The organism is Variovorax sp. Soil_C_17 (genome assembly GCF_057657265.1).
In genome coordinates, this window is the sequence record NZ_JBDGIT010000002.1 from 110,743 (window position 1) to 165,068 (window position 54,326).

Annotated in this window: 57 protein-coding genes (2 of these 57 only partly in view); 19 read left to right on the forward strand and 38 right to left on the reverse strand. The window is 69.0% G+C overall.

Annotated features, from left to right (window positions below):
- The 25 genes from AC3A6Y_RS09165 to AC3A6Y_RS09285 all read right to left on the reverse strand — a co-directional run.
- Positions 1-1,018: the 5' portion of an acyl-CoA dehydrogenase family protein gene (locus AC3A6Y_RS09165; RefSeq protein WP_487867920.1), read on the reverse strand. 137 nt of this gene lie to the left of the window's left edge; 1,018 of the gene's 1,155 nt are visible here — the first part of the coding sequence; it begins with the start codon at positions 1,016-1,018; its stop codon lies off the left edge, out of view.
- A 10-nt stretch (positions 1,019-1,028) separates the two neighbouring features.
- Positions 1,029-2,207: a thiolase gene (locus tag AC3A6Y_RS09170; RefSeq protein ID WP_487867921.1), complete on the reverse strand. Its 1,179-nt coding sequence runs from the start codon at positions 2,205-2,207 to the stop codon at positions 1,029-1,031.
- Complete coding sequence (locus AC3A6Y_RS09175; protein ID WP_487867922.1) at positions 2,204-2,608, reverse strand: Zn-ribbon domain-containing OB-fold protein; 405 nt, start codon at positions 2,606-2,608, stop codon at positions 2,204-2,206. Before AC3A6Y_RS09175 ends, AC3A6Y_RS09170 begins: the two co-directional genes overlap by 4 nt.
- An 8-nt stretch (positions 2,609-2,616) precedes the next feature.
- On the reverse strand, positions 2,617-3,522 hold the full coding sequence (locus AC3A6Y_RS09180; protein ID WP_487869034.1) for an SDR family NAD(P)-dependent oxidoreductase: 906 nt from the start codon (positions 3,520-3,522) through the stop codon (positions 2,617-2,619).
- A gap of 14 nt (positions 3,523-3,536) precedes the next feature.
- A complete protein-coding gene (locus AC3A6Y_RS09185; RefSeq protein WP_487867923.1) occupies positions 3,537-4,337 on the reverse strand; it encodes an enoyl-CoA hydratase/isomerase family protein in 801 nt (266 codons plus the stop codon).
- 43 nt (positions 4,338-4,380) lie between these two features.
- Positions 4,381-6,138 (reverse strand): long-chain-fatty-acid--CoA ligase, encoded by a 1,758-nt coding sequence (locus AC3A6Y_RS09190; protein ID WP_487867924.1) that lies wholly within the window; start codon positions 6,136-6,138, stop codon positions 4,381-4,383.
- A complete protein-coding gene (locus AC3A6Y_RS09195; RefSeq protein ID WP_487869035.1) occupies positions 6,135-7,268 on the reverse strand; it encodes an acyl-CoA dehydrogenase family protein in 1,134 nt (377 codons plus the stop codon). Before AC3A6Y_RS09195 ends, AC3A6Y_RS09190 begins: the two co-directional genes overlap by 4 nt.
- Before the next feature lie 17 nt (positions 7,269-7,285).
- A complete protein-coding gene (locus AC3A6Y_RS09200; protein ID WP_487867925.1) occupies positions 7,286-8,113 on the reverse strand; it encodes an SDR family NAD(P)-dependent oxidoreductase in 828 nt (275 codons plus the stop codon).
- A 23-nt stretch (positions 8,114-8,136) separates the two neighbouring features.
- Positions 8,137-8,565: a MaoC family dehydratase gene (locus AC3A6Y_RS09205; RefSeq protein ID WP_487867926.1), complete on the reverse strand. Its 429-nt coding sequence runs from the start codon at positions 8,563-8,565 to the stop codon at positions 8,137-8,139.
- Between the two features lie 40 nt (positions 8,566-8,605).
- On the reverse strand, positions 8,606-9,049 hold the full coding sequence (locus tag AC3A6Y_RS09210) for a MaoC family dehydratase N-terminal domain-containing protein (protein ID WP_487867927.1): 444 nt from the start codon (positions 9,047-9,049) through the stop codon (positions 8,606-8,608).
- The gene (locus tag AC3A6Y_RS09215) at positions 9,046-10,242 is read right to left on the reverse strand and encodes a lipid-transfer protein (protein ID WP_487867928.1); all 1,197 of its coding nucleotides are present in this window, start codon (positions 10,240-10,242) and stop codon (positions 9,046-9,048) included. The genes AC3A6Y_RS09210 and AC3A6Y_RS09215 overlap by 4 nt, the downstream gene beginning before the upstream one ends.
- A 99-nt stretch (positions 10,243-10,341) precedes the next feature.
- Positions 10,342-10,779, reverse strand: coding sequence for a PaaI family thioesterase (locus AC3A6Y_RS09220; RefSeq protein ID WP_487867929.1), 438 nt, complete (start codon positions 10,777-10,779; stop codon positions 10,342-10,344).
- A complete protein-coding gene (locus AC3A6Y_RS09225) occupies positions 10,776-11,591 on the reverse strand; it encodes an SDR family oxidoreductase (RefSeq protein ID WP_487867930.1) in 816 nt (271 codons plus the stop codon). The genes AC3A6Y_RS09220 and AC3A6Y_RS09225 overlap by 4 nt, the downstream gene beginning before the upstream one ends.
- A 5-nt stretch (positions 11,592-11,596) precedes the next feature.
- Positions 11,597-12,562 (reverse strand): tripartite tricarboxylate transporter substrate binding protein, encoded by a 966-nt coding sequence (locus AC3A6Y_RS09230; RefSeq protein WP_487867931.1) that lies wholly within the window; start codon positions 12,560-12,562, stop codon positions 11,597-11,599.
- Positions 12,559-13,002, reverse strand: a complete 444-nt coding sequence (locus AC3A6Y_RS09235) for a PaaI family thioesterase (protein WP_487867932.1) — start codon at positions 13,000-13,002, stop codon at positions 12,559-12,561. Before AC3A6Y_RS09235 ends, AC3A6Y_RS09230 begins: the two co-directional genes overlap by 4 nt.
- Positions 13,003-13,061: 59 nt before the next feature.
- Positions 13,062-14,564: a class I adenylate-forming enzyme family protein gene (locus AC3A6Y_RS09240; RefSeq protein ID WP_487867933.1), complete on the reverse strand. Its 1,503-nt coding sequence runs from the start codon at positions 14,562-14,564 to the stop codon at positions 13,062-13,064.
- A gap of 127 nt (positions 14,565-14,691) precedes the next feature.
- Positions 14,692-15,705 carry an AraC family transcriptional regulator gene (locus AC3A6Y_RS09245; RefSeq protein WP_487867934.1) on the reverse strand — a complete coding sequence of 338 codons (1,014 nt, stop codon included), beginning with the start codon at positions 15,703-15,705 and terminating at the stop codon, positions 14,692-14,694.
- A gap of 59 nt (positions 15,706-15,764) precedes the next feature.
- On the reverse strand, positions 15,765-16,949 hold the full coding sequence (locus AC3A6Y_RS09250; protein ID WP_487867935.1) for a CaiB/BaiF CoA transferase family protein: 1,185 nt from the start codon (positions 16,947-16,949) through the stop codon (positions 15,765-15,767).
- A 264-nt stretch (positions 16,950-17,213) separates the two neighbouring features.
- Positions 17,214-18,428: a PP2C family protein-serine/threonine phosphatase gene (locus AC3A6Y_RS09255; protein ID WP_487867936.1), complete on the reverse strand. Its 1,215-nt coding sequence runs from the start codon at positions 18,426-18,428 to the stop codon at positions 17,214-17,216.
- Between the two features lie 2 nt (positions 18,429-18,430).
- Complete coding sequence (locus AC3A6Y_RS09260; RefSeq protein WP_487867937.1) at positions 18,431-18,925, reverse strand: Rab family GTPase; 495 nt, start codon at positions 18,923-18,925, stop codon at positions 18,431-18,433.
- A gap of 14 nt (positions 18,926-18,939) precedes the next feature.
- On the reverse strand, positions 18,940-20,799 hold the full coding sequence (locus AC3A6Y_RS09265) for an OmpA family protein (protein ID WP_487867938.1): 1,860 nt from the start codon (positions 20,797-20,799) through the stop codon (positions 18,940-18,942).
- A 103-nt stretch (positions 20,800-20,902) separates the two neighbouring features.
- Positions 20,903-21,541 (reverse strand): hypothetical protein, encoded by a 639-nt coding sequence (locus tag AC3A6Y_RS09270; protein WP_487867939.1) that lies wholly within the window; start codon positions 21,539-21,541, stop codon positions 20,903-20,905.
- A gap of 84 nt (positions 21,542-21,625) precedes the next feature.
- Positions 21,626-22,069, reverse strand: a complete 444-nt coding sequence (locus tag AC3A6Y_RS09275) for an ATP-binding protein (protein WP_487867940.1) — start codon at positions 22,067-22,069, stop codon at positions 21,626-21,628.
- Positions 22,070-22,076: 7 nt separating this feature from the next.
- Positions 22,077-22,499 (reverse strand): STAS domain-containing protein, encoded by a 423-nt coding sequence (locus tag AC3A6Y_RS09280; protein WP_487867941.1) that lies wholly within the window; start codon positions 22,497-22,499, stop codon positions 22,077-22,079.
- 205 nt (positions 22,500-22,704) lie between these two features.
- Positions 22,705-23,706 (reverse strand): GlxA family transcriptional regulator, encoded by a 1,002-nt coding sequence (locus AC3A6Y_RS09285; protein ID WP_487867942.1) that lies wholly within the window; start codon positions 23,704-23,706, stop codon positions 22,705-22,707.
- Positions 23,707-23,744: 38 nt separating this feature from the next.
- On the opposite strand from AC3A6Y_RS09285, the gene AC3A6Y_RS09290 reads away from it, so the two are divergent.
- From AC3A6Y_RS09290 to AC3A6Y_RS09300, 3 genes are all read left to right on the forward strand, one after another.
- Positions 23,745-24,881 carry a DJ-1/PfpI family protein gene (locus AC3A6Y_RS09290; RefSeq protein ID WP_487867943.1) on the forward strand — a complete coding sequence of 379 codons (1,137 nt, stop codon included), beginning with the start codon at positions 23,745-23,747 and terminating at the stop codon, positions 24,879-24,881.
- A 283-nt stretch (positions 24,882-25,164) separates the two neighbouring features.
- Positions 25,165-25,296 (forward strand): RHS repeat domain-containing protein, encoded by a 132-nt coding sequence (locus tag AC3A6Y_RS09295; RefSeq protein WP_487867944.1) that lies wholly within the window; start codon positions 25,165-25,167, stop codon positions 25,294-25,296.
- Positions 25,297-25,376: 80 nt separating this feature from the next.
- The gene (locus AC3A6Y_RS09300; RefSeq protein WP_487867945.1) at positions 25,377-27,227 is read left to right on the forward strand and encodes a transglutaminase domain-containing protein; all 1,851 of its coding nucleotides are present in this window, start codon (positions 25,377-25,379) and stop codon (positions 27,225-27,227) included.
- 335 nt (positions 27,228-27,562) lie between these two features.
- On the opposite strand, the gene AC3A6Y_RS09305 is transcribed toward AC3A6Y_RS09300, so the two are convergent.
- A complete protein-coding gene (locus AC3A6Y_RS09305) occupies positions 27,563-27,772 on the reverse strand; it encodes a hypothetical protein (protein WP_487867946.1) in 210 nt (69 codons plus the stop codon).
- A gap of 5 nt (positions 27,773-27,777) precedes the next feature.
- Positions 27,778-28,245, reverse strand: coding sequence for a hypothetical protein (locus AC3A6Y_RS09310; RefSeq protein WP_487867947.1), 468 nt, complete (start codon positions 28,243-28,245; stop codon positions 27,778-27,780).
- 136 nt (positions 28,246-28,381) lie between these two features.
- On the opposite strand from AC3A6Y_RS09310, the gene AC3A6Y_RS09315 reads away from it, so the two are divergent.
- Entirely contained in the window at positions 28,382-28,789 is a 408-nt protein-coding gene (locus AC3A6Y_RS09315) for a hypothetical protein (RefSeq protein WP_487867948.1), read from the forward strand.
- Here AC3A6Y_RS09315 and AC3A6Y_RS09320 read toward each other — a convergent pair.
- From AC3A6Y_RS09320 to AC3A6Y_RS09360, 9 genes are all read right to left on the reverse strand, one after another.
- The gene (locus AC3A6Y_RS09320) at positions 28,752-29,570 is read right to left on the reverse strand and encodes a M55 family metallopeptidase (protein ID WP_487867949.1); all 819 of its coding nucleotides are present in this window, start codon (positions 29,568-29,570) and stop codon (positions 28,752-28,754) included. The genes AC3A6Y_RS09315 and AC3A6Y_RS09320 overlap by 38 nt on opposite strands.
- Positions 29,567-30,661, reverse strand: a complete 1,095-nt coding sequence (locus AC3A6Y_RS09325; RefSeq protein WP_487867950.1) for a DmpA family aminopeptidase — start codon at positions 30,659-30,661, stop codon at positions 29,567-29,569. The genes AC3A6Y_RS09320 and AC3A6Y_RS09325 overlap by 4 nt, the downstream gene beginning before the upstream one ends.
- A 28-nt stretch (positions 30,662-30,689) precedes the next feature.
- Positions 30,690-31,613: a glutathione ABC transporter permease GsiD gene (gsiD, locus tag AC3A6Y_RS09330; protein WP_487867951.1), complete on the reverse strand. Its 924-nt coding sequence runs from the start codon at positions 31,611-31,613 to the stop codon at positions 30,690-30,692.
- 7 nt (positions 31,614-31,620) lie between these two features.
- Positions 31,621-32,541 carry a glutathione ABC transporter permease GsiC gene (gsiC, locus tag AC3A6Y_RS09335; RefSeq protein ID WP_487867952.1) on the reverse strand — a complete coding sequence of 307 codons (921 nt, stop codon included), beginning with the start codon at positions 32,539-32,541 and terminating at the stop codon, positions 31,621-31,623.
- A gap of 159 nt (positions 32,542-32,700) precedes the next feature.
- Positions 32,701-34,236: a glutathione ABC transporter substrate-binding protein GsiB gene (gene gsiB, locus AC3A6Y_RS09340; protein WP_487867953.1), complete on the reverse strand. Its 1,536-nt coding sequence runs from the start codon at positions 34,234-34,236 to the stop codon at positions 32,701-32,703.
- A gap of 41 nt (positions 34,237-34,277) precedes the next feature.
- Complete coding sequence (locus AC3A6Y_RS09345) at positions 34,278-36,176, reverse strand: dipeptide ABC transporter ATP-binding protein (protein WP_487867954.1); 1,899 nt, start codon at positions 36,174-36,176, stop codon at positions 34,278-34,280.
- A complete protein-coding gene (locus AC3A6Y_RS09350) occupies positions 36,173-37,129 on the reverse strand; it encodes an isoaspartyl peptidase/L-asparaginase family protein (RefSeq protein WP_487867955.1) in 957 nt (318 codons plus the stop codon). Before AC3A6Y_RS09350 ends, AC3A6Y_RS09345 begins: the two co-directional genes overlap by 4 nt.
- Complete coding sequence (locus AC3A6Y_RS09355; RefSeq protein WP_487867956.1) at positions 37,126-38,076, reverse strand: MurR/RpiR family transcriptional regulator; 951 nt, start codon at positions 38,074-38,076, stop codon at positions 37,126-37,128. Before AC3A6Y_RS09355 ends, AC3A6Y_RS09350 begins: the two co-directional genes overlap by 4 nt.
- A 244-nt stretch (positions 38,077-38,320) precedes the next feature.
- The gene (locus tag AC3A6Y_RS09360; RefSeq protein ID WP_487867957.1) at positions 38,321-39,220 is read right to left on the reverse strand and encodes a LysR substrate-binding domain-containing protein; all 900 of its coding nucleotides are present in this window, start codon (positions 39,218-39,220) and stop codon (positions 38,321-38,323) included.
- A 204-nt stretch (positions 39,221-39,424) separates the two neighbouring features.
- Here AC3A6Y_RS09360 and AC3A6Y_RS09365 point away from each other — a divergent pair, with 204 nt between their 5' ends.
- The 8 genes from AC3A6Y_RS09365 to AC3A6Y_RS09400 all read left to right on the forward strand — a co-directional run bounded on the left by AC3A6Y_RS09365 (position 39,425) and on the right by AC3A6Y_RS09400 (position 46,598).
- Positions 39,425-40,174, forward strand: coding sequence for an SDR family NAD(P)-dependent oxidoreductase (locus tag AC3A6Y_RS09365; protein WP_487869036.1), 750 nt, complete (start codon positions 39,425-39,427; stop codon positions 40,172-40,174).
- A 28-nt stretch (positions 40,175-40,202) separates the two neighbouring features.
- Positions 40,203-41,192: a TRAP transporter substrate-binding protein gene (locus tag AC3A6Y_RS09370; protein WP_487867958.1), complete on the forward strand. Its 990-nt coding sequence runs from the start codon at positions 40,203-40,205 to the stop codon at positions 41,190-41,192.
- Positions 41,193-41,240: 48 nt separating this feature from the next.
- Positions 41,241-41,750, forward strand: coding sequence for a TRAP transporter small permease (locus AC3A6Y_RS09375; RefSeq protein ID WP_487867959.1), 510 nt, complete (start codon positions 41,241-41,243; stop codon positions 41,748-41,750).
- A 16-nt stretch (positions 41,751-41,766) separates the two neighbouring features.
- Positions 41,767-43,026 carry a TRAP transporter large permease gene (locus AC3A6Y_RS09380; protein WP_487867960.1) on the forward strand — a complete coding sequence of 420 codons (1,260 nt, stop codon included), beginning with the start codon at positions 41,767-41,769 and terminating at the stop codon, positions 43,024-43,026.
- 31 nt (positions 43,027-43,057) lie between these two features.
- The gene (locus AC3A6Y_RS09385; RefSeq protein ID WP_487867961.1) at positions 43,058-43,924 is read left to right on the forward strand and encodes a transketolase; all 867 of its coding nucleotides are present in this window, start codon (positions 43,058-43,060) and stop codon (positions 43,922-43,924) included.
- Positions 43,921-44,931, forward strand: a complete 1,011-nt coding sequence (locus AC3A6Y_RS09390; protein ID WP_487867962.1) for a transketolase family protein — start codon at positions 43,921-43,923, stop codon at positions 44,929-44,931. The genes AC3A6Y_RS09385 and AC3A6Y_RS09390 overlap by 4 nt, the downstream gene beginning before the upstream one ends.
- Before the next feature lie 267 nt (positions 44,932-45,198).
- Positions 45,199-46,098, forward strand: a complete 900-nt coding sequence (locus AC3A6Y_RS09395; RefSeq protein WP_487867963.1) for a DMT family transporter — start codon at positions 45,199-45,201, stop codon at positions 46,096-46,098.
- Positions 46,099-46,232: 134 nt separating this feature from the next.
- Positions 46,233-46,598, forward strand: a complete 366-nt coding sequence (locus tag AC3A6Y_RS09400) for an HU family DNA-binding protein (RefSeq protein WP_487867964.1) — start codon at positions 46,233-46,235, stop codon at positions 46,596-46,598.
- A 74-nt stretch (positions 46,599-46,672) separates the two neighbouring features.
- Here AC3A6Y_RS09400 and AC3A6Y_RS09405 read toward each other — a convergent pair whose 3' ends face one another.
- On the reverse strand, positions 46,673-47,455 hold the full coding sequence (locus AC3A6Y_RS09405) for an IclR family transcriptional regulator domain-containing protein (protein ID WP_487867965.1): 783 nt from the start codon (positions 47,453-47,455) through the stop codon (positions 46,673-46,675).
- 125 nt (positions 47,456-47,580) lie between these two features.
- On the opposite strand from AC3A6Y_RS09405, the gene AC3A6Y_RS09410 reads away from it, so the two are divergent.
- From AC3A6Y_RS09410 to pcaF, 3 genes are read left to right on the forward strand one after another with little or no spacing between them, the layout of a single operon-like run.
- Complete coding sequence (locus AC3A6Y_RS09410) at positions 47,581-48,282, forward strand: 3-oxoacid CoA-transferase subunit A (protein WP_487867966.1); 702 nt, start codon at positions 47,581-47,583, stop codon at positions 48,280-48,282.
- Entirely contained in the window at positions 48,279-48,935 is a 657-nt protein-coding gene (locus AC3A6Y_RS09415) for a 3-oxoacid CoA-transferase subunit B (RefSeq protein ID WP_487867967.1), read from the forward strand. Before AC3A6Y_RS09410 ends, AC3A6Y_RS09415 begins: the two co-directional genes overlap by 4 nt.
- Positions 48,936-48,964: 29 nt before the next feature.
- Positions 48,965-50,170 (forward strand): 3-oxoadipyl-CoA thiolase, encoded by a 1,206-nt coding sequence (gene pcaF / locus AC3A6Y_RS09420; protein WP_487867968.1) that lies wholly within the window; start codon positions 48,965-48,967, stop codon positions 50,168-50,170.
- 91 nt (positions 50,171-50,261) lie between these two features.
- Here the strand turns inward: pcaF and lhpI are convergent, their stop codons facing one another.
- Positions 50,262-51,230 (reverse strand): bifunctional Delta(1)-pyrroline-2-carboxylate/Delta(1)-piperideine-2-carboxylate reductase, encoded by a 969-nt coding sequence (gene lhpI / locus AC3A6Y_RS09425; protein WP_487867969.1) that lies wholly within the window; start codon positions 51,228-51,230, stop codon positions 50,262-50,264.
- A gap of 111 nt (positions 51,231-51,341) precedes the next feature.
- On the opposite strand from lhpI, the gene AC3A6Y_RS09430 reads away from it, so the two are divergent.
- From AC3A6Y_RS09430 to AC3A6Y_RS09445, 4 genes are all read left to right on the forward strand, one after another.
- Positions 51,342-52,568, forward strand: coding sequence for an RtcB family protein (locus AC3A6Y_RS09430; RefSeq protein WP_487867970.1), 1,227 nt, complete (start codon positions 51,342-51,344; stop codon positions 52,566-52,568).
- Between the two features lie 40 nt (positions 52,569-52,608).
- Entirely contained in the window at positions 52,609-53,007 is a 399-nt protein-coding gene (locus AC3A6Y_RS09435; RefSeq protein WP_487867971.1) for a zinc-ribbon domain containing protein, read from the forward strand.
- 44 nt (positions 53,008-53,051) lie between these two features.
- Positions 53,052-54,089 carry an RNA 3'-terminal phosphate cyclase gene (rtcA, locus tag AC3A6Y_RS09440; RefSeq protein WP_487869037.1) on the forward strand — a complete coding sequence of 346 codons (1,038 nt, stop codon included), beginning with the start codon at positions 53,052-53,054 and terminating at the stop codon, positions 54,087-54,089.
- Between the two features lie 132 nt (positions 54,090-54,221).
- Positions 54,222-54,326, forward strand: partial view of a sulfite exporter TauE/SafE family protein gene (locus tag AC3A6Y_RS09445; protein WP_487867972.1) — the beginning only. The gene runs 654 nt beyond the window's last position; 105 of the gene's 759 nt are visible here — the first part of the coding sequence; it begins with the start codon at positions 54,222-54,224; its stop codon lies beyond the right edge, outside the window.

Consider the following 54,326-nt stretch of genomic DNA (forward strand, 5'->3'; position numbering starts at 1 on the left):
CGAAGATCTGCACCGCGCGGTCGGCGACGCGGCCGCACATCTCGGAGGCGAACAGCTTGCAGCACGATGCTTCGGTCGACACCTCGCGGCCCTCGTCGCGCCGGCGCGCCGCATCGATCACCATGCTGCGCGCGGCGTAGATCTCCGCCTGGCTGTCGGCCAGCATCGCCTGCACCAGCTGGAACTCGGCGATCGGCTGGCCGAATTGCCGGCGCTCCACCGCGTAGTTCAACGCGTCGCGCAGCATGCGCTCGGCCACGCCGACGCAGATGGCGGCGATGTGGATGCGGCCCTTCTCCAGCACCTTCATCGCCGTCTTGAAGCCCTGGCCCTCGCGGCCGCCGATCAGCTGCGCCGCGGGCACCTTGCAGTTTTCGAAGATCACGTCGGCCGTGTGGGCGCCGCGCTGGCCCATCTTGCGGTCCTTCTTGCCGATGGTGATGCCCGGCGTGTCCGCTTCCACGATGAAGGCCGAGACGCCGCCGGCGCCCTTGTCCCCGGGGTCGGTGCGCGCCATCAGCGTGAAGATGCCGGCGTGCGGCGCGTTGGTGATGAAGCGCTTGGTGCCGTTGACGATGTAGTGGTCGCCCTCGCGGATGGCGGTGGTGCGCAGCGAGGCGGCGTCGGAGCCGGCTTCGGGCTCGGTCAGCGCGAAGGAGGCGATCAGTTCGCCCGTCGCCAGGCGCGGCAGGTATTTCTTCTTCTGTGCCTCGGTGCCGTCGAAGAGGATGCCCTGCGAGCCGATGCCCACCGTGGTGCCGAAGAGCGAGCGGAAGCAGGGCGATGTCTGGCCCATGGCCAGCATCACCATCACCTCCTCTTCCATCGTCACGCCCAGGCCGCCGTAGGCCTCGGGCACGGTCAGGCCGAAGAGGCCCAGCGCCTTCATCCCGTGCACGAGGTCGTCGGGGATCTCGTCGGTCTCGGCCACCTGCGCTTCGGCCGGCACCAGCTGCTCGCGGACGAAGCGGTTGACGGCGTCGAGCAGGGCTTCGAGGGTTTCGGGGTCGCGGATCATGGTCGGGTCCTCAAAGGGCGTCGGCAGTGCCGAGAATGGCGGTGGCCTGGCTGGACAACATGCCGCCGTTGCCGTGCGCGATGGCGGTATGCGCGTTCTTCACCTGCCGCTCGCCGCAGTCGCCGCGCAGCTGCCGCACCGCCTCGATGAGCGCGAAGATGCCGTACATGCCGGGGTGCACGCACGAGAGCCCGCCGCCGTTGGTGTTGACCGGCAGGCGCCCGCCGGGCGCGATGGCGCCGTCGGCCACGAAGCGGCCGCCCTCGCCCTTGGGGCAGAAGCCCAGGTCTTCCAGGAACAGCAGCGTGTTGATGGTGAAGGCGTCGTAGAGCTGCACCACGTCGATGTCCTTGGGCGCCAGCCCCGCCATCGCGAAGGCCTCGCGGCCCGACTGGCTCGCCGCTGTGATGGTGAGATCCTTCATCGACGAGATCTGCCGGTTCCACACCGCCGTTGCATTGCCCAGCACATAAACCGGCTTCTTGGGCAGGTCCCGCGCGCGCTCCGCGCTCACCAGCACGTACGCGCCGCCGCCATCGGTGACCAGGCAGCAGTCGCGCACGGTCAGCGGGTCCGACACCATGCGCGCCGCCAGCACCTGCTCGCGCGTGAGCGGCTCGCGCATGAAGGCTTCCGGATTGAGCCGAGCCCATGCGCGCGCCGCCACCGCCACGTCGGCGAGCTGCTCGCGCGTGGTGCCGAATTCGTGCATGTGGCGCGAGGCGGCCAGCGCGTAGGCCGACACGGGAAGCATCGGCTCGTAGGGATGCTCGTAGGGCTGCGGGTCGAGAAAGCGGCGCGCCGCCACGATCTCGCGCCGGCCGAAGGCGGCGCTGCGCTGCGCGCTGCCGTAGCAGACCAGCACCGCGCTGCACTGGCCGGAGCGGATGGCATGCATCGCGGGCAGCAGGTGCGCGATGAAGCTGCTGCCGCCGAGCATGGTGCCGTCGATGTAGCGCGGGTTCAGGCCCAGGTACTCGACCACCGGCAGGGCCCACGTCGCGGCGGAGGCGCTGGCGGTGCACAGGCCGTCGATGTCCCGCATCGTCAGCCCTGCGTCGGCCACGGCGGCGTGCGCCGAGCGCGCCAGCAGTTCCATGTCGGTGAAGCCGGGCGTCTCGCCGCAGCCGAAGGTGGCGACGCCGGCGATGGCGGCGCTGCCGCGCAGCGCGTCCAGACCTGTCTTCATGCAGCGTCTCCTTCGATCGCATCGAACAGCACCAGCCCGCGGCCGTCCTTCACCTGCACCCGCGCCCGCACCCGCTGGCCGATGCGCACCGCATCGGGCGCCAGGTTGTCCACGCGGCTCATGAGCCGCACGCCTTCGTCCAGATCGATCAGGCTGACGTTGAGATCGCCTCCGTCCGCAGGCTTGCGCCGCACGGTCGTCACGGCATGCACGGTGCCGAGTCCGTTGAAGCTTTTCCACTCCAGCGCGGTGCTGCCGCAGTGCGGGCAGCCCTCGCGCGGGTAGTACACGTGGCGCCCGCAGGTGCCGCAGCACTGCAGCAGGAGGCGGCCGGCGTCCAGCTCGCGCTGGTGGAAGGCCTGCACGCCGGTGGCACCTTCCTCGATGGTTTGCGTCGTCATGCGCGTCCTCAGATCGGGTCCCAGCTGAACACGTCGCCGGAACGCTCGAGCTCATGGAAGCTCGCCTTCAAGGCGGGCAGCGCATGGCTGGCCACCGTTTGCGGGCTCCAGCCCTCGCTGCGGTGCACCGAGCGCACCGGCCGGGGCTGGCTCATCAGGAAGATCTCGTTGTTGCGCACCGCGAAGATCTGGCCGTTGACGTCCTTTGCGGCATCGCTGGCCAGGCACACGGCCAGCGGCGCGATCTTGGCGGGCGTCATCTGCTTCAGGCGGTCGACGCGCGCCTGCTCCTCGGGCGTCTCGGTCGGGATGGAGCCGATCATCCGGCTCCAGGCAAAGGGCGAGATGCAGTTGGAGCGCACGTTGAACTTCTGCATGTCGAGCGCGATGGACTTGGACAGCGCGGCAATGCCGAGCTTCGCCGCGCTGTAGTTGGCCTGGCCGAAGTTGCCGATCAGCCCGGAGGTGGAGGTCATGTGGACGAAGCAGCCGCCTTCCTGCTCCTTGAAGTGCGGGGCGGCTGCGCGGCTCACGTAGAAGCTGCCGTAAAGATGGACCTTGATGACCGCATCCCATTCCTCGGCGCTCATCTTGTGGAAGAAGCGGTCGCGCAGGATGCCGGCGTTGTTGACGACGACGTCGATGCGGCCGAAGGCCTCCACGGCCGTGCCGACGATGCGTGCCGCGCCCGCCTGTTCCGACACGCTGTCGGTGCTCGCCACGGCCTGCCCGCCGAAGGCCTCGATCTCGCGGACCACGGCCTGTGCCGGCCCTTCGTCCTTGCCTTCGCCGCCGACCGAGGCGCCGATGTCGTTGACCACCACCTTGGCGCCTTCGCGCGCCATGGCCAGCGCCATGTCGCGGCCGATGCCGCCGCCGGCACCGGTGACGACGACCACCTTGTTCTCCACCATCCTGCTCATGTCGTTCACTCCTTGTCCGTGCGCGCCGGCCACTGGAAGGCCGGCGGCGCCTTGTCGAAGAACCGCTGCAGCGCCTTGCGGTGCAGCGTGGTCTGGAAGCACAGTGCCTGGCCGTCGGCCTCGGCCGCGAAGGCGGCTTCCATGGCGCCCGCGTCGAGCGCGATGCGCTTGACCAGGCCCACCGCCATCGGCGAGGCGCCGGCGAAGCTGTCCGCCAGGGCCAGCGCCCGCGGCAGCAGCGCGGCCTGCGAGTGCTGCTCCATGGCGATGCCGAGCGCCAGCGCCTCCCGCGCGTCCACCTCCCGGGCCGAGAGAAACAGCTCGCGGGCGCGCTGCGCGCCGACGATGCGCGGCAGCGTGTAGGTGGCGCCGCAGTCCGGGATGAGCCCGACCCGCATGAAGACCATGCAGAAGCGGGCACGTGGCGTCACCAGCACGAAGTCCGCCGCCAGCGCCAGGCTGAAGCCGGCGCCGTAGGCCGCACCGTCCACCGCGGCGATGACGGGGCGATCCAGGGAGAGCAGCTCGCGAAAGATCGAATTCGCGCTGTGCATGCGGGCGCGCAAGCCGTCGCTTTCGAGCCCGCCGGCGGCGGCAATGCCGCGCAGGTCGCCGCCCGCGCAGAAGGCGCCGTTGGCGCCGGTGATCACCATCGCGCGCACGCCGCTGTCCGACTTGACCCGCGCGACGGCGGCCGCCAGGCCCTCCTTCAGCCCGGGGGTGAGCGAGTTGCGGGTGGCGGGGTCGTCGAGGGTCACGACGGCGGTGGTGCCGCGGCGTTCGTAGCGAACCGGGGTGTCGTTCATGGGGCTGGCTTTGTGATGGGTGCTGAGGCAGACACCGGCCGTCTCATTCGGACTTCTTCCGAGCTGCGGCGCGATGCTGCTCCTGCAGCTCACGCCAGAGGATCTTGCCGGTCCCCGACTTCGGCAGCGCGTCCATGAATTCCACGAAGCGGGGCGCCTTGTAGACCGCCATCCGGCCGCGCGCCCATTCGACGATGTCCTGCGCCTGCACTTCGCCGCGCAAGCCCGGCTTGAGGGAGACGATCGCCTTCACCGCCTCGCCCTGCCTCGTGTCGGGCACGCCGATCACGCAGGCCTCGTGGATCGCGGGATGCTCGTACAGCATGTTCTCCACCTCGGCCGGCCAGACCTTGTAGCCCGAGGTGTTGAGCATTCGCTTGAGGCGGTCGCGCATGAAGAAGTAGCCTTCCTCGTCCATGCAGGCGAGGTCGCCGGTGCGGAAGAAGCGCTTGCCCTCCAGCTCGAAGAAGGCCTCGCGGTCGGCCTGCGGGTTGCGCCAGTAGCCGAGGGTGTTCTGCGGCGCATGGGTGACCAGTTCGCCCACCTCGCCCTGCGCGAGCTCCTGCAGGGTCTGCGGGTCCACGATGCGGGTGTCGACCCCCTGCGCCGGGATGCCCAGGCACTGACGCTTGCCGCGTGCGAGCGGATTGGCCTGCAGGAACGAGGCGGTCTCCGTCAGGCCGTAGCCTTCGTTGTAGGTGATGCCCCAGCGCTGCTGCATCGTCGCCGCCACCGCTTCCGGCATCGCCGCGGCGCCGCCGGAAAGCAGGGTGAGGCTGGAGATGTCGCGCTGCGCCACCTCGGGCTCCGCGAAGAAGTCCAGGATCATCGCCGGCGGGGCCGTCCAGGCGGTCACGCGGTGCCGTTCGATCAGGCGCGCCGCCACGGCCGGATTCCAGCGCGGCAGCATCACCGAGGTGCCGCCCAGGAAGATCGGCATGTTCATGCCGTTCTGCAGGCCGAGCATGTGGAACAGCGGCGCGACCGCGAGCACCACCGTCTCGCAATGCAGGCCCTTCCAGACGTGCGAGGCCGCCAGCGAGGCGATCACCGTCCGGTGCGTGTGCATGCAGCCCTTGGGATGGCCCGTGGTGCCGGAGGTGTAGGGGAGCATGGCGAGGTCCGTGGGCAGGACATCACCATCGATGCCGTCGCCCGTTGCCGGCACGCCGTCCCAGCCTGTGCAGTCCGCGCGTGAGGCCGGGCGCAGCGGCGCAAGCACCCAATCCGGGATCTCGTCGCCGGCGGTGTCGCCCACGGCCTCGCTGTACGCATGCACGACGATGCGGTCGAACAGGCCGGGCTCGAAGTGCTCCAGCAGCTCCTGCGCCACGAAGGCAATGCGCGCGCCGCTGTTCTCGGCGTAGTAGCGCACCTCCTGGGCCTTGCTCATGGGATTGACCGGCACCACGACGCCGCCCGCGCGCAGGATGGCGTAGCAGGCGATCACGAATTGCGGGCAGTTCTGGCTCGCCACCAGCACGCGGTCGCCGCGCTTCAGCGCGAGCGTGTCGCGCAGCCAGGCGGACATCGCTGCCACGCGGTGCTGGAGCTCGGCATAGCGGAGGACGCTGCCGCAGTAGACGATCGCCGCCTTGTCCGGATAGCGCCGCGCCGCGAGCTCGAGGACCTCCGGCAGCGTCGCCTGCGGCACGACCAGCTCGCGCGCGACGCCCTTGGGCCAGAAGCGGAAATGCGGACGGTCGGAAACGGTGCCCCCGCGCTCCCCCACTGCGTGTGGGCCGCTGCCCCCCAGGGGGGGCTTCGCGCTTTCGGGCGGCCGTGCGGCGCTCACCATCATTGCTTCTCCATGGCCCGGGCGATGAGCTCTTTCATCACCTCGTTGGCGCCGCCATAGATGCGGCCGACGCGCACATCGGCGTAGAGCCGCGCGATCGGATACTCGTTCATGAAGCCGTAGCCGCCATGCAGCTGCAGGCACTCGTCGACGATGCGGCAGCAGGCATCGGTGGTCCACCACTTGGCCATGGCGGCGGTCGGCACGTCGAGCTCGCCGTGCATCAGCCGCGCGATGCAGTCGTCCACGAAGGCGCGCGCCACCTGCGCCTGCGTCTCGCACTCGGCCAGCTTGAAGCGGGTGTTCTGCATCTTCAGCAGCGGCTGGCCGAACACCTGGCGGTCGCGCACGTACTCCAGCGTGTCGTCGATCGCGCGCTGCATGCTCGCCACCGTGCCCACGGCGATGAGCATGCGCTCGCGCGGCAGCTGGTTCATGAGCTGCGCGAAGCCGCCGCCTTCCTCGCCGCCCAGCAGGTTCTCGGCGGGCACGCGCACGTCGTCGAAGAAGAGCTCGGTGGTGTCCAGCGTCTTCTGGCCCATCTTGTCCAGCAGCGGCCCCCGGCGGAAGCCCGCCGTGCCCTCGGTCTCCACCATCAGCAGCGAAATGCCCTTGGCGCCGCCTTGCGCATCCGTCTTCGCGGCGACGCAGACCAGGCCGGCGTGCATGCCGTTGGTGATGAAGGTCTTGCTGCCGCTGATGCGCCACGCGCCGCCAACGCGGCGCGCCTGCGTCTTGATGCGCTGCAGGTCGGTGCCGGCGCCGGGCTCGGTCATCGCAATGGCCGCCACCAGCTCGCCGGTCGCCATGCGCGGCAGCCAGCGGCGCTTCTGTTCTTCGGTGCCGTAGGCCAGCAGGTAGTGGGCGACGATGCCGCTGTGCACGTTGTTGCTGAAGCCCTGTGCCATGGCGCGCATCTGCTCCTCGCAGATCACCGCCTCGTGCAGGAAGCTGCCGCCGCCGCCGCCGTACGCCTCGGGAATGCTGGCGCACAGCAGGCCGGCCTGGCCGGCCTTCGTCCAGATGTCGCGGTCGGCGTGCTGCTGCGCGCGCCAGCGCGTCTCGTGGGGGACGCATTCGCGCTCGAAGAAGCGGCGCGCGCTGTCCTGCAGCATCTGCAGCTCCTCGGTCATCCACGGCCGGGTGGCGTTCACGGCCGGCCGCCTCCGCAGACCAGCACCTGTCCGCTGACGTAGTTCGACTCCGGAATGCAGAACATGTACACGGCCCCCGCCGCTTCTTCCGGCGTGCCGCCGCGGCCCAGCGGGATCAGCGCCTCGGCGTTCTTCAGGATCTGCGGATTGACGCCCACCTTGATCTGCCGGCCCTCGATGTCGATGCTGGCGCCGGCGCCGGCATCCGCTTCGGTCAGCCGGGTCTTGATCAGCCCGAAGGCGACGCTGTTGACGTTGACCTTGTAGCGGCCCCATTCCTTGGCCATCGCCTTGGTCAGGCCGTTGATGCCGGCTTTGGCCGCCGCATAGTTGGCCTGCCCCGCGTTGCCGTAGACGCCGGAGGTGGAAGAGATGTTGACCACCTTGCGGAACACCTCGCGTCCTTCGTCCGCCTCGCGCCTGGCCGCATCGCGGATGAAGTTCGAAGCCGCGCGCAGGATGCGAAAGGGCGCCGTGAGATGCACGGCGAGCATGGCCTCCCACTGCTCGTCGCTCATCTTCTGCACCACGCTGTCCCAGGTGTAGCCGGCGTTGTTGACGATGATGTCCAGGCCGCCGTAGGCATCGACAGCCGCTTGCACGAAGCGCTCGGCAAAGCCGCCGTCCGTCACGCTGCCTGCGCAGGCGATGGCGCTGCCGCCCGCGGCCACGATCTCGGCAACGGTCTGCGCGGCCGGTTCGGGGTCGAGGTCGTTGATGACGACGCGGGCCCCTTCGCTCGCCAGCTTGAGCGCGATCTCGCGCCCGATGCCGCGGCCGGAGCCGGAGACGATGGCGACCTTGTTCTCGAGTTTGCGGTTCATTCGGTGTCTTTCCTTTGCCTGTGTCAGGGCCAGGCGACGAGCGCCTCGCCGCTCAGCTTGGTGATGCCGTCCTGGTTGGCCGTCATGACGTGCAGCCGCACGCAGCGCCGGCCCTCGTGCTCGAACTTCTCGTGGACCTTGCCCGTGCAGGTGATGCGTTCGCCCACGTGGGTGATGGCGGCGAAGCGAATGTCCAGCGAACGGATTGCCGGCTGCGGGACCCAGTTCGTCAGCAGCCGGCCCAGCCAGGCGGCAGACAGCATGCCGTGCGCGAACACGTCGGGCATGCCGGCGGACTGGGCGAAGTCCGTGTCCACGTGGATCGGGTTGTGGTCGCCGGAGGCGCCGCAGTACAGCGCCAGGGCAAGGCGGGTGATGGGGGGCAGTTCCAGCGGGGGGAGGGTGTCGCCTTGCTGCAGGGCGTCCCAGTCTGGAAGGGCAGGTGTCGTCATCGCGTGAGGCCTTGGGGTCGAGGGCGGGTCTTGAACGGTGCTAGGCATTGCGCACCACCGTCACGCAGCGCAGCTGCGCCACCAGCTCGTCGCGCTGGTTGCTCACACGCGTTTGCCGCACCACGAATTCGAGCGCGCCGCCCTTCTTGTCGTAGATGTCCGCGATGCGCTGCTCGTAGCGCAGCGTGTCGCCGGCATAGGCCATCGCGTGGTACGTGAAGCCCTGCTCGCCATGCAGCAGCGTGCGGTAATCCATGCCCAGCAGCTCGCGAATCGCCGCCGGGTTGGGCGCTTCCATCTCCAGGCAGAAGAGAAAGCTGGGCGGCACCGGCAGGCCCGGATGCCCCGCGTCGCGCGCCGCGGCTTCGTCGATGTAGACCGGGTCGGCTTGACCGGTTGCCTTTGCGAAGAAGCGCAGGCGGCCCGCTTCCACCGGCACCTGGAAAGCCGGCAGCGTGTGGCCGATGTGGCGGCGATCGATCATCGCTGGCTCTGGTAGAGCGTGACGACACAGGCGCCGCCGAGCCCCAGGTTGTGCTGCAAGGCGAGCCGTGCTCCCTCGACCTGGCGCTGCTCGGCCTGCCCGCGCAGTTGCCACACCAGCTCCGCGCATTGGGCCAGGCCGGTGGCGCCGAGCGGATGGCCCTTGGAGAGCAGGCCGCCGGAGGGGTTGGTCACCACCCGGCCGCCATAGGTGTTCTCGCCCTCGACGATGAAACGCTCCGCCGTGCCCTCGGGCGTGAGGCCCAGCGCCTCGTAGGTGATCAGCTCGTTGGCGGTGAAGCAGTCGTGCAGCTCCACCACGTCCAGCTCCTCCGGGCCGATGCCCGCGGCCTCGTACACCTGCTTCGCCGCGGCCGCCGTCATGTCGTAGCCCACGAGCTTGCGCATGTCCCCGGTCTCGAACGTGGACGGCGTGTCGGTGGTCATGGCCTGCGCCGCGATCGCGACGCGCATGTCCAGCCCATGCTTCTTCGCGAACTCGGCCGAGCAGACGATCGCCGCGGCCGCGCCGCAGGTGGGTGGGCAGCACTGGAAGCGCGTGAGCGGATCGAACACCAGCGGCGCAGCCATCACCTCGTCCAGCGTCAGCGTCTGCCGGAACACCGCCAGCGGGTTGCGCGCCGCATGCTGGCGCGCCTTCACCGAGATGCGGCCGAAGGTGTCGCGGCGGATGCCGTGCTGTGCCATGTAGTCGCGGCCGGCGCCGCCGAAGAACTGCGCGGCGCGCGGCGCTTCGGGGATGAAGCCCTGCTTCTGCGTCATCACCTCCGCGAAGCGCCCCATCGGCGAGGGCCGGTCGTCGTAGGCGCCCTTCAGCGCGCCGGGCTGCATCTGCTCGAAGCCGAGCGCGATGGCGCATTCGACCACGCCGCTCTCGACCGCCTGGCGTGCGAGGAACAGCGCGCTGGAGCCGGTGGAGCAGTTGTTGTTGAGGTTGAAGACCGGGATGCCGGTGAGGCCGACGCCGTAGATCGCCGCCTGCCCGGCCGTGGAGTCGCCGTAGACGTAGCCCACGTAGGCTTGCTGCACGAGGGCGTAGTCCACGCCGGCATCGTCGAGCGCCAGCTTCGCGGCCCGCGCACCCATCACGGTGTAAGGGTCGCTCGCGCCGGGCTTGGTGAAGGGGATCATGCCGACGCCGACCACATGGACGGGACGCTGCTGACGTGTCATGGAAGCTCCTGATTGGGACGTGTGACGATGAAGAGAAGTCTCGGCTGCCGCGTGGGGTTCAACAATCGCGGATCGGCCCAAAACGATTGGCCGAAACGCTCACGCGGGTTCGCGGTAGCGAAAGGTGCCCATGGCGCGCGCCGCCACTTCGCCGCCGGCATCGACGACGGTGGCTTCGCAGAAGCACACCGAGCGCCCGCCACCGCTGGCGCGCCCTTGCGCCTGCAGCCGCCCGCTGGCGGGCCGCATGAAGGCGATGTGCATGTCGATGGTGACGACCTCGCGCGCATAGCCCACGCGCGAGAGCGCGGCATGCGCCATCGCGCTGTCGAGCAGCGTCATCAGCACGCCGCCGTGGCCGCTGTCGTGGTTGTTCAGCAGTTCGGGGCGCAGCATGACCGACACCAGCGACTCGCCGCCCTCGGCGCGTTCGACCTGCAGGCCCAGGTGCTCCGAGAAGGGCACGTAGCGCTGGGGGCCGCTGCGCGGCTTGTCGCCTTCCTGTTCCCGCGGCGTGCCGGCGAGATGAAGGCTCATGCCGTCTCCCGCTTCGAGGCGGCCGCCGCTGCCGTGAAGTCCCGCGGCCCGGTCAAGCCCAGCCCGCCATCCACGGGAATCACGGCGCCCGTGATGTACGAGCCCCAGTCGCTGGCCAGCAGCATCGCCATGCGGCTGATGTCCTCGATGCGGCCCAGGCGCTGGAGCGGCACGCGCTGCGCCATCGCCTTCATCGTCTCGTCGGTGGGTGCGAGGCGCTTCAGGCCCTCGGTGTCGGCAATCGGGCCGGGCACGATGGAGTTGATGCGGATGCCCTGCGCGCCCCATTCCAGCGCCAGCACCCGCGTGAGCATGTCCACGCCCGCCTTGGCTGCGCACACGTGCGCCTGGAAGGGCGTGGGGATGAAGGCCTGCCCGGCGGAGATCTGGATCACGCAGGCGCCGGGTTGGCGCAGGTGCGCATGCGCCAGCCGCGCGACGTTGAAGCTGCCGAGCAGGTCGATGTCGACCACCGTCTTGAAGGCGTTGGGCGACATGTCGCGCGCGCTCGCGAGGAAGTTGCCCGCGGCGCCCGAGACCAGCACGTCGATGGGGCCGAAGCGCTGCGCGGCCTGCGCGAAGGCGCGTTCCAGCGCCTCGGGCTGCCGCACGTCGGCGGGGATGCCGAGCGCCTCGGTGCCGAGGCTTTCGAGCTGCTGCGCGGCAGTGGCCACCTTGTCGGCCGAGCGGCTGAGCACCGTCACGCGCGCACCGGCACGGGCGAAGGCCTGCGCGATGCCGAAGTTGATGCCGCTGGAGCCGCCGGCGGCGAACACGTGGCGGCCCTGGAAGTCGAAGGCAGAGAAGTCCATGAGCTTCACTCCGGCTTGAAGCCGATCTCGGCCAGCATCTTCCGCTCGCGCTCGAACTGCGCACGAGCGTAGTCGGCATAGCGCTCGCCGGTCGTCAGCTTGGGCTGCATGTCGAACAGCTCGAGCTGCTGAAGGTAGGCCGGGTCCGCCGCGGCCTTGCTGAAGGCCGCGTGCAGCCGGGCGGCGATCTTCGGATCGAGGTTCTTCGGCGCGACCAGCCCCACCGGCGATTCGATCACCATGTCGTGGCCCAGCTCCTTCACGGTCGGCGCGTCGTAGCGCTTCAGGCGCTCCGCGGTGAAGGTGGCGAGCAGGCGCACCTTGCCGCCCTGGACCTGGGGCCCGAAGCCCGGGTCGCCGTAGACGTCGAGGTGGCGCCCGATCACCGCCTGGAAGGCCTCGCTGCCGCCCTTGTAAGGCACGAGGTTGAAGGAGGTGCCTGCCTGCCTGGCGAGCCGCTCGGCGTAGATGCGGTTGATGCTGATCGCACCGACGTTGCCCCAGCTGATTGCGCCGGGACGCTTCCTGGCGTCGGCCAGCAGCTCGGGCAGCGACTTCCAGGGCGCGTCGACGGCCACCACGATGCCGGTGGTGAGGCCGGCCAGTCCGATCAGGTAGGTGAAATCCTTGAGCGGGTCCCAGCTCACCTTCTGCACCAGCGGCGCGCGGATCACCGAGTTGTGCATCACCGCGATCGTGTAGCCGTCGGCTTCGTGCATGGTCGCCAGCGATGCAGTGCCGGTGACGCCGCCGGCACCCGGCTTGTGCATCAGCACGATGGGCTGGCCGAGGTCCTTGGACGCGGCCTCGGCCAGCGTGCGGAAGATCGGGTCGAAGGAGCCGCCCGGCGGAAATGGCAGCACGAGCTGGATCGGCTTGCCGGGGTAAGGGTCGGCGGCCTGGGCCAGCGGCGCGGCCAGCGCGCAGGCGGCCAGTGCGGTCAGAGCCGCGCGGCGATGCATCTTCGTCATGGTGTCGTCTCCTGAGTGTTGGAAGCCGCCTGCGGCAGCGGCAGGTAGCGGAAGGACCCTTGAGCCTGCGCGACCAGGCGGCCGGCGGCATCGGTGATGGCAGCGCGGCACCAGGCCACGCTGTCGTCGTGGTGCAGCACCTCGCCGTCGGCGCTGAGCCGGCCGCGGCCCGGTTCGAGGAAGCTGGTGTCGAGGCCGAGCGTGACGGCGGTGCGCGCGAAGTCGAACACCGACACGGCCGCGCTGGCCATCACCACGTCGAGCAGCGTGACCAGCACGCCGCCATGCACCGCGCCGATCACGTTGCCGAGCTCCGGCCGCGCGTCGATCACGACCCGCGCGCGGCCCGCTTCGGCGTATTCGCGGCGCGCGTCCAGCAGGCGCATGAAGGGCACGCGGCCGAAGACGTTGCGGCGGTCTCCGCCGGCGACCGGCGTCATTGAAATACCTTCGCCTTCGGCTGCGGTACGAGCCCCCTTCGGAGCGGCCGGGCGGGGGCTCACGCGCTCACCTGCTCGCGCAGCACGTTCTTCAGCACCTTGCCGGCGGCCGACATCGGCAGCTCGCGCACGAAGCTGATGCCGCGCGGGCACTTGTAGCCGGCCAGGCGCTCGCGGCACCAGGCGCGCAGCGCATCGGCATCGGCGGCGGCATCGTCGGCCATCACCACCGCGGCATGCACCGCCTCGCCCCAGCGCACATCCGGCACGCCGACGACCGCCGCCAGCCGGACCTGGGGATGGCTGCGCAGCGCGGCCTCGACCTCGGCGCAGTACACGTTCTCGCCGCCGCTGATGATCATGTCCTTGAGCCGGTCGACGATGAAGAGATGGCCGTCGGGCAGCATGCGGCCGGCATCGCCGGTGTGCAGCCAGCCCTCGCGCAGCGCGGCGGCGGTGGCCTCGGGGTTGCGCCAGTAGCCCTGCATGACCATCGGTCCGCGCGCCAGCACCTCGCCCACTTCGCCGCGCGGCAGCTCGCGGCCGCTCTCGTCGGCGACGATGATCTCGGCGCCGAGGCCGGCCCGGCCGACGGAGTTCAGCAGGCCCGGGCCGCGTGCCTCGGCGCGGTGGTTGGCCGGCAGGTTGATGCACACGGCGCCCGCGGTTTCGGTGAGGCCGTAGGCCTGGAAGAACTCGGCCTGCGGCCAGGCAGCCAGCGCCCGGTCCAGCAGGTCCGGCGGCATCGGGGCCGCACCGAAGGCGATGCGCGTCAGGCTTTGCACGCGGCCGGGTGCGAAGGCCGGGTCGTCGAGCAGCGACTGCAGCATGCTCGGCACCACGATGATGTCGCCGATGCGGTGCGCCTCGACCGCGTCGATCACCGACGCCGGGCGGAACTGCGCCATCGTCACGCAGCTGCCGCCGACGATGAGCTGGCCCACCAGGCGTCCGAGGCCCGCGACATGGAACAGCGGCGCCACCAGCAGCGAGACCGAATCCGGCGCGTTGTTCAGCTCGGCGCCGCGGGTCATGGAGGCGGTCCAGAAGTTGGCGTGGCTCAGCATCACGCCCTTGGAGCGGCCGGTGGTGCCGCCGGTGTAGAGGATGGCGGCGAGCGCGTCGCCGCCGGTGCGCGTGTCGGGCAAGGGCGCAAGGGCAGCGCCTTCTTCTTCCAGCGTGGGCAGGCGAAGCAGCGTGGCTCGGCCGGCCGGTGCGAGCGCGGCCAGCGTGTCGTCGGCGAGCAGCAGCGAGGCTTCGCTGTCCTGCAGCGCGTGGGCGAGCTCGGGCGTGCTCCAGCGGATGTTCAGCGGGCAGGCGACGGCACCCAGCCACCAGCAGGCGAGGATGGCGCTGACCAATCGGTCGCTGTTGGGCGCGAGCAGGGCGACGCGGTCGCCGCGAGCGATGCCGCGCTTCGCCAGCGCGGCCGCCTGGCGGGCGATGCCGTTCGCCAGCTGGGCATGCGTATGGCGGCGCGTGCCGGCGTCGGCGATGTGGGCGAGCGCCGTCTGGTCGGGCTTGCGCTGCAGCGTGCGATGCAGTCCTTGGGTGAGATACACGATGGGGCCGCGGGCTGGTGGAAGATGCGGCAAAGCTTAGGTCGCGTTGCGGCGCGGACCCATGGCAGGAAGCGCCAAAGGGCTTGGCGAAAGCGTCCAGGCGTGGCCATGCCAACAGCCCGAAGGCTCAGCGTTCCGGCCCGTGCGCGAGCCGGTACTCCCCCGGCGCCACGCCCGTCCACTGCTTGAACGCCCGGTGAAAGGTGCTCGCCTCCGAGAAGCCCACGCGATTGGCGATCTCCAGCAGCGGCAGCGGCGTGTGCAGCAGGTATTCGATGGCGGCGTCGCGCCGCAGCTCGTCCTTGATCTGCTGGAAGCCGCGGCCCTCGTCGCGCAGCCGCCGGCGCAGCGTCTGCGGTGTCACGGCGAGCGCCTCGCCGACTTCTTCGAGCGAGGGCAGCTCGGCGCCCAGTTGCTTGCGCAGCAGCCGGCGGATGCGCTCGGTGAGGCTGCTGGTGTCGCGGTACCGCACGATCAGGTTGGCGGGCGAGCTGGCGAGGAACTCGCGCAGGCTTTGCGGCGACTGCACCACCGGCAGCGCCAGCCAACGCGCATCGAACCAGAGGCCGACATGGGGCTGGCCGTACCGGATCGGCACCTGGTACACCCGCGAGCTGTCGGTGCTCGTCTGCTCTGCCGTGTAGTCGACCTCGAGCAGCGGGATGCGGCGCGCCACCAGCCAGGAGAAAGCGTTGAAGGCCAGCAGCATGAAGGCCTTGACCGCATAGTCCAGCCGCGCATCGGAGGCCCGCCGCAGCACGAACTGGACGTGCGCGCTGCCATCGTGCACCGACAGGCGCGGCACGAAGTCGCGCAGCAGCAGGTGGTACCAGGCGAAGCCATCGCGCAGGGCCTCGCCCAGCGTGGCGCAGCGCACCAGCTGGCGCATGCACTGGCCGAAGCTTCCGGGCGGCAGCGGATGGCTCAGCAGGCCCCACATCTCGTCGTGCAGTTCCCGCCGCAGCGCGCGGATCAGCAGGGCGTACTGGCGCTGGGAGATGCGCGCCAGCGGCGACTCCAGCAGCGAGGGAGCGATGCCCGCCCGCGCCAGCAGCGGCGCCGCCTCGAGCCCGCGATGGCGCGCGCCCATCAGGATGCTGTGCACCTGCTGGATGGCAACGGTGTGGTGGGTGAGCGTCATCGATGGCGGCCGCCGCGGCCCGGCCGCCCGGATTGTAGGCAGCACCCGGCCGGCCGGGCTCAGTCGACGGCGCCTGCGGCGCGCAGGACGGCGACGGCTGGCGCGTCGAGCCCGGCCTGGCGCAGGATCTCGTCGGTGTGCTCCCCGGCGCGCGGCGCGGGCCGCGGAGGCGAGGGCTCGAAGCCGGTCATCTTGATGGGACAGCCGAGCTGCGGCGTTGCGCCATCGGCGCCGGCCGCGGCGCGCATGCCGCGCGCGCGGAAGTGCGGATGCGCCAGCGTCTCGTCGATGCGCAGCACCGGCGTCACGCAGCCGGCGCCGTCGCGGAACAGCTCGCGCCAATGCGCGAGCGGCTGCGCACCGAAGATGGCGGCCAGCTCCGCGCGCACGCTTTCCTCCGTCGCCCGGTCGCTGCTGCGGTGCAGGGGGACCAGATCGGGGCGCTCGAGCCTGCGGCACAGCGCCTCCCAGAACTTCGGCTCCAGCGCGCCCACCGCCACGTGGCGGGCGTCGGCCGTGCGGTAGAAGCCGTAGCAGGCGAGCGCGCCCGTCAGCGCGCTGTGGCCGATCTGCGGCACCTTGCCGTGCTGGTGAAGCCCGGCGAGCGGCAGCACCGCGTGGGCGAGCACGCCGTCGGCCATGGCGATGTCGACGTGCCGTCCGCGGCCCGTGCGCGCGGCGTCGAAGAGCGCGGCAAGAATGCCTGCCGCGGCCGTCATGGTGCCGCCCAGCAGGTCGGCCACGGGCAGGTTCGACAAGGCCGGCCCGGCGGCGTTGCCGATCTGGTCGGCCACGCCGGCGAGGGCCGCGTAGTTGAGGTCGTGCCCCGGCATGTCGCGCAGCGGCCCGGTCTGGCCGAAGCCGCTGATGCTGCAGTAGACGATGCGCGGGTTGGCGGCCGCCACCGCCTCGTAGCCCACACCCAGCCGCTGCATCACGCCGGGGCGGAAGCCTTCGACCAGCACATCGGCATCGCGGCACAGGCGCAGCAGCGTGGCCACGCCTTCGGGGTGCTTGAGGTCGATGCGGATCGCCCGCTTGTTGCGGTTGACGAGCGCGCGCACCGCGGGGCTGGCGTAGTCGCCGGCGCCGGTGTCCTCGATCTTGAGCACGTCGGCGCCGAGGTCGGCCAGGTGCATGGTGCCGAGCGGGCCCGGCAGAAGGCGCGTGAGGTCGAGCACGCGCACACCGGCGAGCGGTGCGCCGGCGGGTGCGCTCGCGGCGGAGTCAGGGGAAGAGGTCATGAGGCCTCCAATCTAGGCGGCGCGGAATGCAGCGGCAATGGCGGCAGCGGTCGCGGGGATTGGCGAAAAGCGTCAGGGCTGGCAGGACGACGCCTGCCCGGTCACGCCAAGCCCGAGAGATGACGGAGGTGGTCATTGCTGTTCAGTGCTGCAAATACCGCAACTGTCGTCTTTGCAGCAACGAACAACATGAGCACCGTACCAGAGGCGCGTCATCCAGGCTTCGTAGCGCGGCCGGCAAGGTGAACGGCCGCCGTCGGCGGCTCACACCGCCAACGCGATGATGGTGAAGTCGTCCTCGAGCACGCCGGGCCCGTGCATGTCCCGCGCGAAGTCCAGCAGCCGGTCGAGCTCGGACTGCCCCTCGGGCACCGGGCGCGCGAGCACTTCGGCGAAGTCCGAGAACGCCAGCATGGACCCGTCCGGCCGGGTGATCTCGTAGGTCCCGTCGCTGAACACGAACAGGCGGGCCGGCGATTGCAGGTTGCAGTGCTCGTCGCCATAACGCGCGGCAGGCGAGATGCCGATGCTGGGGCCGCTGGCCTTCAAGGGCACACAGTTCCCGGCGGCTCCGCGCGGGCCGCTCACGAGCATGGCGGGCGGGTGGCCGGCCGAGGCATAGCGCAGGCTTCCGGTGCCGCGCTGATAGACGCCGTACCAGACGGTGCAGAACAGCTCGCCGTGGCGCTCCATCTGGTAGGCCTGGTTGAGCGCGGCGAGCACCTCCGCGGGCCGGCGGAAGTCGGTGCGCGGCAAGGCCTCCGAGCGCAGCGTGTCGGCGACCGCCACCGAGAGCAGGGCAGCGCCCACGCCGTGGCCGCAAACGTCGATGAGATAGAGCGCGAAGTGCTCGTCGTCGATCCAGTGGTAGCCGAAGGAGTCGCCGCCCAGCTCGGTCGAGGGCACGAAGCGCCAGTCGATGGCGAGGGGCTCCGACAGCGGCGCAGGCAGGATGGAGCGAACGTAGCGCTCGGCGTCGCGCAGCTCCTGCTGCAGGCGGTCGTGCGTGCGCTGCAGGGCTTCGCGGGACGCCGCGAGCTCGCTGTGGGCGCGCCTCAGTTCCTGGTTGGCCGCCTCGAGCTGCTCGATCAACCGGGCCTCGCGTTGGCTGAGCAGGGTCATGTCGTAGGCCTTCTGCTGCACCCGCTGGGCCTCGTCGTGTTCCGTCGTCACGTCGAGCAGGACGATCCAGACGGTGCTGTCCTCGGCGAACAGATGCACGTCCGCCACCCGCCCGCTGGGCATTTCCATGGAACGCAGGAGAAAGGGGTTCTCCGCCAGCGGCAACAGGCCTTCCAGAAAGGAAATCCGGTCGCAGGCGGAATCGCCGGGCTGGAGGCCGGCCAGGCCGTAGTGCGCCAGGTCGCCGCCCACATGCACCAGCTTCTGCGCGTCGTCGACGGCCAGGTGCGCGAGCGCGCGCTGACCGTGGACCAGCAGCATGAGCGAATCGGAAATCTGCGCCGGCAGGTCCAGCATGGCTATCGCGCGAGCAGCGCCGCCAGGTCCTCGAAGCTGGCCTCGACGCCCTCGCCGGTCTTGGCGCTGGTCCGGCGGAAGGTCCAGCCCGCGCTTTCCAGCGCCTGCAGCCGCGGCGCGGGCAGGGCCCAATCCTCGACCAGGTCCGCCTTGTTGAGCAGGGCGAGGAAGGGGATGCTGCCGACCTCGGCGTCGACGCGCGCCCGGATCGACGCCGCGGTCTCCAGGGTTTCGGGGCGCGTGCCGTCCACCACCAGCAGATAGCCGGCCGCGCCGCGCAGGTAGCTCAGCCGCACCGCCGACATCTCGTCTTCGCCGGCGATGTCCCACAGGATCAGCGCCAGCGGCTCGGTGCCGATGGTCAGCACTTTCTTGTCGATCTTCACGCCGACCGTGGTGAGGTAGGCGTCCGAGAAGATGGTGTCGACGAAGCGGCGCACCAGGCTGGTCTTTCCGACGCCGAAGGCACCGAGCAAGCAGATCTTTTTTTGCAGCATGGGTTGGCAGGGCCTCAATCGCTGGTGCCGACGACGAAGGACACGCGGCGGTTCATCGACAGCTCGTCGGCGCTGGCGCCGGGCCGCAGCGGCTCCAGCGGGCCGGCGCCGCGCACCGAGAGCAGGGTCGGGTCGATGCCGCGGGCCCGCAGCATGGAGCGCACGACCTCGGCGCGCCCCAGGCTCAAGGCCAGGTTGGCGGTGTCCTTGCCGGTCGCATCGGCGTGGCCGACGATCGTGACCTTGACCGAGAAGCCCAGGCCGCGTGCCACCCGCACCAGCTCGCGCAGCTCGAGCGCAATGGTGTCGAGCTCGGCGCCCTGTTCCGCCGTGGGGCGCGGTGCGTTGTTCTCGAAGGGGATGACGTGCGCCTGGATGGCGTCGCGCAGGCGGATGTAGTCCGGGTCCTGGACGTCCTTGAGGGCGCTGAGATCCACCAGCGGGGCGCCGGCGGGCAGGCTGTTCACGAAGGCCCTCGCCTTGTCGACCCAGTGCTGGGGGGCGCTGCCGTCGGCGCGAATGCCGTTCGCGTCCTGCGAGAGACTGACGGTCGGGGGCGGATTCAGGGTCGCCTGCAGGCGCTTCCGCATGATGGCCGGATGCAGTGCCTGGTAGGGTTCCCAGCGGCCGACGACGCGCGACGGGTCCAGCTTCGCCGGCGCCAGCAAGGTCTCCGGCTGCGCGGCCAGCGGGTCGCGCAGCCCGGACACCCGCCACTTGCCATCCTGGCGGTCGGCCCCCATCACGACGATGCCGGGCTGGTCTCGCAGCGCCGCCACGTAGCGGTCGACGCGCCGCTCCTCCACCAGGCGTTGACCGAGCCAGTAGCCCAGCAACAGCAGCAGCAAGAGGGGGACGCCCCAGAGCAGGGGCGACAGTCTTTTCTTCGACTCGGCCCCCTGCGACCACAGGCTGGGCCGCAGCCGCTGCTGGCCGGTCTGCTCGAAGGGCGCGGTGTCGCCCTGGAAATCGTCGAGCGCCGTGCGCCATTCGTCATGGATGGCGGCCAGCGTCTCCACCAGGGACAGTCGCAATGCCGGGGGTGGGTTGCCGTGGATGACAGCGGCGAGGAAGGCCGAGGGACCTTCCTCGCACCACAGCAGCAGGTCGCCCAGGCGCAGGCTGTCGATGCTGCGGCCCTTGGCGCCGCCCTCGGCCGATTCGTCGAAGGAATCGCGCACGAAGTCCTGGATCGCGGAGAGCATGGCCGACACCAGTTGCGGATCGCGCGAGGTCGCGTCGTCGGCCGCCTCGTGCGCCAGCAGCAGGCCGGTCTTGCGATGCACCAGGAACAGGTGCTCGACGCGGAAGACGGCGGTGTGCTTGAGCACCACGTCGGCGAAGGCGCTGCCGCTGCGCCAGGCCTCCAGGCGCCACTTGATGCCGCGCCAGGACAGGCTGTGCTTGAGCGCCTGGTTGAGCGACTGCAGCTTGCCTTCGAGCGTCTCGGCGATGGCCTTGCGGATCGCCGGCCCCATCACGGGGTACAGGATGTCGACCATCGTGTCCGGATTCTTCCGGATCGAGGCCTGGGTGGCCTTCTCGACGGTGGGGGCGATCACCTGGCCGAGGCGCTCGTCCTGCGCCGCCAGCTCGAAGGCGGCGGGCAGCACGGCACCGACCGCATCGGCGAATTCGCGCGGATCGTCGAACTTGCGCTGCAGGCGCGCCAGCGCCACCTGCTCGCGTTCGAGCAGCACGTCGCGCAGCGCCTCCATGCGCGGATCGGCCGCCGGGCGGGGCGGCACCGGCAGCGGCACGACCACGTCGGGGTTGACGCAGCGGGCCAGCTCCAGCAGCAGGCCGGCGAGCCGGCGGTTCGGATCTTCTTCGGGGGGACCGCGGGTCGCAGCCAGCGGCAGGCGCGCTGTCACGCGGCCTCCTCCGCCCCGGCGGTCTGTCGCGGGGGCGCGCGGCTCACTGGAGCACCTTCGCCTTCGGCTGCGCTGCCAGGGGCCTTCGCAGCGGCCGTGCGGCTCAGGCGCTCGCGCCGTTGCCGCCCTTGGGCGACATGTCCTGGTTCAAGCATTTGGCGATCTCGACGAACAGTCCCGCGAGCAGGTTGCGATCGGTCTTGACGTTGCTGAGCTCGGCGAACATCCGCTCGATGGTGGCGCGGGTGTCGTCCTGGCGCCGCCGCATCTCGTCGCGCAGGCCCTGGACCTCATGGCCCAGGCTGTCGGTGAAATCGCGCCCCTGGCGCGCGAGCTGGTCGGAGAGCTGGGCGAGGCGCTTTTCCAGTGCCTGGGTCTGCTCCCGCAGGTTGCGCTCCATTTCCTTGTCGGCGTCGGCGCGCAGGTCCTTTTCCTCGCGGAACTGGCCGGCGACCGATTCGAGCTGCTTCTTGATCGTCGCTTCGAGGTTGGTCAGGCTGCGGGAGGACTCCGATTCCATGTCGCGCATCCTTTGCGCGAAACGGTCTTCGAGGACCGAGAAGCGCTTGTCGTAGTCCTGCATCTGATTGCCGAACAGCAACTCGCGCATCTTGTCGACCCCCGAGGCCTCGCCCTGGCCGGCAGGGCCGTTCGGGCCGTTGGGCTGGGTGGCCAGGGCCGCGCGCGCGGCCATTGCGCTCTGCGTGTCGATGGTGGGGAGGGGCTTGGCTGCAGTTCCCATGGTGTGTTTCCTCGTGGTGATGCTTTGTGGAAGTGGCGCCGTGGGGGCGGCGCCCGCGGAATGGCTGGTGTGGCGGGCCCTCGCTCAGGGCGGCGCCGTCGGCCGGAAAAGAAGCGTCAGGCGGTTGCGGCCGTCTTCGCGGCGGTAGTGCATGCCGTCGGAAAAGCGGCGAACGATGGGAATGCCCCAGCCGCCCACGTGCGCATCCTCGAGGCTGCTCGCATGCATCGGTTGCGACGCCTGCAGCGGGTCGAAGGGGCTTCCCTCGTCTTCGACGACCAGGGCCACGGCCTCGCCTTGCCACCCCAGGCGCAGGAGGATGCTGGCGTGCGCAGCCGCGTCGCCGCTGCCGTGGGTCATGATGTTGGTCAGCGCCTCGGTCGAGCACAGGTCGAGCTGCTGTGCGGTGCGGGCCGGGAGCCGCTGGCGCTGCGCCCAGTCCTGCACCCACGCGCTCACGCGCGAAAGCTCTCGCAGCTCGGAACCGACGATCAGGGAGGCCTGGGGCTCCCTGTCGCTGGAGGACATCAGGGCCTCACTCGGCTCCCGCCTTCAGCGCGCTGAAGGCGGTGTCGACGTCGGGATAGAGCGGGATGATGGTGTCGATTCCCGCAACCTTGAGCACATCCGCGACCAGCGGCTGCGGGCTCGCCAAGGCCATTTCGCCGCCGCGCTGCCTCTGGGCCCTCGCGTTGGTGATCAGGGCGCGAATGCCGATGGACGCCAGGAACGACACCTCGGACATGTCGACCACGGCGAGAAGTTTCCGGGTCGCGACGAGCGCGGAGAAGCGCATGTCGATCTCTTGTGTGCCGGCGCTGTCCAGGCGCCCGATCAGGCTGATTTTCTCGATGCCCTCAGCCAGTTGCTCCGTCCTTAGCTCCATGCCACCTCCGTTTTTGATGTGTCGATGAGCGTTGAACCGGCAGTCGCCCCCCCGGCGCCAGGATCGCTGCACTCGCGCGCTTCTCTGGGCCGGAGCGCGTGATGGTGAGCGTCCCGCAATCGAAAGCAGGAACTTTTGTAGGATACGCGCAAAGAACGGCGGCGTCGATAAGTGTGACTGGCGGTACGCGATTCCTCCCTGGCGCAGGCCGGTCTTGCGCCCTCTCGCTTCGGGAGAGGGCGGGGTGAGGGCAGCCCACAGCCCAGCCCGTCGATCCCTAAGAGTGCCGCTCGCCGTCCCGCCATTTCTGCGGCGTGAGCCCGTGCTGCCGCACGAACGCGCGCTGCAGCGCATCCACCGAGCCGAAGCCGCTGCGGCCCGCGATCCGTTCCTGCGTCCAGCGCGTGCGCCGCAGCAGCTGCGCGGCAGCGGCCACCCGCGTCCGCTCGACGAAGCGGGCCGGCGTGCAGCCGGCCTCGGCGGCGAAGGCGCGGGCGAAGTTGCGGGGGCTCATCTGCACGCGAGCCGCCAGCACCTCGACCGACAGGTCCTCTTGCGGATGCGTGCCGATCCAGGCCACCAGCTCGCGCAGGCGATGGCTGGCCGAAGCCTGGGCCTGCAAGGTCGGGCTCAGCTGCGGCTCGCCCGCGCCGCGCAGCATCGGCAGCGCCAGCGTGCGGGCGATCTCCATCGCCACCGCATGGCCCAGGTCGTCCTCGACCAGCGCGAGCGCGAGCTCGATGCCGGTGGTGACGCCGGCCGAGGTCCACACCGGGCCATCGTGCACGTAGATGCGCTCGTGCCGCACCCGCACCTGCGGCCGCAGCGCCTGCAACTGGTCGCAGGCGCGCCAGTGCGTGGTGGCCTCGCGGCCGTCGAGCAGGCCGGCTGCGGCGAGTGCGAAGGCCCCTGTGCACACGCTCGCGATGCGGCGGGCCTGCGGCGCGGTCTGCGCGAGCCAGGCGCCGATGCGCTGCTCGACGATGGCTGCCCGCACCCCCGGCTCGTCGCCGCCGGCGACGATCAGCGTGTCGATCGCGACGGGCAGCTGCTGCAGCGTGCAGGTGCCGGCGAAGCTCAGTCCGCCATTGGTCGACACGGTGCCGCCGGCCGGCGATGCGATGTGCAGGCGGTAGCTGCCGGGACGCATCTGCTCGGCCTTGGTGAAGACGCTGGCCGGGCCGGCGACGTCGATCGCCTCGACGCCGTCGAAGGCGACCAGCACGATGTCGTTGGCAGAAAGCGCGGCTTCTTCGTCCTTGCGGGGCGGGGTGGGCATTCTTAGGCTCAGGACATCGCGGTTACGGAAGGGCGGCCATGTCGAAGTGGGTGCGGGCGCTGATCGGGGCAAGTATTGCAGCGTTGGGGCTGGCAGGCTGCGGGGCCGGTGCGCCGCAGCCGCCGGCGCAGGACGATCCGGCCGGGGTCGCGCGCGAGAAGCAGGCCTTCGTCGAGTCCTTGAAGCCGCGCAGCGCGGGCCGGCCGATGGTCGCGGTGCTCGCCCTGAACGAGGGCACGGAGATGACCGACCTGCTGCTCCCGCACGCGGTGCTGCAGCGTGCCGGCGTGGCCGATGTGCGGGTGGTGGCGCCGCGTGCCGGCCGGGTGAGCCTGTATCCCGCGTTGGAAGTCGAGGGCGCGCAGGACATGGCCGGCTTCGACCGGATGCATCCCGCGGGCGCCGACTACGTGATCGTCCCTGCGATGAGCACCGACGACGACCCCGCCGTGACGGCCTGGCTGCAGCGCCAGGCGCGGCTGGGCGCGCGCGTGATCGGCGTGTGCTCGGGGGTGCGGGTGGTCGGCCGGGCCGGCCTGCTCGACGGCCGGCGTTTCACGGGCCACTGGTACGACCATGGCACGCTGCTTCGGCGTCACCCGGGCGCCACCTACGTGCCGGACCAGCGCTATGTGGTCGACCGCGGCGTCGCCACCACCACGGGGGTTACCGCCTCGGTGCCGGCCATGCTCGCGCTGGTGGAGGCGATGGGCGGGCGGACGACGGCCCAGGGCATCGCCAACGAGCTCGGCGTGTCTTCGTGGGGTCCGGAGCACGACAGCGCCTCTTTCCGCCTCGATGCCCGCCGGGCCTGGACCTATGTCCTCGACAAGGCCTTGTTCTGGCGCGTCGAGCGCCGGCGCGCCGAGGTGCAGGACGGCATGGACGACATCGCCCTGGCGTTGGCCGCGGACGCCTGGTCTCGCACGGGGCGCGCGAGCGTGGAGGCCGCGTCGGCATCGGGTGGTTCGGTGCGATTGAAGAGCGGGCTGGTGCTGGTCGCGCGGCCCTCGGCCGATGGGTCGCCGCGGCTGCCGCTTTCGCCGGGGCTGAAGCCGGTACGGCAGCTGGATCGCACGCTGTGCGAAATCGCCGAGCGCTTTGGCGACGCTCGGCGGGACCGGGTGATGCTGGAGATGGAGTACCCGGGGAGGGGTACGGATTGCGCGGGCTGAGCTTCGGTTTTGGCCGGCTTTGCGGGGCGCTGCGCAAGAAGGGCGCCCGCAGATTGCGCGACAAAAAACGAGTATTTGTTTTCCCCCGGCTCGACTACAGTCCGCGCCACATTAAGAAGCCAGGGGTCCCATGAGAAAGAAGAATTCCGCTGCATTGCCAGCGCACGCATCGAGTTCGCACGCATCGATGCCATCCGATCGCCCTCTGCCGGCGCGGATGTCGAGCCGCACAGTCCTCGCCGTTTTCCTGTTCGGCGTTGCTCTCGCAGCCCATGCCGGTTCCGTGAACCACACGTATGACGCCCTGGGCCGATTGGCCAGCACCGTCTACAGCAACGGTACCTCCTCCACCACGATCACCTACAGCTACGACCCCGGGGGCAATCGCACTTCGGTGGTGACCACCTCGCCGTAGCGTCGGCGCGCTGTCGCAGTCCCGGCCCGGGAGGGCAGGGCTGCTCCTTACCTTTTCCATCAAAACACTGGGGAGTTCCCATGTCCAAGCTCGCGCGCGCCTGCGCCGTTGTCGTGGCCGTTGCCACATCGCTTGCAGGCGGCATCGCTGCCGCGCAGATCCAGAGCGGCGTGGCTCGCAAGGCGGCACCGCCTGCCGTCGCCCTCGGCGTTCCCGTCGCCAATCCCAATGCCAAGGCCAGTGGGAGCCAGCGTTCGTCTTCCAATGCCACGGCGGGCTCGGGCAGTTCGCTGAACTTCACCAGCGGCCAGCCCGCCCTGCGCTACCTGCCGGACGACCTCCCCACGGCCAAGGACCCTGTGCGGCGCGAGGCCATCAAGGACGGCGCGAAGGATGCCGATGCTGCCGCCCGCGGTGCAGCCCCAGCCGGCAACACCAGCGAGTTCGCTCCCGCCCCCGGCGTGCTGCGCGCCAACATGCCCCCCGTCAGCTTCGCCGACGCCGAACGCATCCTCAAGGCCAGAGTGCTTCCGGCCAACCTCAATCAAGGCGTCACTGCGGCTCCCAAGACCAGCAAGACCTCGGCCTCGACCTCGACATCGGTCATGAAGATCTCCGGCGACGCCAACGCCCTGGGCCCGGCCTCCATCGCCGAGCTCGCCCGGTCGCTGCGCCACCACCCCGACCTGATCTACCAGTACGTCCGCAACAACATCGAGTACTACCCCGTCTTCGGATCGCAAAAGGGGGCCCTCGGCGCCGTGCTGGACAACCAGGCCACCGCCCACGACCAGGCCACTTTGATGGTCGAGCTCCTGCGTGCCTCCGGCGTCGAGGCCAACTACGTGCGCGGCATCGCCAAGATCAGCGCCGCGCAGCTGGCCGAGTGGTGGGGCGTGAGCACCGCCAACGCCTGCGGCGTCCTGTCGCTCCTTGGCCAGGCCCAGATCCCCGTCTACGAGATCAACGCCACCAGCGCCGGCAGCTGCCCCGGCACCGTGGCCGCCTTGACCGATGTGTCCATCGAGCACGTCTGGGTCAAGGCCAGGATCAACGGCAGCTGGTATGCGTTCGATCCCAGCTACAAGCCCCACACCTTCAAGAGCGGCATCGACCTCGCCAGCGCCGCCGGCTACAGCGCTGCCAACCACATGGACTCGGCCCTGAGCGGCGCCACCGTCGGCACCGACTACGTGCAGAGCATCAACCGCACCAACATCCGCTTCAATCTCGAGAAGTACGCCGGCATCCTCGCGGGCTACCTGCGCACCTACAAGCCCGCTGCCACCCTGGACGACGTCCTCGGCGGCAAGACCATCGTCCCGTTCTTCGGGGTGCTGCGCCAGGCCGCGCTGCCTTACCAGAACACCGCCTGGGGCAGCGAGGAACTGGCCGAACTGCCGGCCTACATGAAGCCCACCCTGCGCATCCAGTACCAGGGCATCGACCAGACCTACACCTCCGATGCCATCTACGGCAAGCGGCTCACCCTCACCTACAACGGCGCCAACCAGCCCATCCTCAAGCTCGACGGCGTGGCCGTCGGCAATCCGGGCACGGCCGTGACGCCGGGCGCCTCCACCCCGATCACCTTCACCGTCACCCACAACGCCTACGTCTCCACCTGGGCCAACCACAGCTTCAGCCAGAAGATCAAGGGCGGGGGCACCAACACCTTCCTCATTGCCAACGGCTGGGGCCCGGCGGGCCGAGGCCCCGCCGAGAACTACCGCCGCATCCAGAGCGACCTCAAGGCCGCCGGGGCCGCCGATGCCTCCGAGCCTCTGCTGGGCAGCACCCTGGCCGTCATCGGCGCCCAACGACGCTCTAAATACTACAGGTTGCCCACGATCTTCGCTCGCGATCCGAAGTCCAATTTGGTCCGAGCTGTACTGCTCGACGGAAAGCACAACATACGTCTTTCCGGGTAGAAGCCAACCTTGCAAACTCTCGGCTTGAAGGTCAACTGAGTTGCGCAATGAGACCTTCATGGCCAAACCCCGTTGTGTTTGAAGACCGCTTTGAAGTCGTCCGAGAAGTGCGTTGCACCGGTGTTCAGGTTTTGATAGAAATGGACTTGGAAAGGGCCTGATGGACTATTGAACGTCTGCGTAGTCATCTTGGCCCAGTCGGCCATCTTGCTCCCGTCAGCGGTCAGAGCCCACGGGATCGAGATCGTCACTGCCGCTTCGGCTGTCGCGCGCATCGCGGCGGGCGCATAGAGCAACGCCCGCGCAAGGCGGGCGTTTTGCGGTCGCGCAAAGGACTACGAATGTGAGGAATCCATCTTGTCGATGAGCGAGCTAATCTCTTTCAGCAGAGCAGCTACGCGCTCACGATTTGCGCCAATCCGAGTCTCGAACTCGAACACCGCGATTCCGTTGCAAACCTCGTTGAGCGCAGCGTTCACGATCAAAAGTTCCTCTCGGCCAATATCGATCCGCGAACGCTCTGCAGCAGTGTTGATGACTTCCATATGCCTTACCTCAAGCCGTCAAAGTAGGCGCGACCATTCGTCGGTTGGAATGCAGTACCACCATCGGCCGCGCGCGGATTTCTGATTACTACGGTGCCACTCGACTCTTGCCAGTACGCTGAACGACCGCCGCTCAGTTGGCGCGAAGCCGTCGGGTTGTTAACCACGTTCTCGATGTGATTGGCAAACTGCTCGCGTGTGCGAATACCAAGGCCCTTGAACTCGCCTTGATTCAAGACGTGCTTTTCAAACGCATGGCCTCCGGCGATCTCTTGGCCGGCAAGCTGACCACGTAGTCTGGCTGCGTTAGCCAGACTACCGGCCTCGCCTGCCCCCTTTGCTGCATCTGCAATCTTATCTGCCGCTCCGATCAATTTAACACCCGCGCCTACAGCTGCGCCCGCTGCCGGATTCAGCCCCTCAACGCTTTTGAGGGCAATGTTTACTAAGGATTCGTTCTGGAATGCCGCCACTGAAGCGCTCCAGCCGCTGCTAATGGCACTTCCGAGACCAGCGGCCAGCGCCGAGGCTTCGCGCGCGATCAATCCGGATGGGTCGGTCCTGTTCGCCGGGTTGCTGCCCACGTAGGCGTACAGGTTGACGTCGTCCTTGTCCGCTCAGAACCTGCTGTACGACGCCACGGACCTCGTTGCCGCGTACGACGCGGCGGGAACCACGATGCAAAGGCGCTACGTGCATGCCCCCGGCACTGACAAGCCCATCGTCTGGTCTGAAGGATCGGGCACCACCGCGAAGAACTGGTTCTACGCGGACCACCTGGGCAGCATCGTGGCCACGGCCAACGCGGCGGGCGCGAGCACGGGCATCTGGATAGCAGGCGAGCTCCATCGCAGAACCAGCTTCTTTGATCCGAACCTAGTAGTCATTCAAGCTGCAACTCGGTCTGATAGGAAGAGCGCAGTAAAAATCTTGCTGCGATCGGGGAGGCCGCCGAAGCTGCGTTGCGGCGGTGTCGTCCTCAACGCAGCATCGCCGACATCGCCGAACAGCAGTTGAGCATCCGCACCGCCGCTTCCACCGAGGCCGCGGTGAAACGAAGCTCCGTCGGCCCGCTGCGCTCGAAGGCCGGCCACTGGCAGAACAGGTCCGCCAGCGCGGGCGTCTGGGTGCGCAGGGTGACGGCCAAGGGCTTCTCCAGCACCAGAGGGCGGGCCTTCCCCTGCGCAGCCAGGCCCGCGGCCACCCCTTCGCGGATCGCCGCGCAAGACCGCGCCGGCGACAGCGAGACCCCGCTGGTCTGCCCGGTGGCGCGCTTGGTCTGCACGAAGGTCGCGTGCGGGAACAGCGCCCGGTTCTCGGCGATGAAGACGTCGTCGCCGCTCGCCATCAGCACCGGCACGCCGTATTCGCCGGCGAGCGCGCCGTAGAGGCCGGCCTCGCCCAGCGCCTGGCCGCCGATCTCGATGCCTGCGAAGGCGAAGCTGTTGATGGTGTGGGCCAGGATGCCCGCGCCGCCGGCGCGCGAGTGGTAGCCGACCATGCACACGCCGTCCACGCCGAACTCCACGCCCGCCACCATGCTCAAGTAGCGCGGCTTGCCCTGGATCACCTGGGCGCGCGCATCGAGCAGGTCTGGCGGCATGTTGCGGAAGTCGCCATGCGAGTCGTTGACCCAGACCTCGGCGGCGCCGCCGTCGAAGGCGCCCGCGATGGCGGCGTTGGCCTCCTCGGTCATCAGCCGGCGCGCACGCTCGTACTCGGGATTGCCGGCGCGCACCTGCTGGGAATGGAAGACGCCGGCCACGCCTTCGATGTCGACGGAAATCAGGATCTTCATGGATGCAGGTCCTTGGGTGGGGCGAAGGCATCGGCAGGCCAGCCGCGCAGCAGGTCGGTGAGGGCCGGGCGCACATGGCCGTCGCGCCCGGTGATCGACTCGGCCCGCCACAGCGCATGCAGGATGGCCTGCTCCACGCTGTCGGCCGCGGCCTGGAACAGGCCGTCTAGCAGCGCGTCGTGCAGCAGTGCGACTGCCGGCATCGGCTGCTCGCGCCGCTGCGGCAGCGTGTAGGCGGTGGAGAAGGCCAGCGCGATGTCGCCGCTGCCGTGGCCGAAGACCGAGCCGGTGCGCGCCAGGCCGGCACCGGCGCGCAGCGCAAGGCGGCGCAGCTGGCGCGCGTCCAGCGGCGCGTCGGTCGCGATCAGCATGATGATCGAGCCCTTCTCGGGCTCGGCCGCCGGCGGCGCAGCTGTCGACTGAGTCGCCAGCCGGGTCGACAGCCGCTCGCCGACGGCACGGCCCGCGATCACCAGGTTCGGCAGCAGGCCGTAGTTGGCGAGCACCAGCGCGCCCACCGTGTGCACGGCGGCGCCCGGCGTCGACACGCACCGCGAGGCCGTGCCGATGCCGCCCTTGAGCGCGAAGCTGGACATGCCGCGCCCTGCGCCGACCGAGCCCTGCGCCACCGCTTCGCCCGCCGCGGCCCAGGCCTCGAGGTAGTGGTGCCCGCGCACGGCCATGCGCTGCATGTCGTTGAGAAAGCCGTCGTTGCACTCGAGGACCAGCGGATTGACGCTGGGCAGGCTGCGCCCGCATTCGGGATTCATCGCGATGGCGGCGCGGATCTGCGCTTCGGCCACCGCCGGCACCGAGAAGGTGTTGGTCAGCGCGATCGGCGTTTCGAGCACGCCGAGCTCTTCGACCTGCATCAGCCCCACGCTCTTGCCGAAGCCGTTGAGCACCGCGACACCCGCCGGCACCCGCTGCTGGAAGGGGTCGCCCGCATGCGGGCACAGCACCGTCACGCCGGTCTGCACCGCGCCGTCGTCGAGCGTGCAATGCCCGACCTTGATGCCGGCCACGTCGGTGATGGCGTCGCGCTTGCCGCAGGGCAGGGCGCCGATGTGCGGGGCGGCGGGGGCGGGCATCACCGCATCCGGGCCAGAGCGATGAGCGTCATACGCGGTCGATCTTCGGATCGAGCGCATCCCGCAGGCCATCCCCCAGCAGGTTGAAGGCCAGCACCGTGAAGAAGATCGCCAGCGACGGGAACAGCGCCACGTGCGGCGCGTTGACCATGTCGGCGCGCGCCTCGTTCAGCATCGCGCCCCACTCGGGCATCGGCGGCTGCGCGCCCATGCCGAGAAAGCTGAGGCTGGCCGCCGTGATGATGGAAGTACCCAGGCGCATCGTGAAGTACACGACGATGGAGGAGATGGTGCCCGGCAGGATGTGCCGCAGCAGGATGGTGCGGTCGCTCGCGCCGATGCTGCGGGTGGCCTCGATGTAGGTGAGGTTCTTCAGCGCCAGCGTGTTGCCGCGCACCAGCCGCGCGAAAGCCGGCACGCTGAAGACCGAGACCGCGACCACCACGTTGGTCATGCTGCTGCCGAGGATGGCCACCACGCCCAGCGCCAGCAGGATGCCGGGAAAGGCGAAGAGCACGTCGGAGATGCGCATCACGATGCGGTCCCACCAGCCGCCGTAGTAGCCGGCCAGCAGGCCCAGCACGGTGCCGATGATGGCGCCCAGCACCACCGACAGGAAGCCGGTGGCCAGCGAGATGCGCGCGCCCATCAGGATGCGGCTGAAGATGTCGCGGCCCAGCGGATCGACGCCGAACCAGTGGGCGGCCGAGGGCCCGGTGTTGAGCTTGTCGTAATCGAAGAAGTTCTCGGCGTCGTAAGGCACGATCCAGGGCGCGAGGATGGCAATGGCAATCAGCAGCAGCACGAAGACGCCGGCGCCCATCGCGACATGCTGCATGCGGAACTTGCGCCAGAACTCGGTCCACGGCGTGCGCACGCGCGACGAGGCGGCGATCGCGGCGACCGGCGGCTCGGCCACGGCAATGATGGATTCAGCGGGAGGGGTGCTCATCGCCTGTTCACTTGTAGCGGATGGTGGGGTTGATAAAGCCGTAAAGCACATCCACCACCAGGTTGATCAGAATGAATTCCAGCGAGAAGAGCAGCACCAGCGTCTGGATGATGGGGTAGTCGCGCATGTCGACTGCGTCCACCAGCAGGCGCCCGAGGCCGGGCCAGTTGAACACCGCCTCGACCACGATCGAGCCGCCCAGCAGGAAGCCGAACTGCAGGCCCATCATCGTGACCACCGGGATCAGCGCGTTGCGCAGGCAGTGCTTGAGCACCACCCATTTCTCGGACACGCCCTTGGCGCGCGCGGTGCGCACGAAGTCTTCCTGGATCACCTCGACGAAGGAGGCGCGGGTGAAGCGCGCCATCACCGCCGCCACCGCGGCGCCCAGCGTGATCGAGGGCAGGATGTAGTGGCGCCACGAGTCGGCGCCGACCGTGGGCAGCCAGCCGAGCTGCACCGAGAAGATCTGCATCAGCAGCATGCCCAGCGCGAAGGCCGGGAACGAAATGCCCGAGACCGCCAGCGTCATGCCGAGCCGGTCGGGCCACCGGTTGCGATACACCGCCGAGGTGATGCCGATTGCCATGCCGAAGACGACTGCCCAAGCCATGCTGGTGAGGGTGAGCAGCAGCGTGGGCATGAAGCGCTCGGCGATCTCGGTGGACACCGGCCGCTTCGAGCGCAGCGAACGGCCGAAGTCGCCCTGCAGCATGTTGGTGAAGAAGTTCAGGAACTGCTGCGGCAGCGGCTTGTCGAGGCCGAGGTCCGCGCGCACCAGCGCCACCGTCTCGGGGCTGGCGTCCGGTCCGGCCGCCAGCCGCGCCGGGTCGCCGGGCAGCATGTGGACGAACAGAAACACCAGCACCGCCACGATCAGCAGTGTCGGAAGCAGACCCAGCAGGCGCTTGAGGACGTACTGAGTCATTGGTTCACCCCCAGCCTTGGCGCACTTCGTGTCGCTTTCGCCAATCCCCTTCCGGGGGCAACACCAGCGGCCCGGCAAAGCCGGTTCCGCGGTGTTCCCCGATCAGCGGGCGCGGCGTCAGGCGTCGAGGCCGGTGCCGGGCGTGGCGGAGCCCTGAATTCACTTCAGTTCCACTTCGTCGAAGTTGAAGCTGCCGTCCGGGATCACGTAGAAGCCGCTCAGGTTGCGCGCCCGCACCGACAGCAGTTGCTCGGTGACCAGAAAGGCCCAGGGTGCGTCCTTCCAGATGCGCTGCTGCGCGTCGGCATAGATCTTGGCCTTGGCGGCGGGATCGGTGGTCACCAGCGCCTTCTTGATGTCGGCGTCGACTTCGTCGTTCTTGTAGTAGGCGGTGTTGAAGAGCTTGGGCGGGAAGGACTCGGACGCCAGCAGCGGGCGCATCGCCCAGTCGGCCTCGCCGGTCGACGAGGACCAGCCCACGTAGTACATGCGCACGGGGGCGGTGGCCGGGTCTTGCGCGCTCTCGACGCGTTCGACGCGCTGCCCGGCCTCGAGCGCCTGCACCTGCACCTTGATTCCGACCTGCGCCAGCTGTTGCTGCACGAACTGGATCACCTTCTGGGCGGTCGTGTAGTTGTACGCCGACCAGAGCGTGCTCTCGAAGCCGTTCGGGTAGCCGGCCTCCTTCAGCAGCTCGCGCGCCTTGGTCGGGTTGTAGGGCCAGGGGCCGAGCTTGGCCGCGCCCTCGATGCCCTTGGGCAGCACGCCCTCGGCCGGAATGGCGTAGCCCGAGAACGCCACCTTGACCAGCGCCTCCTTGTTGATCGCATAGTTGATCGCCTCGCGCACCTTCGGGTTGTCGAAGGGCTTTTGCTGCGTGTTCATCGAGATGTAGCGATGAATGATCGAGGGCGAGGTGTTCACCTCGAGGCTGGGCTTGTCCTTCAGCGTCGCGGCTGCTTCGGGTGGCATCGGGAAGGCGAAGTGCGCCTCGTTGGTCTGCATCATCGCGGCGCGCGTGTTGTTGTCGACCACCGGACGGAAGGTGATGGTGTCGACCTTCGGATAGCCCTTCTTCCAGTAGCCGTCGAACTTGGCGACCTTCAGGTAGTCGGTGGCCTTCCATTCGACGAACTTGAAGGGGCCGGTGCCCACGGGGTTCTGCGCGATGCCCTTGCTGCCGTACTTGGCCAGCGCGGCCGGCGAGATGATCACGCCCGAGGGATGCGCGAGCGTGTTGATGAAGGGCGAGAAGGGCTCGCTGAGCGTGAAGCGCACCGTGGTCGCGTCGACCGCCTCGGTCTTGGCGATGTTCTTGTAGAGGTTGTAGCGCTTGAGCTTGTTGTCCGGGTTGGTCACGCGGTCGAAGGTCGCCTTTACCGCTTCGGCATTGAAGGGCGTGCCGTCGTGGAACTGCACGCCGGTGCGCAGCTTGACGGTGTAGACCAGCCCGTCCTTGCTGACGGTGTGGCCGGTGGCCAGCACCGGCACCATCTTCATGTCCTTGTCGAAGCCGTACAGGCCCTGGTAGAAAGACTTGGCCACCGCCTGCGACAGCGTGTCGTTGGCGTCGTAGGGATCGGTGGTGGTGAAGTTGGACTGCACGGCCACGACCACGTCCTTGGCCGCCTGTGCCGACATGGCAAGGCCGGCCAGCGCGAGGGCGGCTGCGATTCGGGTAAGACGCTTGTTCATGCGAAGACTCCTTTGACGTCGCTGGGGGAAGGGAAAGAAATTCAGAAACCGCCGGCCATCGGATGCCGCGCCACGAAATGGCCCGGACCGACCTCGACCAGCGGCGCCACCGTGGGCTGGTAGTCCACGGCATGCACCGGACTCGGCACCTCGCCCTGCAGCAGCGGGCGCTTCTGCTTGCGCCGCGCCGGGTCGGCCACCGGCACCGCGGCCATCAGCCGCTTCGTGTAGGCATGCTGCGGGTTTTCGAAGATGGCGCGCCGCGGGCCGATCTCGACGATCTGGCCCAGGTACATCACGGCCACGCGGTGGCTGATGCGCTCCACCACCGCCATGTCGTGCGAGATGAAGAGGAAAGCCACGCCCAGCTCGCGCTGCAGGTCGAGCATGAGGTTGACGATTTGCGCCTGGATCGACACGTCCAGCGCCGAGACCGACTCGTCGGCCACCACCACCTTGGGGTCGAGCGCCAGCGCGCGGGCGATGGCGATGCGCTGGCGCTGGCCGCCGGAGAACTCGTGGGGATAGCGCTGCGCGTAGTCGGCCGGCAGGCCCACCTTTTCGAGCAGCCAGCGCACCCGGGCCTGCGCCTCGGCGCCGCTGGCGACGCGGTGCACCAGGAGCGGCTCCATGATCGAGAAGCCCACCGTGAGGCGCGGGTCCAGCGAGGCGAAGGGGTCCTGGAAGATGAACTGGATGTCGCGCCGCAGCGCCTGCAGCTCGCCCTGCGGCAGCGCCAGCACGTTGCGGCCCTTGAACTCGATCTCCCCGCCCTGGCTGTCGACCAGGCGCAGCAGCGAGCGGCCGGTGGTCGACTTGCCGCAGCCCGACTCGCCCACCAGCGCCAGCGTTTCGCCGGCATGCAGGTCGAAGCTGATGCCTTCCACCGCATGCACCCGGCGCGTGACGCGGCCGAAGAGGCCGCTCTTGAGGTCGAAGCGCGTCACCAGGTCCTTCACGCGCAGGATCGGCGGGACATCGCGGCGCACCGTGTCCTGCGGGCTGCGGTCGCTCACGCTGACGCCCGCTGCGTCGACCTGCAGCAGCTCGAAGCGCGCCGGCAGCTCGGTGCCGCGCATCGCGCCCAGCTGCGGCACGGCGGAGAGGAGGGCGCGGGTGTAGGGGTGCTGCGGAGCGGCGAACACCTGCTCGGACGGGCCGGCCTCGGCCTTGTCGCCGCGGTACATCACGAGCACGCGGTCGGCCACCTCCGCCACCACGCCCATGTCGTGCGTGATGAAGACCACGCCCATGTGCATCTCGGACTGCAGCTCGCGGATGAGCTGCAGGATCTGCGCCTGGATGGTGACGTCGAGCGCGGTGGTGGGCTCGTCGGCGATCAGCAGGGAAGGCCGGCAGGACAGCGCCATCGCGATCATCACCCGCTGGCGCATGCCGCCGGAGAGCTGGTGCGGGTAGCGCTGCAGCACGCTGCGCGCCTCGGGGATGCGCACCAGCTCCAGCATGCGCAGCGCCTCGGCGCGCGCGGCAGCGCGGTCCTTGCCTTGGTGGATGACGATGGCCTCCGCGATCTGGTCGCCCGCGGTGAACACGGGGTTGAGCGAGGTCATCGGCTCCTGGAAGATCATCGCGATGTCGGCGCCGCGGATGCCGCGCATCGTGCTGTCGCTCGCCTTCGCCAGGTCGAGCACGCGGCCGTCGCGGCGCTTGAAGACCATGCGGCCGTCGAGGATGCGTCCGCCGCCGTATTCGACCAGCCGCATCAGCGCCAGCGAGGTGACGGACTTGCCGGAGCCCGATTCGCCCACGATGGCCAGCGTCTCTGCGCGCTCGACGTGGAAGCTCAACCTGCGCACCGCGTCGACGGTGCGCTCGGAAGTGGCGAAGCGGACGGTGAGCCCGTCCACCTCGAGCACGCGCTGCTCGGGCAGCTGCAACGCAGCGCCGGCGGCGGAAGCGGGCAGGGTGACCGAGCTCATCGATGAATGGCCGTCTGCGGCGCCTCGGTGCCGCGGGCATGGCCGCGGTACATGCCCTCGGTGTTGAAGGGCATGCAGACGTTGCCGTTGCGATCGATCGCGATCAGCCCGCCGCTGCCGCCGATCGCCGGCAGCGACTGCATCACCACCGCTTGCGCCGCCTGCGCGAGCGACTGGCCGGCATAGCGCATGCGCGCGCAGACGTCGTAGGCCGCGGCCGCGCGGATGAACATCTCGCCGCTGCCGGTGCAGGACACGGCGGCACGCTTGTCGTCGGCGTAGGTGCCGGCGCCGATCAGCGGCGAGTCGCCGACGCGGCCGACGCGCTTGTTGGTCATGCCGCCGGTCGAGGTGGCGGCTGCGAGGTGGCCCTGCAGGTCGAGCGCCACGGCGCCGACGGTGCCGAACTTGAGCCCCTCGTCCAGCGGCGCGGACGCATTCGCCGTGCCGTCGTGATCGAGCGCGATGCGGCCCGCGGCCTGCGCGCGCTCGAGCTGCGCGCGCCGCGTTTCGGTGGAGAAGTAGGACGCATCGACCATCTCCAGGCCCCGCTCGCGTGCAAAGGCCTCGGCCCCGGCGCCGGCCAGCAGCACATGGGCGCCGTCTTCCATCACTGCGCGGGCGGCGCGCACCGGACGACGGATGCGGCTCACGCAGGCAACTGCGCCGGCGCGCAGGTCGGCGCCGTTCATCACCGCCGCGTCGAGCTCGTGCGTGCCCGCGTGCGTGAAGACCGCGCCGTGTCCGGCATTGAAGAAGGGGCAGTCCTCCAGCATCTCGACGGCGAGGCAGGCCGCGTCGAGCGCGGAGCCGCCGCCCAGCAGCAGGGCCTGGCCGGCTCGCACGATGGCGCGCAGCGCCTCGTGGTAGGCCTGCGCCGTGCCGGCGTCCAGCGCCGCGGCACTGATCGTGCCGGCGCCGCCGTGGATGGCAATGACGGGCGTCGTTCTCATCGGGTCTTCTTCTTTCCGGCCGGTGCGCGCGGCGCCGGCCTTTGCTTGATCTTCGGCGTGCTCGCAGCCCGCAGGTCCTGCGCGCCGTGCAGCCAGGGCATCACGGCATGGACCACCTTGCTGGCGGCCTGGTAGGCGTGCGGGGCGCGCAGGGCCACGGCGCTGGTCAGGGCCTCGATCAACGCCAGAACGCTGGTCTCGCAGTTGGGACGATAGCGGGTTTCGGTTTGCGCGTAGAGGGCCACGTCGGCCAGCGGCGCGATCGGCGAGCTGGGCCGGTCGGTCAGCGCCAGCACGCCGATGCCCTGGCTGCGCGCGAGATCGGTCAGGGCGACCGTGTCGGTCAGGTAGCGCGGGAAGGTCAGCGCCACCAGCAGGTCTTGCGGGCCGCCGCGCGACAGGGCGCGCGCGCCGTGCGTGACGCCGCTGACCGATGACAGCAGGCGCACGTCGCCGCAGTAGGCATCCAGCCCGTGGTGCAGCAGCCCGGCCAGCCAGGCGCTGGCGCCGAAGCCCGCGACGAAGACGGTGCGGGCGCCGAGCACGCGCGCCACCGCCGCCTCGCAGGAGGCGGGGTCCATGGCCTGGCGCGTCGCGCCGATGTTGCCTTGGCTTTCCTCCAGCGCCATCGCGAACACCTCGGCCACCGTCGAGGGGCGGGCGAGGTTGCCGCGCAGCCGCTCCACCGGTGCCACCAGCGGCTCGAAGCCGCGCACCAGCTCGGCGCGGAAGCTCGCATAGCCGTCGAAGCCGAGGGCGCGGGCGAAGCGATTGGCAGTGGCCACGGAGACGCCGACCGTGGCGGCCAGTTCGTCGATCGGCAGCGTGGCGACCTGCAGCGGTCGCTCGAGCACGTAGTCGGCCACCTGGCGGTGCGAGGGGGTCAGCTGCGGCAGGGCCTGGGCGATGCGCTGGGCGACGGTGGTAGCTGCGGTGGGAGCCGGCATGCAGGGGGAGTCGCCCGTTCACGGTGCAGGCGATGTAAATAAAATTACATAGTGGTGCGAGGAAAGTAAATTTTCAATCATTGCTTTCTGTTTAGCAAGCTGCGGGCCACGTGTAGGCGGTGCTGCTCAGCCCGCCGACGCCCTGCTGGGTGCGGTGCCCACACTGAATCAATCGAAGGTCTGGGATGCTGTGCTGGGCTGTCGAGGGCTTCGCGCCATTGCGGACACGCTGACGAATTCCTTGTCAGCGCACCACCGTTTCAGTTCGCGCAGCTTCCCCGTGCACCCACGAAAGGAAGGCCTCGACCGGTGGCCGCTTCGCGTGCCTGGCCGGGTAGACCACGAAGTGCGCCTTGACCCGAACGGCTTTGTCCAGCCCGAAAACCGGCTTGAGCTTTCCAGTCGAAAGATGCGGGCCGGCGTTCACGGCACTCTCGAGGGCGACGCCGAGCCCTTGCGTCGCGGCATCCAGCGACATCTGGGCGCGGTCGAACCGAAGAGCGAACTGCTCCGGCGCCCGCCTGTCGGAGAATTCCCTGAGCCAGTCTGACCACTGGACCACGCTGACATTGCTCTGGATGAGCGGTACGTCGAACAATTGCTCGATCCGCTTGAGCCGGTGTTCGCGGATGAAGCCGGGGCTCGCCAGCGGCACGATGCGCTCGACGAACAAGGGCTCCACCACGAGGTCATCCCACTGCGGCACGCCATAGCGGATGTCCAGGTCGGCCTGGCCCAGCGCGAAATCGCTGGGCGTGTGCGCCGCCGACAGGTTCAGGGCGATGTCGGGGTGGGCTTGAGCGAAGCCGCGCAGCCGCGGCATCAGCCACAGGCTCGCGATGCTGGGCGCCGAGTGCACGTACAGGCTGTTGCCGACGCCCTTGCGCAAGTCTTCCGTCGCCGTCGAGATCGCAGCCAGGGCGCCTGCCACGCGCTCCAGGTATCGCTCGCCGGCGTCACTGAGCCGCACGCCATGTGCGCTGCGCTCGAAGAGCCTCACTCCCAGGTCGGCCTCCAGACGTGCGACCTGGTGGCTGATGGCCGACGCTGTGAGATGGAGTTCGGCCGCGGCCAACCCAAAGCTGCGCCGGCGCGCCACCGCTTCGAAAGCGAGGAGATTGGCAACGGGTGGCAGGGAAGCCATAGGGTTCTCCCGGTCGTAAGGTGACGAAGCGTCATCTTAGCCTGACGATTAATCGTTTGCCGTCAGCTCATCCAGCGCCGAACATTGCGCCCATCAACGGAGACAGCGGCCGGCCAAAGCGGCACCAGGCCGCACCGATCGACCTTCAAATTTGTCGATACCTCCTGCGAAGCCCCCTTCCTATTTCTCATGGAGATCGACGAAATGCTGCTCAAGGACAAAGTTGCTCTGATCACCGGCGGGGCCGGGCTCAACGGACTCGGCTATGCGACGGCGCGCCAGATGGCGACCCAAGGCGCCAAGGTGGTGATCCTCGACCTGACTCGCGCCGAGCCGGCTGCGGCCGCAGCACGGCTGGGCGAAGGTCACCTCGGTCTGGTCGCCGACGTCACGGACAAGGCCGCCTGCGAGACCGCCGCCGCCGAAGCACTGAAGGCATTCGGCCGGATCGACGTCCTGATCAACAACGCCGGCATCACCCAGCCGGTCAAGACGCTGGACATCACCGGCGCCGACTACGACCGGGTCCTCGACGTGAACCTGCGCGGCACGCTGCACATGTCGCAGGCCGTGCTGCCGGCGATGCGCCAGCAGCAGTCGGGTTCGATCATCTGCATCTCGTCGGTCTCTGCCCAACGCGGCGGCGGCATCTTCGGCGGCCCTCACTACTCCGCCGCCAAGGCCGGCGTGCTCGGCCTGGCGCGCGCGATGGCGCGCGAGTTCGGGGTCGAAGGCATCCGCGTCAACTGCATCACCCCCGGTCTGATCGAAACCGACATCACCCAGGGCAAGCTGACCCCCGAGCGCAAGAAGGAGATCGCCGAGTCGATCCCGCTCGCCCGCCTGGGCGCAGCTTCCGACGTGGCAGGGGCGTGCGTGTTCCTGGCCAGCGATCTTTCCGCCTACTGCACCGGCATCACGCTCGATGTCAACGGCGGCATGCTGATCCATTGAAGCCAATACTCGAAAAGGAGACAAGACCATGCAACGCAAGACCTTTGTGCGCACCCTGCTCGCCGTGGCCGCCGCGGCCACGCTGCCTCTCGGGGCCCACGCCCAGGCAGTCAAGCTGACGCTTGGCCACGGTGCGGCCCCCGGGAACCCGCGCCACGAGGCGGCTGTCAAGTTTGCGGAGCTACTCAAGGCCAAGACCAGCGGGCGCATCGAGGTGCAGGTGGCGCCGTCGGCGCAGCTGGGCGACGACGCGGCGATGGTGACTGCGCTGCGCACCGGCGCGCTGGACATGAGCGCCAACTCGCAAGGTGCCGTGGCCAACGCGGTGCCCGAGTACGCCGCGTTCGGCATGCCGTTCCTCTTCTCGAACGCTGCAGCCGCCTTCAAGCTGCTCGACGGCCCCCTCGGCAAGGAGCTGGCCGACAAGTCCGCCCAGAAGGGCCTGATCGCGCTCGGCTACTGGGACAACGGCATCCGCCAGATGACCAACAGCAAGCGCCCGATTACGAAGGTCGAGGACTTGAAGGGTCTGAAGATGCGCACGCCACCCGACACGGTGCTGGTGGAAATCATGCAGGCGCTGGGGGCCGAGGCGCAGCAGATCAAGTTCGCCGAGCTGTACGTCGCCTTGCAGCAGGGCGTGGTCGACGGACAGGAGAACCCCGTTATGAACGTCCACGCCAGCAAGCTGTACGAGGTGCAGAAGAACCTGGCGCTGACGAACCATCAGTTCCAGATGACGCCATTCCTGATGAGCAAGCGCGCGTGGGACAAGCTCTCCGACGCCGACAAGAAGGCCGTGCAGGAGGCCGCCGCCGAGGCCACCGCGCTGCAGCGCAAGCTGTCGCAGGAGTCGGAGGACAAGCTGCTCGCCGATCTGAAGGCCAAGGGTGTGCAGGTCACGACCGTGGACAGGGCCGCCTTCTCTAAGGCCACCGCACCCGTCACCGACAAGTGGATGGCGGGCCCGATCGGTCCCTATGTGAAGAAGGTCGTCACCGCCGCGCAAGCGCAGTAGGGGCCTGATCCCGGGCGCCACCAGCGCGCCCTTCTCTGGAGACAAACCATGAATGTGATCGAACGCGCCGTCGGCGGCATATGCCAGACGGTGCTGTGGGTGAGCACGTCGGTGATCTTCGTGATCCTGTGCGCGAACACCGTTCTGCGCTACGCCACCGGGGCGAGTCTGCAGTGGGGCAACGAAGTGCCGGAGCTGCTGTTCCCCTGGCTGGTGATGGCAGGCGTGGTGCTCGCGGCCCAGCACGGGGCACACATCACCACGACGTTCCTGATGGAGAAGCTGCCGTTCGCAGTGCGCCGGCCGCTCGCTGCGCTTGCCTGGCTCGGCGTCGTGGCGCTTTACGCAGTCATGACCGTCGCGACGTTCCGCATGCTCGAAATCGTCCACGACGAGAAGTCGCCGATCCTCCAGGTGCCGGGATCGGTCACGTACGGGTGCGTGATGGGCGGAATGGCAATGCTCGCGGTGCTCGCGCTGTTCTCGGCGTGGCGAGCCTGGAGCACCAGCGAACAACCGGCCGTGGTCGGCGACGAGGTGCCGCAGGCGCACTGGTGAGACCAAGGAGAACGACATGACCGCACTGATACTCTTCGTCTTCCTCGGCGCCGCCGTGGTCGCGATCCCCATCGCACACGCGCTGCTCGTCGCTGCACTGGCCGCGGCGGCCACCTCCGACAAGGTGCCGCTCGACCTTCTCGTCCAGCAGATGGTCGCGCAGGTCCAGAGCTTCCCGCTGATCGCGATTCCTTTCTTCATGCTGACCGGCACGCTGATGATGGGCGGCAAGCTCGGCGAGGCGCTGATCGGCGTGCTGTCGACCTTGATCGGCCGGTTCCACGGCGGCCCCGGCCAGGTCGGCGTCCTGTCGTCGACGATCTTCGGCGGCGTCTCGGGCTCGGCAGTGGCGGACGCATCGGCGATCGGCTCGCTGCTGATCCCCTGGCAGAAGCGGCTCGGCTACCCGCCGGCGTTCTCGGCCGCGACGCTCGCCGCGGCGGCAACGATCGACATCCTGATCCCGCCGTCGATCCCGATGATCCTCTTCGCGCTGGTCAGCAACACGTCGATCGCGTCGCTCTTCGTCGCGGGCATCCTGCCCGGACTGGCAATGTGCGGCGGCTTCATGGCGGTGTGCTGGTGGGTCGGTCGGCGGCGCAACTTCCCGCGCGAGACGCGGCCGCTCGACTGGTCTGCGTTCCGCACGCAGCTCGTGTACGCGGCGCCCGCGCTGGTGCTGCCAGTGCTGATCGTGGTCATGCTGCGCTTCGGGATCGCGACGCCCACCGAGGTGGCAGTGCTCTCGACGCTGTTCGCCGGCCTGGTTTCGGCGCTGGTCTACCGCGACCTCGGCCTCAAGCGGCTGCACGCTGCAATCGTTCACGCAGGCCTTGCCACCGGCGTCGTGCTGCTGGTCATCATGGCATCGGCCGCGATCGGCTGGCTGCTGACCTTCGACCGCATGCCCGACGGCATCGTCGCCTGGGCGCAGGCACACCTGTCGAGCGGCTGGAGCGTGATCCTGCTGATGAACTTGCTGATGCTCGTCTGCGGCATGTTCATCGACCTGCCCGCCGCAGTGCTGCTGCTGACCCCGGTGTTCGTGCCGCTCGCCAACGCAATCGGCATGGACCTCACGCAGTTGGGAATCATGATGACCGTCAACCTGGCGATCGGCCTGTACACGCCGCCGGTGGGCACGACGCTGTTCATCACCAGCGCGCTCGCCAAGGTCAAGGTCGGCCAGACGGTGCGCGAGCTGGGCCCGTTCTATGTGGTCGCATTCCTGATCCTCGCGCTCGTCTCGTACGTGCCCGCCGTCATCTTCAAGTGAGTCCTTTGTCTGACTATCCAAGGAGCAATCCGTGATTTCCACCAACAACCAGCTCGCCACGCTGGCGCAGCGCGCGTACCGCATCCGGCGCTTCGCGCTGCGCATGGGCGAGGTCCAGGGCCAGGGCTACATCGGCCAGGCGCTCGGCTGGGCCGACGTGCTTGCAACGGCCTATTGCCATGCGTTGAAGCTGCGACCGCAGGAGCCCGAGTGGGAGGGGCGCGACCGCTTCCTGCTCTCGCACGGCCACTATGCGATTGCGCACTACGCGGCGCTCATCGAAGCCGGCATCATCGTCGAGAGCGAGCTCGAGACCTATGGCAGCGACGACAGCCGCCTGCCGATGTCGGGCATGGCCGCCTACACCCCCGGCATGGAGATCTCGGGCGGATCGCTCGGCCAGGGGCTGATCATCGGCGTGGGCATGGCGCTCGCGCTGAAGCAGAAGAAGAATCCGGCCGTCGTCTACAACTCGATGTCCGACGGCGAACTCGACGAGGGCTCGACCTGGGAGGCAGCGATGTCCGCCGCCCACCACAAGCTGGACAACCTGATCTGCCTGGTCGACGTGAACAACCAGCAGGCCGACGGCCCCTCGGGCAAGGTGCTGGGCTTCGAGCCCCTGGCCGACAAGTGGGCCGCCTTCGGCTGGCATGTCCAGCGCGTGAACGGCAACGATCTGGCGGCCGTGGTGGAAGCGTTCGACGCTGCCCGTGCACTCCAGGAAGCGAGGCCGCGCGTCATCGTCTTCGACACGCTGATGGGCAAGGGCGTGCCCTTCCTCGAGCAGCGCGAAAAGAACCACTTCATCCGCGTCGACCCGCCGGAGTGGCAGAAGGCCCTCGAGGTCCTCGACCAGTCCCAACCTTATGTTCAATCCGAAGGAGCCCCGGCATGAGTACCGCCACCGCAGAAAAGAAGCCGCGCCTGACCACCTCGGCGATGATCGCCTCGATCGCCTCCGAAGGGCAGAAGGTCAAGGCCGCTCCGTTCGGCAAGGCACTCGTCGACTACGCCGCTCACCGCCCCGAAGTCGTCGGCCTGACGGCGGACCTGGCCAAGTACACGGACCTGCATCTGTTCGCCCAGGCGTACCCGGAGCGCTTCTACCAGATGGGCATGGCCGAGCAGTTGCTCATGGGCGCCGCCGGCGGAATGGCCAAGGAAGGCCTGATCCCCTTCGCGACGACCTACGCTGCGTTCGGCACGCGGCGCGCCTTCGACTTCATCCACCAGGTGATTGCCGAGGAGGACCTCAACGTCAAGATCTGCTGCGCGCTTCCGGGCTTGACCACGGGGTATGGTCCCAGCCATGCCGCGATCGAAGACATCGCGATGATGCGCGGCATCCCGGGCCTGACCATCGTCGACCCTTGCGACGCGCTCGACATCGAGCAGGCGGTGCCTCAGATTGCCGAGCACAAGGGCCCCGTTTACATGCGCCTGCTTCGTGGTCAGGTGCCCCTGGTGCTCGACGGCATCGAGGGCTATCGCTTCGAACTGGGCAAGGCCAAGATGTTGCGCGAGGGCGCCGAGGTGCTGCTGATCTCCAGCGGCCTGCTGACGATGCGGGCGCTCGAGGCCGCGCAGGACCTGGCCAAGGACAACGTCGGCGTCGCCGTGCTGCATTGCCCGACCATCAAGCCGCTGGATGAGGCGGCCATCGTCGAGGCCGTGCGCTACAAGCATCGTTTGGTGGTCGTCGCCGAGAACCATTCCGTGATCGGTGGGCTCGGTGAAGCGGTGGCCAGCGCGCTGCTGCGCCACAAGGTGCAGCCGGCGGGCTTCCAGCTCGCCGGCCTGCCGGACGCGTTCCTCGACGCCGGCGCGCTGCCCACACTGCACGACCGCTACGGCATCAGTCGCGAGGCGCTGGGCTTGCGCATCAAGGGCTGGCTCGGCTGATCCGGGCGGCGGCGACGCATCGGCCACGCTTTGGCAACGCCGGTGCGCTGAAGCTAATGGATGCGGCCCCGGACGTTTCAGTCTGCAACGCGGGCCGCCGCCGTGCGCCGGCTCGAACAGAGCCCGCGGGCGATGCGATCACTGGATGGGTGATGCAGACGGGCTGCGCCGCGGCGAAAGTAACGAAGTAAAGGTTGGCCGCAGGGTTCGGGCCGCAGGCGACAATACGGGTGCTCGCCACATAGCCCTAGCCCGACGCCCTTCCGCATGAACAACAAAGTCACCGGCACGCTCCAGATGATGGCGGCCATGCTGATCTCCGGCACCATCGGCTGGTTCGTCGTCCACTCCGGGCAGCCGGTCATTCAGTTGTTGTTCTGGCGCTGTGTCTTCGGGGCGGCGACGCTGCTGGCGGTCTGTGCCTTCACGGGATCGCTGCGCGGCAGGCTCACGCTCAGGCAGGTCGGCTGGGCTGCCCTCGGCGGCGTGGCCATCGTCCTCAACTGGCTCTTGATCTTCGCCTCCTTCTCTCGGGCCTCGATCTCGGTCGCCATTGCCGTCTACAACACGCAGCCCTTCATCCTGATCGGCCTGGGCGCCATATTCTTCTCCGAGCGCATCACCGCCGCCAAGCTCGCTTGGCTGGCCATCGCGTTCGCGGGCGTGCTGCTCATCGTGCAGGCCAGGCCGTCCGCGGCCACCTATGCGGGTCCGGACTCGGCCTACATCGCCGGGGTCCTGATGGCCCTCGGTGCGGCATTCTTCTACGCCATCTCGGCGATCGTGACCAAGAAGCTCGACGACACGCCGCCGCACCTCATCGCGCTGATCCATGTCTGCGTCGGCATCCTCATGATCGCGCCCTTTGCGGACCTGAGGCATCTTCCCTCCGACTACCGCGTCTGGGGCGACTTCGTGGTGATGGGCGCGGTGTACACCGGCCTGGTGTTCGCGCTTCTGTACGGCGCGATTCAGAAGCTGCCGACGCACTCGGTGGGGGCGCTGTCTTTCCTCTACCCGATCGTCGCCATGGTGGTGGACTTCGTCGCCTTCGACCACCGGCTCAAGCCGCTGCAGCTCGTCGGCTCGGCGGCCATCTTGATTGCCGCTGCCGGGATGACGCTGGGCTGGTCCTTGAATCGGACCAAGGCCTTCCCGCAGGCCTGAGCGGACGGTCCTCGCCGGCCATCCTGGGGACTGCCCGGCCAGGCCTTGCTTCGGAGCCAGTACACTCCGCCCGCCCCGGCATCGGCCGGGGCCGCTGCTGGCAACGCGGCGTGTCTCAATCCAAGGAACCCTGAATGAATCGAATCGAACTGGTCGAGAAGATCGCCACCGCCCACACGCTGAGCAAGGCCGAAGCCGCGCGCGTCCTCGAAACAGTCACCAGCGCCATCGTCAACGCCGTGAAGAAGGACGACCCGGTCCAGATCGTCGGCTTCGGCACCTTCAAGCAGGTCGCCCGCGCCGCGCGCTCCGGCTTCAACCCCCAGGCCGGCACGAAGATCAAGATCGCGGCAACCAAGGTGCCGAAGTTCGTGCCGGGCGCCGCCTTCAAGGCTGCCATCGACCCGAAGGCCGCCAAGCGCAAGGCCGAGAAGGCCGCGGCCAAGCCTGCCGCGAAGAAGGCTGCTGCACCGAAGAAGGCCACTGCCAAGAAGAAGTAAGCCAAGGCATGGCCGGTCCCGCGCAGGGCCGGCGATGCTGAGCCGAAGCCGCCCACCGGGCGGCTTCTTTTTGTTCAGAGCAGGCGTGAGATCTCCTGCGCCGCCTCCACCAGCGCCGGCAGCATCGTGTCCTGCATCACTTTCGCGCTGGTCCGGTTGGCCTGCCCGCTGATGTTGAGCGCGGCCACCATGCGCCTGCTTCGGTCCACGATCGGCGCGGCGATCGAGATCAGCCCCTCTTCCAGCTCCTGGTTCACCAGGCACCAGCGCTGCCGCCGCGCCTGCAGCACCTTGGCGACGAGCGCGTCGATGTCGGTCAGCGTGTGGCGCGTGAGGGGCTCGACGTTCGAAGCCTCGAGGCGCGCGCGCAGCGCCTCGTCGTCCAGGTCGGCCAGCAGCAGCCGGCCCATCGACGTGCACCAGGCCGGCAGGCGCGAGCCCACGCCCAGGCTGATGCGCATGATCTTGTGGGTGGAAACGCGCATCACATAAACGATGTCGGTGTCGTCGAGCACCGCGGCCGAGCAGGACTCCTGCACCTGCTGCACCAGCGCCTCCATCACCGGCTCGGCGCGGTTCCAGATGGGCATCGACGACAGGTAGGCAAAGCCCAGGTCGAGGATGCGCGGGGTCAACGCGAACAGCTTGCCGTCGAAGTCCACATAGCCCAGCGTCTGCAGCGTGAGCAGGATGCGCCGCGCGCCGGCGCGCGTCAGGCCGGTTGCGGCCGCGACTTCGCTGAGCGTCTGGCGCGGCGCGCGCTCGCTGAAGGAGCGGATGACCTGCAGCCCGCGCGCGAAGGACTGGACGTAGCTGTCGCCGGGCGTGGGGGCGGCGGGTTGGTTCAGGGTTGCCATGAGGAGCGATCTTCTTTAGAATTCATTATACGAACACATGTTCGATACACGAACAACCGAGAACATTGTGCTCCACGCCTGAAGCCGAGGCCTTCGGCTTTTCCCTTACCCCGGAGACAGATTCCATGATCAACAAGATCGCCCGCTCGATCGCCGATGCCATGGCCGGCATCCCCGACGGCGCCACGGTCCTCATCGGCGGCTTCGGCACCGCCGGCATCCCCAACGAGCTCATCGACGGCCTGATCGAGCAGGGCGCCAAGGAGCTCACCGTCGTCAACAACAACGCCGGCAACGGCGACACGGGCCTGGCCGCGCTGCTCAAGGCCGGGCGTGTGCGCAAGATCATCTGCAGCTTCCCGCGCCAGGCCGACAGCTACGTGTTCGACGAGCTCTACCGCTCCGGCAAGCTGGAGCTCGAGCTGGTGCCGCAGGGCAACCTGGCCGAGCGCATCCGCGCGGCCGGCGCCGGGGTCGGCGCCTTCTTCTGTCCCACCGGCTACGGCACCCAGCTGGCGGGCGAGCGGGAGACGCGCATCATCGACGGCAAGCAATACGTGCTGGAGTACCCGATCCGCGGCGACGTGGCGCTGATCAAGGCCGAGCAGGGCGATCGCTGGGGCAATCTCACGTACCGCAAGGCGGCGCGCAACTTCGGGCCGGTGATGGCCATGGCGTCCGAGCGCACCATCGCCACCGTGCACGAGATCGTGGAGCTGGGCGAGCTGGACCCCGAGACCATCGTCACCCCCGGCATCTTCGTCAGCAACATCGTCAAGATCGACCGCGTCGCCACCCAGGCCGGCGGCTTCAAGAAGGCAGCATGACCATGAGCACAAGCAACTACCAGCGCCGCACCAAGGACCAGCTCGCCGCGCGGGTCGCGCAGGACATCTTCGACGGCGCCGTCGTCAACCTCGGCATCGGCCAGCCCACGCTGGTGGCCAACCACCTGCCGGCCGGCCGGGAGGTCATCCTGCACAGCGAGAACGGCATCCTCGGCATGGGGCCGGCGCCCGCCGCGGGGCAGGAAGACTATGACCTCATCAACGCCGGCAAGCAGCCCGTCACGCTGCTGCCGGGCGGCGCCTACTTCCACCATGCCGACAGCTTCGCGATGATGCGCGGCGGCCATCTCGACATCTGCGTGCTGGGCGCCTTCCAGGTCTCGGCCACCGGCGACCTGGCGAACTGGAGCACGGGCGAGGAGGGCGCCATCCCCGCCGTCGGCGGCGCGATGGACCTGGCCATCGGCGCGAAGCAGACCTGGGTGATGATGGACTTGCTCACCAAGAAGGGCGAGAGCAAGATCGTCGCCAAGTGCACCTACCCCCTGACCGGCATCGGCTGCGTGAAGCGCGTGTACTCCGACCTGGCCACCATCGAATGCACGCCCGCAGGCCTGAAGCTCATCGACAAGGTCGAAGGGCTCGAGCATGCGGAGCTCGAAAAGCTGGTCGGGCTGCCGATCGCAGCCTGAGACAGAAACATTCCTGAGAGAGACACACCATGACCACCCAAGCCTTCATCTGCGACGCCGTTCGCACCCCCTTCGGCCGCTACGGCGGCTCCCTCTCCGCCGTGCGCGCCGACGACCTGGGCGCCGTGCCGATCAAGGCGCTGATGGAGCGCAACAAGGATGTCGACTGGCAGGCTGTCACCGACGTGCTCTACGGCTGCGCCAACCAGGCCGGCGAGGACAACCGCAACGTGGCGCGCATGGCGGCGCTGCTGGCGGGGCTGCCGCTCGAAGTCGGCGGCGGCACCATCAACCGCCTGTGCGGCTCGGGGCTGGACGCGGTGGGCACCGCGGCGCGCGCCATCAAGGCCGGCGAGGCCGGGCTGATGATCGCGGGGGGCGTGGAGAGCATGAGCCGCGCCCCCTTCGTCATGCCGAAGGCCGAGAGCGCCTTCAGCCGCAACAACGCGGTGTACGACACGACCATCGGCTGGCGCTTCGTCAACAAGCTTATGAAGGCGCAGTACGGCGTCGACTCCATGCCGGAGACGGCGGAGAACGTCGCCACCGACCACAAGATCGAGCGCGAGGCGCAGGACCGCATGGCCCTGGCGTCGCAGCAACGCGCCGTGGCGGCGCAGAAGTCGGGCTTCTTCGACGCCGAGATCGTCCCGGTGCATGTGCCGCAGAAGAAGGGTGATCCGATCGTCGTCGACAAGGACGAGCATCCGCGCGACACCAGCCTGGAAGCCTTGGCCAAGCTCAAGGGCGTGGTGCGTCCCGACGGCTCGGTGACGGCCGGCAACGCCAGCGGCGTGAACGACGGCGCCTGCGCGCTGCTGCTGGCCGACGAGGCAAGCGCGGCGAAGCACGGCCTCACGCCGCGCGCCCGCGTGGTCGGCATGGCCACCGCCGGCGTGCCGCCGCGCGTGATGGGCATCGGCCCGGCGCCGGCCACCGAGAAGGTGCTGAAGCTCACCGGGCTCAAGCTCGACCAGATCGACGTGATCGAACTCAACGAGGCCTTCGCAGCGCAGGGCCTCGCGGTGCTGCGCCTGCTGGGCCTGAAGGACGACGATGCGCGCGTCAACATCAACGGCGGCGCGATCGCGCTGGGCCACCCGCTGGGCGCCAGCGGCGCAAGGCTGGCGACCACGGCGGTGAACCAGCTGCACAAGGGTGGCGGCCGCTATGCGCTGTGCACCATGTGCATCGGCGTGGGGCAAGGCATCGCGGTCATCCTCGAACGCGTCTGACCGGGCTCGTCCGGCGTGGGCTGCTGCCGGATGCGCCGCGAGCAGTTCGCGCAGTTCGTGAAGAGCGAGACGCAGCGCTTCGGCGATGTGATCAGGAAGGCGAACGTTTCGCTGGACTGAGGGGGCCCGGCTCCACGGCCTGCCACACCAGCGTGGCGGCCGCGAGATCCTCCAGCGCGCTGCCGACGGCCTTGAAGACGGTGCGTTCCGTATCGCTCGCGCGCCCGCCGCGCCGGCCTTTGCACAGGTCGGCGAGCGTGGCCTGAAGCGCATCGCGCGCCAGCGTGCCGGCCGCGAACGCATCGAGCAGGTCGCCGGTCTTCCGGGGCGCTTCTTCCGTATCGACGAAGGTCCGCGCGCCGGCAAAGCAGGCCGGGTCGGCCTCGCGCATCTGCGGCGTGAAGCTGCCGATCAGGTCCAGGTGCGAGCCCGGCGCGAGCCACTCGCCCTTGACCAGCGGCGAGGTGGCGAGCGTCGCGCAGCTCACGATGTCGGCGCTGCGCACGGCGGCCTCGAGGTCGGCCGCGGCGCGTGCGTTCCAGCCTTCGCCGCGCCATTGCGCCGCCAGGGCCTGCGCACCTTCGGGGCGGTGATTCCAGACCCACACCTCCTCGATCGCACGTGTGGCGGCATGCGCGGCCGGCAGCAGCCTTGCGACGCGGCCGGTGCCCAGCACGAGCAGGCGCCGTGCCTCCCTGCGCGCAAGAAAGGACGCACCCAGCGCCGAGGCCGCGGCCGTGCGATGTGCCGTGATCTCGTTGCCGTCCATCATCGCCAGCGGCACGCCGGTGTGCGCGTCGTAGAGCACATAGGTCGCGTGCAGCCCCGGCAGCCCGCGTGCGCCGTTGCCGGGAAAGATGTTGATGGTCTTGATGCCGAGAAAGCCCGCCTCGCTCCAGGCCGGCATGATCAGCACCGTGCCGCGGTCGCTGCCCGCCTCGACCGCGTGCACGTGGCGCGGCGGGACCGTGGCCTCGCCCGCAAAGGCGTCGCGCAGCGCGGGGATCAGGCGGGCGAAATCCAGGGCGGATCGGGTGGTGTTGGCGTCGAATTGCTTCATGAATGGATGGCTGGGAATATCCTACGCGTGTATGGGCAGACACTGACTCGCCGGCTGCTGCGGCTTGAGTCGGGAAGGGGCGACAGGCACCTTCCGCAACGGGAGAATGCAATGCAGGGAAAGAACTACGACGTACACCCCGTCGACGGCGGCGTGCCGGTGAAGATGTGGACCCGCGGCGTACCGGTCGAGGACGAGGCACGGCGGCAGCTCGAGAACGCCGCACGCCTGCCCATCGTGTTCAAGCACATCGCGGCCATGCCCGACGTGCACTACGGCATCGGCGCGACCGTGGGTTCGGTGATCCCGACCTTCAAGGCCATCATTCCGGCCGCGGTGGGCGTGGACATCGGCTGCGGAATGATGGCGTGCAAGACCACGTTGCACGCCAACGATCTGCCCGACAACCTGGGCCCGCTGCGCTCTGCGATCGAAAAGGCCGTGCCGCACGGCAGCAATCCCAGGCGAACGGGCCGCGACAAGGGTTCGTGGGAGACCCCGCCCGACGAGACCGATGCCGCCTGGGCCCGCCTGGTCGACGAATTCGAGGCCATCTGCGAGGACTACCCGCGCCTGAAGAACACCAACAACCACAAGCACTTGGGAACGCTGGGCACGGGCAATCACTTCATCGAGGTCTGCCTCGACGAAGCGGGGTCGGTGTGGTTCATGCTGCACTCGGGTTCGCGCGGCGTGGGCAATGCCATCGGCACCCACTTCATCGAGCTCGCGAAAAAGGACGCCGAGCAGCACCAGCGCAACCTGCCCGACCAGGACCTCGCCTACTTCGAGGAGGGCGCCAGGTACTTCGGCGACTACGTGCGCGCCGTGGGCTGGGCCCAGAAGTTCGCGCGCGCCAACCGCGAGGTGATGATGCAGCGCGTGGTCGCGGCCGCGCGCAAGGTGATCGGCAAGACCTTCGAGGCGCATGTGGAAGCAGTGAACTGCCACCACAACTACGTACAGCGCGAGACGCACTTCGGCCAGGAGGTGCTCGTGACCCGCAAGGGCGCGGTGAGCGCGAAAGCCGGCGAGCTGGGGATCATCCCGGGCAGCATGGGCGCCAGGAGCTACATCGTGCGCGGCAAGGGCAATCCCGAGAGCTTCATGAGCTGCAGCCACGGCGCCGGCCGCAAGATGAGCCGCACCAAGGCGAAGAAGCTCTACACCGTGGCCGACCAGATTGCTGCGACCCAGGGCGTCGAATGCCGCAAGGATGCCGACGTGATCGACGAGATCCCGATGGCCTACAAGGACATCGACGCGGTGATGGAGGCGCAGAAGGACCTGGTGGAGGTGGTGTACATCCTCAAGCAGGTGGTGTGTGTGAAAGGATAGGGCGAGGGCACCGCAGAGGCCTGCGCCCGGCAGGACGATCATGAAAAGCAACAAGCAGCGCCGCGCCGAAATCAAGCAGCGGCGCCTCGACCGTGCCGGGAAGCTGGTTGCGCAGCTGCGTGTGCAGGACGTGCGGCATCTCGCCGCCGGGGCGCGGCCTGCCGGCATGGAGCTGGCCGACCAGGACGTGCTCGCGCGCTACAACAACACGTATGGGCCGCTACCCGCCTTCTATGTCGACCTGGCCTTCACCTGCCGCGACTGCGGCATCGAGGAGGTCTGGACGGCCAAGCAGCAGAAATGGTGGTACGAGGTGGCCCACGGCCATATCGACAGCACGGCGGTGCGCTGCCGTGCCTGCCGCCGCGCGCTTCGCGAACAGCGGGAACGTGCCGCCGCCTATGCTGCCGCCAAGGCCTCCGGCAGGCAGGCGACCTGATCTGCATCCGAACGAACGACAGGAAGATGAAGACAGAAGAAGAGATGATCGAACTCGACGGCTCGCAAGGCGAAGGCGGCGGCCAGATCCTGCGCACCGGTCTTGCGCTGGCCATGGCGACGGGCCAGGCCCTGGCCATCGACAACATCCGTGCGCGCCGGCCCAGGCCGGGGCTGATGCGCCAGCACCTGGCCTGCGTGAACGCCGCGGCGGAGGTCAGCCGCGCACGGGTGGAGGGCGCGGAGCTGGGATCGCAGTTCCTGCGCTTCGTGCCCGGCGCCGTGCGCGCCGGCGACTACCGCTTTGCCGTGGCCAGTGCGGGCAGCTGCATGCTGGTGCTGCAGACCGTGCTGCCCGCGCTGCTGCTGGCCGATGGACCCAGCCGCATCGCGCTCGCCGGCGGCACGCACAACCCGATGGCGCCGCCCTTCCATTTCCTGGAGCGCGCCTATGCGCCGCTGGTGCGCCGCCTGGGGGCCGAGCTGCGGCTGGAGCTGCATCGCTGCGGCTTCTATCCGGCCGGCGGTGGTGCGGTGGACGCGACCGTCGTGCCCGCGGCCGGCGGGCTGAAGCCCTTCGACCTGAATGCACGCGGCGCGCTGCAGGACGCGCATGCCGAGTGCCTGGCGCCCGGCCTGCCGCGGCATGTCGCGGCGCGCGAACTCGACGCGCTCGGCAGCGCGATGGGCTGGGCCCGCGAGCAACTGCGCAGCGGCAGTACGCGGCAGAACGAGGGCCCGGGCAATGCGCTCATGGCCACGCTGGCGTACGAGCATGTCACGGAGGTGTTCACGAGCTTCGGCGAGAAGGCATTGTCGGCCGAGCAGGTGGCGCACCGGCTCGTGAAGGAAGTGCGCGCCTTCCAGAAGAGCGAAGCGGCGGTCGGGCCGCACTTGGCGGACCAGCTGGCGCTGCTGCTGGCCCTGGCGACGTGGCAGAGCGGGCAGGCCGCCGCCTTCAGCTGCAGCGAGCTGACGGAACACACGCGCACCAACTGCGCGGTGATCGAGCGTTTCCTGCCGGTGCGCTTCTCGATCGATGCGGGCGGGCACGCGGCCACGGTGCATGTGGCGCCGGCCTGAACGCTGCGCCGACGGCGGCGCGTTCGCACAGACCCCGCCGTCGATGGGACTCCGAACCGGGCATCACGATGCCGCTTCCTGCTACGCTCGGTGGCCCGCTCCCGCGGCGCGCTCGTCCTTTCCGCATCCCCCATGGCCCTCCCCATCATCAGCGACTGGCATTTCTATGCCGTCGCGGTCCCCGCCGTGCTCCTGCTCGGCGTCAGCAAGAGCGGCTTCGGCGCCGGCTTCGGCTCC

Coding starts and splice junctions, on each gene's coding strand:
- gsiD (WP_487867951.1), bottom strand. CDS start 31,613: ATGAGCACCCCTCCCGCTGAATCCATCATTGCCGTGGCCGAGCCGCCG.
- AC3A6Y_RS09250 (WP_487867935.1), bottom strand. CDS start 16,949: ATGACCTCTTCCCCTGACTCCGCCGCGAGCGCACCCGCCGGCGCACCG.
- AC3A6Y_RS09210 (WP_487867927.1), bottom strand. CDS start 9,049: ATGATCGATCGCCGCCACATCGGCCACACGCTGCCGGCTTTCCAGGTG.
- AC3A6Y_RS09375 (WP_487867959.1), top strand. CDS start 41,241: ATGAATGTGATCGAACGCGCCGTCGGCGGCATATGCCAGACGGTGCTG.
- AC3A6Y_RS09365 (WP_487869036.1), top strand. CDS start 39,425: ATGCTGCTCAAGGACAAAGTTGCTCTGATCACCGGCGGGGCCGGGCTC.
- AC3A6Y_RS09305 (WP_487867946.1), bottom strand. CDS start 27,772: ATGGAAGTCATCAACACTGCTGCAGAGCGTTCGCGGATCGATATTGGC.
- AC3A6Y_RS09180 (WP_487869034.1), bottom strand. CDS start 3,522: ATGGTGGAGAACAAGGTGGTCGTCGTCACCGGTGCCGGCGGCGGCATC.
- AC3A6Y_RS09230 (WP_487867931.1), bottom strand. CDS start 12,562: ATGACGAAGATGCATCGCCGCGCGGCTCTGACCGCACTGGCCGCCTGC.
- AC3A6Y_RS09285 (WP_487867942.1), bottom strand. CDS start 23,706: ATGCCCACCCCGCCCCGCAAGGACGAAGAAGCCGCGCTTTCTGCCAAC.
- AC3A6Y_RS09300 (WP_487867945.1), top strand. CDS start 25,377: ATGTCCAAGCTCGCGCGCGCCTGCGCCGTTGTCGTGGCCGTTGCCACA.
- AC3A6Y_RS09245 (WP_487867934.1), bottom strand. CDS start 15,705: ATGACGCTCACCCACCACACCGTTGCCATCCAGCAGGTGCACAGCATC.
- AC3A6Y_RS09320 (WP_487867949.1), bottom strand. CDS start 29,570: ATGAAGATCCTGATTTCCGTCGACATCGAAGGCGTGGCCGGCGTCTTC.
- AC3A6Y_RS09190 (WP_487867924.1), bottom strand. CDS start 6,138: ATGATGGTGAGCGCCGCACGGCCGCCCGAAAGCGCGAAGCCCCCCCTG.
- AC3A6Y_RS09415 (WP_487867967.1), top strand. CDS start 48,279: ATGACCATGAGCACAAGCAACTACCAGCGCCGCACCAAGGACCAGCTC.
- AC3A6Y_RS09235 (WP_487867932.1), bottom strand. CDS start 13,002: ATGACGCCGGTCGCCGGCGGAGACCGCCGCAACGTCTTCGGCCGCGTG.
- gsiB (WP_487867953.1), bottom strand. CDS start 34,236: ATGAACAAGCGTCTTACCCGAATCGCAGCCGCCCTCGCGCTGGCCGGC.
- AC3A6Y_RS09200 (WP_487867925.1), bottom strand. CDS start 8,113: ATGAACCGCAAACTCGAGAACAAGGTCGCCATCGTCTCCGGCTCCGGC.
- AC3A6Y_RS09225 (WP_487867930.1), bottom strand. CDS start 11,591: ATGGACTTCTCTGCCTTCGACTTCCAGGGCCGCCACGTGTTCGCCGCC.
- AC3A6Y_RS09195 (WP_487869035.1), bottom strand. CDS start 7,268: ATGACCGAGGAGCTGCAGATGCTGCAGGACAGCGCGCGCCGCTTCTTC.
- lhpI (WP_487867969.1), bottom strand. CDS start 51,230: ATGAAGCAATTCGACGCCAACACCACCCGATCCGCCCTGGATTTCGCC.
- rtcA (WP_487869037.1), top strand. CDS start 53,052: ATGATCGAACTCGACGGCTCGCAAGGCGAAGGCGGCGGCCAGATCCTG.
- AC3A6Y_RS09380 (WP_487867960.1), top strand. CDS start 41,767: ATGACCGCACTGATACTCTTCGTCTTCCTCGGCGCCGCCGTGGTCGCG.
- AC3A6Y_RS09205 (WP_487867926.1), bottom strand. CDS start 8,565: ATGACGACACCTGCCCTTCCAGACTGGGACGCCCTGCAGCAAGGCGAC.
- AC3A6Y_RS09400 (WP_487867964.1), top strand. CDS start 46,233: ATGAATCGAATCGAACTGGTCGAGAAGATCGCCACCGCCCACACGCTG.
- AC3A6Y_RS09170 (WP_487867921.1), bottom strand. CDS start 2,207: ATGAAGACAGGTCTGGACGCGCTGCGCGGCAGCGCCGCCATCGCCGGC.
- AC3A6Y_RS09175 (WP_487867922.1), bottom strand. CDS start 2,608: ATGACGACGCAAACCATCGAGGAAGGTGCCACCGGCGTGCAGGCCTTC.
- AC3A6Y_RS09215 (WP_487867928.1), bottom strand. CDS start 10,242: ATGACACGTCAGCAGCGTCCCGTCCATGTGGTCGGCGTCGGCATGATC.
- AC3A6Y_RS09290 (WP_487867943.1), top strand. CDS start 23,745: ATGTCGAAGTGGGTGCGGGCGCTGATCGGGGCAAGTATTGCAGCGTTG.
- AC3A6Y_RS09430 (WP_487867970.1), top strand. CDS start 51,342: ATGCAGGGAAAGAACTACGACGTACACCCCGTCGACGGCGGCGTGCCG.
- pcaF (WP_487867968.1), top strand. CDS start 48,965: ATGACCACCCAAGCCTTCATCTGCGACGCCGTTCGCACCCCCTTCGGC.
- AC3A6Y_RS09255 (WP_487867936.1), bottom strand. CDS start 18,428: ATGCTGGACCTGCCGGCGCAGATTTCCGATTCGCTCATGCTGCTGGTC.
- AC3A6Y_RS09435 (WP_487867971.1), top strand. CDS start 52,609: ATGAAAAGCAACAAGCAGCGCCGCGCCGAAATCAAGCAGCGGCGCCTC.
- AC3A6Y_RS09270 (WP_487867939.1), bottom strand. CDS start 21,541: ATGGGAACTGCAGCCAAGCCCCTCCCCACCATCGACACGCAGAGCGCA.
- AC3A6Y_RS09275 (WP_487867940.1), bottom strand. CDS start 22,069: ATGTCCTCCAGCGACAGGGAGCCCCAGGCCTCCCTGATCGTCGGTTCC.
- AC3A6Y_RS09260 (WP_487867937.1), bottom strand. CDS start 18,925: ATGCTGCAAAAAAAGATCTGCTTGCTCGGTGCCTTCGGCGTCGGAAAG.
- AC3A6Y_RS09395 (WP_487867963.1), top strand. CDS start 45,199: ATGAACAACAAAGTCACCGGCACGCTCCAGATGATGGCGGCCATGCTG.
- AC3A6Y_RS09390 (WP_487867962.1), top strand. CDS start 43,921: ATGAGTACCGCCACCGCAGAAAAGAAGCCGCGCCTGACCACCTCGGCG.
- AC3A6Y_RS09185 (WP_487867923.1), bottom strand. CDS start 4,337: ATGAACGACACCCCGGTTCGCTACGAACGCCGCGGCACCACCGCCGTC.
- AC3A6Y_RS09410 (WP_487867966.1), top strand. CDS start 47,581: ATGATCAACAAGATCGCCCGCTCGATCGCCGATGCCATGGCCGGCATC.
- AC3A6Y_RS09405 (WP_487867965.1), bottom strand. CDS start 47,455: ATGGCAACCCTGAACCAACCCGCCGCCCCCACGCCCGGCGACAGCTAC.
- AC3A6Y_RS09325 (WP_487867950.1), bottom strand. CDS start 30,661: ATGCCCGCCCCCGCCGCCCCGCACATCGGCGCCCTGCCCTGCGGCAAG.
- AC3A6Y_RS09350 (WP_487867955.1), bottom strand. CDS start 37,129: ATGAGAACGACGCCCGTCATTGCCATCCACGGCGGCGCCGGCACGATC.
- AC3A6Y_RS09345 (WP_487867954.1), bottom strand. CDS start 36,176: ATGAGCTCGGTCACCCTGCCCGCTTCCGCCGCCGGCGCTGCGTTGCAG.
- AC3A6Y_RS09370 (WP_487867958.1), top strand. CDS start 40,203: ATGCAACGCAAGACCTTTGTGCGCACCCTGCTCGCCGTGGCCGCCGCG.
- AC3A6Y_RS09360 (WP_487867957.1), bottom strand. CDS start 39,220: ATGGCTTCCCTGCCACCCGTTGCCAATCTCCTCGCTTTCGAAGCGGTG.
- AC3A6Y_RS09355 (WP_487867956.1), bottom strand. CDS start 38,076: ATGCCGGCTCCCACCGCAGCTACCACCGTCGCCCAGCGCATCGCCCAG.
- gsiC (WP_487867952.1), bottom strand. CDS start 32,541: ATGACTCAGTACGTCCTCAAGCGCCTGCTGGGTCTGCTTCCGACACTG.
- AC3A6Y_RS09220 (WP_487867929.1), bottom strand. CDS start 10,779: ATGAGCCTTCATCTCGCCGGCACGCCGCGGGAACAGGAAGGCGACAAG.